The following is a 57028-nucleotide window of genomic DNA, read 5'->3' on the forward strand; positions in this document are numbered from 1 at the left end:
GGCAGCGCGGCCGCCACGAACACGTCGTCCGAGCCGAACTCGGCCATACGGTGGTCGAACGCGCCCTCGGCGGGTCCGGACTTCGCGCCGGTGTCTGTACTCATGGGGTCCCCATCTCTCGTACGTCCGTCACGGTGTGCCTGGTCAGCGCTGTGCCGTCACCCAGGCGGCGATCTGACTGCGGTTGCTGAAGCCGAGCTTGCCGAGGATGCGTTCCACATGGCCCTCGGCGGTGCGGCGGGCGATGACCAGGCGGTCGGCGATCTGCTGGTTGGCGAGTCCCTCGGCGACGAGTTCGGCGACCTCCCTCTCGCGCCGGGTCAGGCGCTGCGGCGGGTCCGGCTCGCGCCGCAGCGCCGGCTCCCGCGGGTCGCGGAGCGCGTACGCCACGATCCCGGCGAGGCCGAGCCCGCCGCCCCTGCCGTACGCCTCGTCGTAGGCCCGCTCCCCCACCTCCTCGCGCACCCGTTTCTCGCCGTCACGGCGCGCGGAGTTGAGGGCGGTGGAGCCCCAGCGGTCGCGGTCGATGTCGGACCAGACCCGGTCGGCGCCGCCGAGCAGGACGGCGGCGCGCTCGGTGTCCCCGCCCTTGGCCGTGATCAGGGCCAGCAGGTCGAGGGTGAGGCCGATGCCGATGACGTCGTGGACGTCGAGCTTGAGGCGCAGGGCGCGGCAGGCGTACGACGCGGCCCGCGGCCAGTCGCTCCGCGCACTGTGGGCGAGGGCGAGGATGCGCAGCACGTAGGAGCGCACCCACTCCTCGCCGTGCGCCTCGCACAGCCGCAGGGCGTCCTCGCACACGGCGACGGCCCGGTCGGACTCGCCCAGGAAGGCGCGGGCGCAGGCGAGTTCGACCAGGTCGAGGCCGTGCAGGCTGAGGTGCTGGCCGGGGACGCGGCCGCGGGCGACGGTGGACTCGTAGTGGGTGAGGGCGGTGTGCAGGTCGTCGGCGAAGAGCTGGACGACGCCGATGACGTAGTCGGCGTGGGCGGCCTCCGCCTCGTCGCCGAGACGGTGGGCCAGGGCGCGGGCCTCCTGGGCGCGGTGCAGGCCCCGGGTGAGGTCCTCGGGGCTGCCGGCGAGGAGGGCGGAGACCCACAGGGCGCGGGCGCGTTCGCGGGTGGGTTCGGGGTTGGCGTCGAGGGCGCGGTCGAGCCAGTGGCGGCCCTCGCGGGGTGCGCCGCAGGCGTGCCAGTAGAACCACAGGGTGCCCGCGAGACGCAGTCCGGCGAGCGCCTCGCCCGGTGCGGAGAGGCTGTGGTCGAGGGCGGCGCGCAGATTGTCCTGATCGGCGCGCAGCCGCGCCACGATCTCCCGCTGGTCCGGCCCGAACCACGCCCGCTCACAGGCGGCGGCCCGGTGCTGCGTCCAGTCCCGCTGGCGGCGCCGGGCGGCCGCCTCGTCCCCGGGGCGTGCGCGCAGCTTGCCGAGCCCGTAGTGGCGCAGGGTGTCGAGGAGGCGGTAGCGGACGCCGCCGGGCCCGCTCTCCCGGCACAGGACGGACTTGTCGACCAGTCCGGCGACGGCTTCGAGGACGTCGTACGACCGCACCGCCCCGGTCCCGGCCACGGCCTCTCCCCCGGTCTCGCCGTCGTCGGCGCACACCGCCTCCGCCGTCTCCAGGTCGAAGCTCCCGGCCAGCACGGAGAGCCGCGCCCAGACCAACTGCTCGCGCCCGGTGCACAGTTCGTGGCTCCAGTCGACGGCCGCACCGAGGGTCTGGTGGCGGGGCAGGACGGCGGGGCTGCCACAGGACAGGAGGCGGTAGCGGTCGTCGAGGCGGACCAGGAGCTGGTCGATACCGAGGACGCGCATGCGGACGGCGGCGAGTTCGATGGCGAGCGGGAGGCCGTCGAGGCGCCGACAGAGGCGGGCGACGGCGGCGCGGTTGCCGGGGGTGAGGCGGAAGCCGGGGACGACGGCGGCGGCGCGGTCGGCGAAGAGGGCGAGGGCCGGGTGGGTCTCGGCGGCCGAGAGGTCGCCGTCCGGGTCGGGGACCGGCAGGGGCCGTACCTCCATGAGGTGTTCCTCGGTGAGGCCGAGGCGGTGGCGGCTGGTGGCGAGGACGCGGACTCCGGTGGTGCCGCGCAGCAGGGCGGCGGCGAGTTCGGCGCAGGCGGGTAACAGGTGCTCGCAGTTGTCGAGGACCAACAGGAGTCTGCGGTCGCGCACCTGCTCCACCAGGGCGTCCAGCGCGGGCTGGGTGGAGTGGTCGTGCAGGCCGAGCGCGTCGGCGGCGGCGAGCGGGACGAGGGCCGGGTCGTGGAGGCCCGCCAGGTGGACGTGGCGCACGCCGTCCGGGAAGGCCCGGGCGACGCGGGCCGCGATGCGTCCGGCCAGGCGGGTCTTGCCGACGCCTCCCGGGCCGGTGAGCGTGACCAGGCGGGCCTTGGCCAGCAGTTGGCGGCCCTCGCTCTGTTCCTCCCGCCGGTCGACGAAGCTCGTCGTCTCGACGGGCAGGTGCGCGTCCCGTCTCGGCGCTGATCCACCCATGATCAGCCAGCCCTCCTCCTGGCCGGACAGCCGGGCCCTCACTCTTCCCCGGCTCGGCCGCCCACGCACACTCGCGTCACGCCAACGGGTGTTCTTCGGCCGGGGCCGCCTGCGGGAGTGGGGGCCCGCGTACACTGCCCGGCCGAATTCCGCCGGGGACCCTTTGTCCATCCTTGACCTGATCATGCCAACGCCGGACCATGACGCCAACCCGCACCGCACGCACAGCCCGCGCACAGCAAGACCCACACGGCACGACCCCACACGGCACGACCCCACACAGCACGACAGCACCCGTACGTCGCACTGAAACACCCCCCAGCTCCACTCCCCACATCCGGCGACCCCGGAATTCCTGGAGACCCAAGGAGAGTTCATGCGACTTCGTATACGCGGCTCAGGCGCCCTCGGCGGCAGACGAACCGCCGCGCTCGGCGCCCTGCTGGCCCTCGCCCTCGCGGCACCCGTGTCGGCGACCGCCACCCACGCCTCCGCCGCCGGCGCCGGCAAGGCGGCGCCCTCGGCCGACGACGTCGGGCAGTACGAGATCCACCGGAGCACGACTCCCGTGACCCGTACGGCCATTCAGCGCACCGGCGTCACCGTGGACGAGGCCGACGAGGAGACGGTGGTCGTCTCCGGACGGGCCGCCCAGATCAAGGAGCTGCGGCGGCTCGGCTACGACGTGACGCCGCTCGGCGCCGCGCCCGACCGCAGCGGCCCCGCCGACGCGACGCGGCTGTTCGACTTCCCCTCGGCCGACTCGAAGTACCACAACTACGCCGAGATGAACGCGGAGATCGACCAGCGGCTGGCCGCCTATCCGAACATCATGAGCAAGCGGGTGATCGGCAAGTCGTACCAGGGCCGGGACATCGTCGCCATCAAGGTCAGCGACAACGTGGCCACGGACGAGAACGAGCCCGAGGTGCTGTTCACCTTCCACCAGCACGCCCGTGAGCACCTGACCGTGGAGATGGCGCTGTACCTGCTGCGGGAGCTGGGCGCCGGGTACGGGACCGACTCCCGGGTCACCAACATCGTCAACAGCCGGGAGATCTGGATCGTGCCGGATCTCAACCCGGACGGCGGCGAGTACGACATCGCCACCGGCTCGTACCGGTCGTGGCGCAAGAACCGGCAGCCCAACAGCGGTTCGTCGTACGCCGGTACGGACCTCAACCGCAACTGGAACTACAAGTGGGGCTGCTGCGGCGGGTCGTCGAGCTCCAAGTCGTCCGAGACGTACCGCGGAGCGGCCGCCGAGTCGGCGCCCGAGGTGAAGGTGGTCTCCGACTTCGTGCGCGGCCGGGTCGTCGGCGGGAAGCAGCAGATCAGGGCCGGCATCGACTTCCACACCTACAGCGAGCTGGTGCTGTGGCCGTTCGGGTACACGTACGCGGACACGGCCACCGGGATGACGGCCGACGACGCCGCCGCGTTCAAGGCGGTGGGGCAGAAGATGGCCGCGAGCAACGGGTACACGCCGGAGCAGGCGAGCGACCTGTACATCACGGACGGGTCGATCGACGACTACCTGTGGGGCGTGCACAAGATCTTCGACTACACCTTCGAGATGTACCCGACGTCCAGCTGGGAGGGAGGGTTCTACCCGCCCGACGAGGTGATCGAGCGGGAGACCTCACGCAACCGCGACGCGGTGTTCCAGCTGCTGGAGAACGCGGACTGCATGTACCGGGCCATCGGCAAGGAGGCCCAGTACTGCAGCTAGTGCCGGACGGGTCCTAGGCCTCTTCGAAGTAGGCGTCGAGGACCGTGTCCAGCTGTTCCTCCCACTCCTTGAAGCGGCTCCTGGCCGCCGCCTCGATCTCTATCGGGTACCAGCGGCGGTCAGGGGTGTGCACCGTGATGGTGAACCGCTTGCCGAAGCGGGGGGACTCCGTCTCGACCGCGCCGATCTCGTCCCACCGGAACTCGCAGGCCTCCTGATCGAGGCTCAGGCGAACACCGCGGCGGTCGGCCACGATCTTGGCGCGGCGGTCGGAGGCCTCGAAGACGGGGCCCTCGGGGCTCTCCTCCTGCGGGGTCTCCTTCTCAAGGGCGGGCTTCGCCGGGGTCTCGGCCCCGGCCGGCGCCGCGTCCTCCGTCGGCCCGGCGGCCTCGGGCGCTTCGGCCTCCGGCTTGGCGTCCGCCGGCTCGGCGGACGCGGGTGAGGTGAGCCCGGGGATGAAGGCCGGGTCGAATCCGGCGCCCTCCGGGGGCTTGCTGCTCGATCCTATGCGCTGCTCCACGCGGGAAGTATGGACGACAATCCTGTGCCGGGAACAGCCAGCCCGCCCTTCCCGCTGGTTCACCCCCTAACGTATGACAGAGCGGGCGTCGGTCGTCAGCCCAGGACGGCGAGGGCGTCGATCTCGACGAGGAGGCCCGCGGGAAGGCCGACGTAGACCGTCGTGCGCGCGGCGGGCGGCTGGGTGAGCGTCTGCTCCTCGAAGTACTGGTTGTAGATCTCGTTCAGTTCGGCGAAGTGGGCGGTGTCCGTGAGGTAGACGCGGATCATCAGCACGTCGTCCCAGCTCGCGCCGCCCTCTTCGAGGATCGCCCTGACGTTGGCGAGGGTCTGGAGGGTCTGCTCGCGCAGGGTGGGGCCGGCGGGCGTGGGCTTCCTGCCCTCCTCGGCGGGCAGGAAGCCGACCTGGCCCGCGACCTGGAGGATGTTGCCCTTGCGCACGCCGTGGGAGAACTTCGCGGGCGGGGCCGTGTGGGTCTTGGGAGTGAGCGCGGTCTTCTTGGTCACGGGGTGTCCTTCGCTGGGGTTGGGAGTAGCTGCTGTTTGACCGTGTACGAGTGCGCTTTGGTGAGTATGAGTGAGCGTCGGCGCCTGGCAGCCGGGCATGCGGACTGGCTTCCATGGAGGGGAATGGGAGTTTGTCCGTCGAATATGTGACCTTTGTGGTGTGGGTGGGGCTCGTTGAGCTTGGGTGAGGGGACTGTGCGGTGCCGGACGGGGGTGACGGGGTGGGTGGTCTGCGGGAGGTGGCGGCGCCGTTCGTGGTGCCCGGCCCTGCCGGGGTGGCCATTCGGGCGCGGCTGCGGGTCTCGGAGACCGACGCGGCGGTGCTGAACGGGGTAGGGGTGTTCCTCGGCGGGCTGGCCGCGGGTGATCTCGCGGCGCGTTCCCGGCAGGGCCTGGGTCACGGCAGTGAGACTTGGGCGACGCGGAAGCGGGAGCTGACGGGGGTCTCCTCGGCCAGGTGGGCGGGCAGTATCACCAAGGCCACGCATGATCAGTGGGCGCTGGCCCGGCGCGGGCAGGCGGCGGAGATGGCGTGGCTGCGCGGGCAGATCACGCGGATCGAGGCCCGGCTGGCGCGTCCGCTGGGGGCGAAGGCGGACCGGCGGGCGGGGCTGGCGAGCGGGTACGGTTCGCGGGCGGAGTGGCATGACAAGTCCCGTCGCATGCACGCGCTGCGGGATCGGCTGGCCGGGGTGGAGGCGCACTGGGAGGCGGGCCGGGTGCACGTGGCGCGCGGCGGCAAGCCCCTCCAGCGCATGCGTCACCACCTGGATGCGGCCGGGCTGAGTCAGGACGCCTGGCGGGAGCGGTGGCGGGCGGCGCGGATGTTCCTGGCCGCGGACGGTGAGTCCGGCAAACGCTTCGGCAACGAGACCCTCCGCGTCACCGACACCGGCCAGCTCTCGGTCAAACTCCCGGCCGCGATGGCCAACCTGGCCAACGCTCCGCACGGCCGGTACCTGCTGAACGCGACCGTCACCTTCCGGCACCGGGGTGAGGAGTGGCTGGACCGCATCGCCTCCGACCGGGCGGCGGCCTACCGCATCCATCACGACGTCCTGCGTGGCCGCTGGTACGTGACCGCCTCCTGGCAGCGCACCCCCGCCTCCGTCCTGCCGCTTCAGGCGGCCCTGGCCCGGGGTGTGGTCGCCGTCGACATGAACGACGACCACCTCGCCGCCTGGCGCCTCGACGTGGACGGCAACCCGGTCGGCGAGCCCCGCCGCTTCTCCTACGACCTCACTGGTAACTCCGCGCACCGGGACGCGCAGATCCGGCACGCCCTGTCCCGGCTGCTGCACCACACCCGCACCACCGGGGCGGCGGCGATCGCCATCGAGGACCTGGACTTCACCGACGGCCGGTGCCGGGAACAGCACGGCCGCAACAAACGCTTCCGCCGCCTCGTCTCCCGTTTCCCCACCGCCCGGTTGAAGGCGCGGCTGGTGGCGATGGCCGCCGAGCAGGACATCGCGATCGTCGCGGTCGACCCGGCGTACACCTCCCGGTGGGGCGCCCAACACTGGCAGCAGCCCCTGACCAGCAACAATCGAAAGGTTTCCCGGCACGATGCGGCTTGCATCGCGATCGGGCGACGCGCCCTCGGGCATCCGATCCGGCGACGGACGGCACCGCCCCCGCACGACCGGAGCGATCGTACGGGGCATCGGACCGCCCAGGCCCGACCGGACACCCGCAGGCGTGAGGAACCCCGCCCCCGCATCCCCGGACCACGGACGAGATCCGTGCCGCCCGGACGCGGAGCGAACGCGGGGGACCAGCGTGCCCAACACCGTTCGGAGCACGCGGCTGAGCAACAGCAGTCCTGGAAACAGGGCTCACTCCCGCTCAGTCCCTAGGAACGGTTCGTCCGGAGTACTCGCCGCTGATCGCGTCCGCGGTGCGGCGCACCTGCGGGAGCAGGGTGAGGAGTTCCTCGGCGGTGACGACGACGTTCGGCGCGGAGACCGACATCGCGGCGGCCACCCGGCCGTCCGCGCCGCGGATGGGGGCGGCGACGCAGTTGATGGACTCCTCGTGGCCGCCGAGGTCGGTGGCCCAGCCCTGTTCGCGCACCACGGCCAGCTCCTTCAGGAAGGCGGCGGCGTTGGGCGTCGAACGGGGCGTGTACAGGGGGTAGTCGAGCTTCTCGGCGAGCGGGCGCCGCTCGGCCTCGGGCAGGTCGGCGAGGAGCAGTTTGGCGACGGCGGCGACGGTGATGGCGACCGGTTTGCCGATGCGCGAGTACATGCGCACGGGGTAGCGGCTCTCCACCTTGTCGATGTAGAGGACCTCGTTCTCCTCGTACACGGCGAGGTGCACGGTGTGCCCGCACCGCTCGTTGAGGCCTACGAGGTGGGGGTGGGCGATCTCGCGGATGTCGAGGTTCTCCATCGCCTCCTGGGCGAGGGCGAACAGGCGGGCGCCGAGGCGGTAGCGCTGGTCGGACTGGCGGTAGACGAGGCCGTGTTCGTGGAGGGTGCGCAGCAGACGCAGGGCCGTGGACTTGTGGACGCCGAGCCGGTCGGCGACCTGGCCGAGGTCGGCGGGGCCCTCGGCGAGCAAGGGCAGGATGCTCAGCGCGCGGTCGACGGTCTGACTCATGGGGTGGCTACCTCCTCAGGGGCCTGCGCGGCTTGCGTCCAGCCGGGGCCGAGTCGAAGTCTCCCCCACGCCCGCTCGTCCAGGGCGGCCAGCCGGTCGGCGTGGTCCCGCGACGGCGGGGCGGCGAGGTCGCCGGGGACGGTGAGCGCGGCGGCGGCCATGAGGTGCCCGTGCCGCAGCCGCTGCCGGACGGGCAGTCCGCGCAGGGTGCCGGAGAGGAATCCGGCGGCGAAGGCGTCACCGGCGCCGACCGTGGCCACGACGTCGACGGCGAGGGCCGGTTCGAAGGCGGCCCGACCGTCCTCGCCCGCGAACACCGTCGCCCCCCGCGCCCCCTGCTTCACCACCAGCACCCGTGGCTCGGGCAGCAGCCGGCGGACCGCGGCCGGTCCGCCGGTGACGCCCCAGGCCTGCTCGGCCTCGTCCTCGCCGACGAACACGATGTCGGCGTCCCGGGCCAGCTCCAGCAGGACCCGCACCCCGTCGGCCGCCCGCCACAGCCCCGGCCGGTGGTTGACGTCGAAGGAGACCGTCGGCCGCCCGGCCCGGGGGGCGGCCAGCGCGCGAACCAGTTCACGGCACGGTGCGGAGAGCGCGGCCGTGATGCCGGTCAGATGCAGCACGCGCGCCGCGCGCAGCGCCGTCGGGTCCACGTTCCCGGGCGCCATCGCCGAGGCCGCCGATCCGGCGCGGTAGTACGCCACTTCGTGGTCCTCGGCCGCCCGGTCGCCGGCCGTACGGAAGTAGACGCCCGTGGGCCGCGCCGGATCGCGCCGCACGGACGCCACGTCGACGCCGTACCCCGCGATCGTCTCGACGAGGTGGTCGCCGAAGCCGTCCGTCCCCACCCGGCTCACCCAGCGCGTGCGATGCCCGGCGGCGGCCAGCACGCATGCCACGTTGGACTCGGCACCGCCGATGGCGCGGTCGAAGGACGGTACGTCGGCCAGTCGTCCCGGCCGGGTGGGCAGGAAGGTGACCATGGACTCGCCGAGCGCGGCGACGTCCACGGCGGCGGGGGCGACGGCCGAGTCGTCAGTAGCGTCCAGGATGATGACTCCTGACTCCTGTCGATATCCGGGCCGCGGCGGCTCCGTTGACCCGGTTGTCGGCGAGATGCTAGACACCAGTAAGCGCCACACGCAATGGACGTTGCATATATTGCAACGCGCCTGAGAGGGAGGCTTCATGAGCACCGAAGCGCTCGACCGCCTGGCCGAGGAACGCGTCGACCACCGTTTCAAGGGCCTCCCCCCGGACGCCGACGGCCTGACCGTCGGCGAGCTGGCCGCCGAGCGGCGCAACCTCTTCACCGACGGCTTCACCACGCCCGTCCTCGCGCTGTCCGCCGAGCGCCTGGAGCACAACCTGCGGCTCATGGAGACGTACGCGGCCCGGCACCACCTCGTCTTCGCCCCGCACGGCAAGACCTCCATGGCCCCGCGGCTCTTCCGGCGTCAGATCGAGCACGGCGCCTGGGGCATCACCCTCGCGGTGCCGCACCAGGTGCGGGTGGCGCGGGCGTTCGGGATCGAGCGGGTGTTCCTCGCCAACGAGCTGGTGGACGCGGCGGCGCTGCGCTGGATCTCCGCCGAGCTCGACGCCGACCCGTCCTTCCGTTTCATCTGTTACGTCGACTCCGTGCGCGGGGTGGAACTGATGGACGCGGCGCTGCGCGGCGCCGCCCGCCCGGTGGACGTGGTCGTGGAGCTGGGCGCGGGCGAGGGCGCCCGCACCGGCGTGCGTACCCAGGCGCAGTGCGCGGCGGTCGCGGACGCGGTGGCGGGCACGCGGACGCTGCGCCTGGTGGGCGTCGCGGGGTACGAGGCCCAGGTCCCCGGTGCCTCCGTGGAGTCGGTGGGGGCCTGGCTGCGCCGGCTGACCGGGATCGCCGTGGAGTTCGACAAGGCGGGGCGGTTCGCCGGGGCCGACGAGATCGTCGTCAGTGCGGGCGGCAGCGAGTGGTTCGACGCGGTGGCCGACGTGTTCGCGGAGCTCCCCGAACTCTCCCTGCCGGGGCTGAAGTTGCTGCGTTCGGGCGCGTACGTCTCGCACGACGACGTGCACTACCGCAAGCAGACCCCGTTCAACCGGGTGCCCGAGGAGGGCGCGCTGGAGCCCGCGTTCCGGCTGTGGGCGCAGGTGGTGTCCCGCCCCTCGGCGACCGAGGCGTTCGTCAACGCGGGCAAGCGGGACGCCGCCCACGACCTCGACCTGCCGGTCGCCCAGGTGGTACGCAGGGACGGTGTCGAGCGCCCGGCGGCCGGGATCGAGGTGACCGCCCTGTCCGACCAGCACCTGTGGCTGCGCACCGGTCCGGAGGCGGACATCGAGGTCGGCGACTGGCTGGGCATCGGCCTGTCCCACCCCTGCACGTCCTTCGACAAGTGGCAGCTGATCCCGGTGGCCGAGGCGGACGGGACGGTCGTCGACTACATCCGTACGTTCTTCTAGTCCGTCTTCCAGTCCCTAGGTTCTTCCAGGAGGTCACGGTCGTGGAGCAGCTCGTCGTCCGGGACGCGGACGTGGTGGACGGCAGCGGGGAGCCCTCGTACCGCGCCGATGTCGTGATCGACGGCGGCCGCATCGTCTCGATCGTCAAGGAGGCGGCGGCCGCCGGCTGTCAGCGCCCCCGGGCGATGCGCGAGCTGGACGCCGAGGGCCTGGTCCTCGCCCCCGGCTTCATCGACATGCACGCCCACAGCGACCTGGCGCTGTTGCGCGACCCCGACCACAGCGCCAAGGCCGCGCAGGGCGTGACGCTGGAGGTCCTCGGCCAGGACGGGCTGTCGTACGCGCCGGTCGACGACCGCACCCTCGACGAGGTGCGCCGGGCGATCACCGGCTGGAACGGGTACGGCGAGGACGTCGACTTCGACTGGCGGTCGGTCGGCGAGTACCTGGACCGGCTCGACCGGGGCATCGCCGTGAACGCGGCCTACCTCGTCCCCCAGGGCACGGTCCGGGCGCTGGCCGTCGGCTGGGAGGACCGGGCGGCCACGCCCGAAGAGGTGGACCGGATGCGGCGGTTGGTGGCGGAGGGCCTGGAGCAGGGCGCGGTCGGCATGTCGTCCGGGCTCACCTACACCCCGGGCATGTACGCCGAGGACGCCGAACTCACCGAGCTGTGCCGGGTGGTGGCGTCCTACGGCGGCTACTACTGCCCGCACCACCGCTCGTACGGGGCGGGCGCCCTGGAGGCGTACGCGGAGATGGTGGCGCTGACCCGCGAGGCGGGCTGCCCGCTGCACCTCGCGCACGCCACCATGAACTTCGGCGTCAACGAGGGCCGCGCGCCCCAGCTCCTCGCGCTGCTCGACGACGCGCTCGCCGCCGGGGCCGACATCAGCCTCGACACCTACCCCTACACCCCCGGCTGCACGACCCTGGCCGCGCTGCTGCCAGGCTGGGCGAGCGAGGGCGGCCCGCGGGAGATACTGCGCCGGCTCGCCGACGGGCCGACCGCCGAGCGGATCCGGCACGACCTGGAGGTCGTCGGCTCGGACGGCTGCCACGGGGTGCCGGTGGACTGGGACACGGTCGAGATCTCCGGCGTGAGCGATCCGGCCCTCGCGGACCATGTGGGCCGTACGGTCGAGGAGTCGGCGCTGCGGCACGGCGAGACCCCGTGGGCGACCGCGCGCCGGCTGCTGGTCGAGGACCGGCTGGGCCCGACCGTGCTGCAGCACGTCGGCCACGAGGAGAACGTCCGCGCGATCATGCGGCACCGCACGCACACCGGCGGCTCGGACGGCATCCTGCGGGGCGCCAAGCCGCACCCGCGGGCGTACGGCACCTTCCCGCACTACCTCGGGCACTACGTGCGGGAGTTGGGCGTGCTGTCCCTGGAGGAGTGCGTCGCCCACCTCACCTCGCGTCCCGCGGCCCGGCTGCGCCTGCCGGACCGCGGGCTCGTCCGCGAGGGACACCGCGCCGACCTGGTCCTGTTCGACCCGGAGACGGTCGCGGCGGGGGCCACCTTCGAGCAGCCGCGCGCGCTGCCCTCGGGCATCCCCCACGTCCTGGTCGACGGCCGCTTCGTGATCGAGGACGGGCGTCGGACGGACGTGCTGGCCGGGCGGGCGGTGCGCCGGACTCCCCGGTGACCGCCCGCCCGCCGGGCACTACGGCTTGGGCAGGGTGCAGCCGCTCGCGCTCAGGTCCAGCTTGTTGCCGGTGGTGAAGCAGGCCGGGATGTTGTAGATCTCCTGGGCGTAGTTGATGCCGTAGCGGACGGTCACGTTGCCGTTCGCGTCGACCTCGCACGGGTTGTTGTCCGTGCAGCGCTGGCCGTCCTCGTTGCCGGTGTTGTTGACGGCGACGACCTTGCCGGTGGCGTTGTCGACGACCGGCGATCCCGACGTGCCGCCGATGGTCTTGCAGGCGGAGGTGTAGCGCACCGAGTCCTTCCAGGTCCAGCTGCCCTCCTTGAGGCGGTAGACGAACCCGTCGATGTTGCAGGCGTAGGTCCGCTTCCAGTACCCGGAGACGACCGTGATCGCGGTGCCGGCGGTCGGGTGCGTGTCCTGCACCGTCAGCGGGCTGATCCCGTACGTGCTCTTGATCTGCGCGTACGTGGTGTTGAGCTGGTAGATCGTGACGTCCGTGTCGGTCATCGTCGAGTACACGACCTTGTTGGCGCGCAGGGTCCCGACCCGGGTGGCCGACGCGTTGAGCAGACCGAAGGAGCGGCTGGAGGACTGGCCGACTATGACCTCGCCGGGGTCGGGGAAGCCGGTCTCCAGGCAGTGACCGTTCGTCAGCACCAGCGCCGGGTCGCTGTCCGCGGAGGCGGGGAAGCGGATGACGGAGCCGGAGCAGTTGCTGAGCGAGACGGTGCCGGCGAAGTTGACGGCCCGGAGCCCGGGCGCGGCGCCCTTGGCCTTCGTGGCCGTGCTCTTCGCCGCCGGGGCCGCGCTCGGGGTGGCCGTGGCGGCGGCCGCGGGTGCCATGCCCGCCCCGGTGATCACCAGGGTCGCGAGCGTGGCGAGGAGAGGCTTGTTCATGTGGGGGTCCCCTCTGCAGACGTGAGCGACCGGAGATTTTCCGGCCGCCTGCCGTCTTGTCATGCACATTGTGGGATGGCAGAGGGGTGGCGGCAAGAAGTTGTATGCGGTCCGCAGGGAGCGGATCGTTCTCAACTCACCGCAAATCACTCACCACGATCGTCGCCTTGGACGGCGCGTCAACTACCGCTCAGCCGCCGACCGTTGATGGGACGTATACCCGGGTCCCACTCAGGCGGCGGGGCCCTGCGTATCCGCTCTCTGTGCAGCGGCCTACTGCACGTTGACGGTGACGCGCCACAGTAGGGTGGGCGCAGTGCACATGGGGCCGGGCGGGACGGTCTTGCATTCCCTCGTGGCGGAGAGCGTGGCCGACCCTGATCCGGTTGCTCTGAAGATGCCGAACGCGTCGCCGTTCGGGACGGCGATGCTGGTTGCCTCTGCGAGGACGTTCGAGTCCGAGGATGTGGGCGCGCTCCAGACGAACGGTGTGCTGGACCCGGGCGTAGTGTTGCTCGTCAAGAAGACACTGACGATGTCGCCGGGGTCGACCGTCACCGTCTTGCCGTTGTCGGCAGCGGTGAATCTCAGGACCTGAACTTTGCTCGCAGCGGCTCGCGGAGCAGCCGGCACGGCCGAAGCAGCCGTGACCGAGACCCCCGTTGCAGCCAGAACGAGTCCCATCGCCACAGGGACCGACCGTCGCCCGATGACCTTCACAACCTTCACGATGACTCCTGGTGATAGCCCTACTCTGCGCTAGTCCAATCCCCTCTGGAACCAGCCACCGATGCCTCGACCGGCAACCGTCACCCCATCCGGTGACCACGCCACTCGACCGGGCGGCAGCAGGCTCGAAGGGCCCGCGGTCGGCGCTGGTACGGAAGTCGGGCATGCCGAGGTGGACGGTGGGGTACCGGGCTGCGAGGTCGCGCATGGCGGTGAGCTTCTGCTCGGCGGTGAGGCTCGCCTCGATCGCGGCGACCTCACCGAGCCGGCGCCCAGGTGCCGGACCGCTATGGGCCGGTGGCAGGCCGCCAGGGTTCGACCGCGGTATCTACCGACGACGGAACCTGGACGAGCACTGCTTCGACCGGCTCAAGGGCTTCCGCGGCATTCCCGCCTTGGGCAAGATCCGTTTGAAGACGGACCCTGGTTGTTCAATGCTTTCCGTGGCCCCGCCCGCGTCCGGGCCGGCCACCCTGGTCGCCCTGACCGGCGCTGCTCGCGGAGGCGCTCACCGACGAGCTTCCGGTGGCCGTGGCGGTGGCGGTCGCCGCGGACGACGTCGGCGCCGTGGGCGAAGGGCTGCCCGTCGCGGAGTCGCTCGCCGAGGCCGTCGGGGTCGCGGAGGCGGCGGGAGCCCGTGTCGCACCGTCCGACGGGCCCGTGGCGGACGACTTCGGGCCACCGGGCGCCCCCGGGTCCTCCTTGGTGCTCGAACCGCTGCGCTCGCCCTGCCCCTGCGGCCCGCCCGACGAGGACCCCGAGAAGGCGGACATCCCCGCGATCACGGCGAGGGAGACGGCACCCACGGCACCGGCGGCCATCGCGATCCGGCGCCGCGACGCGGCGCCCCGCCTGCTCCGCGCACGCCGCGCCGCGGCACGGCCCTGTCCCGTCGGCACACCCTCCGGCGGGCCCGCCGGGGCGGCCGGTACGGGAGCCGGCAGGAAGGCCGTCTCGTCCGTCACCCGGGGCAGCTCGCGCGTCTCGTCGTACGCGTTCTGCCACCCGTGCGCGGTCGCCGGATCGGCGTACGTGTCGTACGCGGGCGCCGCCGCGGCCTGCGGGTGGTAGACGTTCGGCGCCACTGCGGGCCCACCGCCCGCGGGACCCGCCGCAGGGGCGCCGTGCGCCTCGTGCGTGCCGTTCGCGTCGTTCACGCCGTCGGCCCCGTTTCCGTGCTGGGGATGGCTGGACATGGCCGGGCATTCTAGGTACGGGAGGGGCTGCTGGGACAGCTACCGGCGATAACAGCCCAAAACGCTTTGTCTCACGTGGTGGAAAACACGGCCCATGGGGCGTTACCGGCCCGTAAGCTCACGGACATGCAGGTGATCCAGTCGACCAAGCTCGCCAACGTCTGTTACGAGATCCGGGGCCCGGTTCTTGAGGAGGCGATGCGGCTTGAGGCGGCCGGCCACCGCATCCTCAAGCTGAACACCGGCAACCCTGCGGCGTTCGGTTTCGAGTGCCCGCCCGAGATCCTGGAGGACATCCTCCGCAACGTCTCGACGGCACACGGCTACGGCGACGCGAAGGGCCTGCTGGCCGCCCGCCGCGCGGTCGTCATGCACAACCAGACCCTCGGCATCGAGACGGACGTCGAGCACGTCTTCATCGGCAACGGCGTCTCCGAGCTGATCGTGATGGCCATGCAGGGCCTGCTGGACGACGGCGACGAGGTCCTCGTACCGGCGCCGGACTACCCGCTGTGGACGGCGGCCGTCTCCCTCTCCGGCGGCACCGCGGTGCACTACCGCTGCGACGAGCAGTCCGACTGGATGCCCGACCTCGCCGACATCGAGCGCAAGGTCACCGACCGCACCAAGGCGCTCGTCATCATCAACCCGAACAACCCGACGGGCGCGGTGTACGACGAGTCGGTGCTCGAGGGCCTGACGGACATCGCCCGCCGCCACAACCTGCTGGTCTGCTCGGACGAGATCTACGACAAGATCCTCTACGACGGCGCCACGCACACCCCGACCGCGGCCGTGGCCCCCGACCTGATGACGCTCACCTTCAACGGCATGTCGAAGGCCTACCGGGTGGCCGGCTACCGGGTCGGCTGGATGTCGATCTCCGGCCCGCGCGCGCACGCCGACTCCTACATCGAGGGTCTGACGATCCTGGCGAACATGCGCCTGTGCGCGAACATGCCGGGCCAGCACGGAGTGGTGGCCGCGCTCAGCGGGCGCCAGTCGATCAACGACCTGGTGCTGCCGGGCGGCCGGCTCAAGGAGCAGCTGGACACCGCCTACGAGCTGCTGACGCAGATCCCGGGCGTGACGTGCGTACGGCCGAAGGGCGCCCTGTACCTCTTCCCGCGCCTGGATCCGAAGGTCTTCAAGATCAAGGACGACCGCCAGATGGTCCTGGACCTGCTGCGCCGGGAGAAGATCATGGTCGTCCAGGGCACCGGCTTCAACTGGCCGGAGCCGGACCACTTCCGGGTCGTGACGCTGCCGACGGTCGGGGACCTGCGGGACGCGGTCACGCGGATCGGCGAATTCCTGGATGGCTACAGCCAGCCGTAGCCGACGGACCACAATCCGTGAACCGGGTCAACTTTAGACGAAATCTAAGCTAGGATGGCTTCCTGTCAGAGCACAGGAGGCCATCTCCCATGTACGAACCGATCCGCAGCAAGTCGGTCCACAGCACCACGATGGCCGGCACCACCCCCGACTTCCCCCACCGGTCGCGCGAGGAGGAGCTGGACATCCAGCTCGCGGGACACCTCGCGGCGCTGCTCGCCGTCACCGACGAGCTGCGCGCGCTCGCGCCGTCCACGGACCTGGACACGGCGGCCGGACGGCTCACCGGGGAGGTGACCCGGCTGCGGGGAGGGCGTACGCCGGTCCGCGCGTCCGGCACCGCGGGCGACCCGCGCGTCGCCGCCCTGCACGAGCGGGCGCACGCCCTCGCAGGCCGCGCCCTCGTCGTCGCGGCGTCCCGCGCCGACACCGCCGCGGCGATCCTGTCGGCGGAGCGCATGGACGCGCATGCCGCCGCACTCGCCGAACCGAAGGAACTGAGCACCACCCACTGACCCCTCAGCCCCGGGGTCCCCTCGACGGCCCCGGTCCGCGTGCACCCGCAGCGACGCGCGGACCGGGCGCCATTTTTTTGTGCGCGCGACACGTACATTCGGGTGGACTGCACCCACCAAGTGCCCGCCAAACAGCGGCCGCAACCGCATCGCCTCGTAACGTCGGCGGAAATCACGGCGGTTCGGACCCCGGCACGCCACCGTCCTTCACTATTCCACGAGATGTGACAAAGTGAAACACTGGCAATTGTTGGCAGGACTCTTCGGTGTGGCCGCAGTCACCACCGGAGTGACATCGTGGGTAGTTCATTCCTACTCGGCAGCGCCTGAGGATTCCAAGGCCTCGCCATCGACGACCCAGAACCTGCAGGATGCCAATACGCTTTTGCAGGCAGGAATTCTGCAGCAGAACAACAACGACTCGGAGGGGGCCGACCGCACTTACCGGCGGGTGCTGGAACTGGACCCGCACAACCAATTCGCCTGGTACAACCTGGGAGTCATCGCACAGGGGGACGGCAGGGTGGTCGATGCCCGTGCCGACTACGAAAAGGCCCTGCAGATCGATCCGGCGTTCCCGTCGGCCCTCTTCAACGAGGCGGTGCTGCTGGAGTCGAGCGAACCCGACCGGGCGGCCGAACTCCTCAAGCGGATCGTCGCCGGCAATCCCAAGGCCGGCACGGCGCATCTGCACCTGGGACGGATCTGGAAGCAGAAGCACCGCGACGACGCAGCCAAGGACGAGTTCCGTCGTGCGGTCGCGGACGATCCCTCACTGCGTTCCCAAGTGCCGGAGGAATTCCGGTGATTCCCGACTCCATGGTTCTCGCAATCCCCTCACCGACATCGAGCCAAGCAGGGAGCAACAGATGACGTCGACGGCGACACCGAGGTTCTCCGTCTTCACCCCCAGCCACCGGCCCCGTTTCCTCGATGAGTGCCTGGCGACCCTGCAGGCGCAGACCTGTCCGGACTGGGAGTGGATCGTCCTGCTCAACAACGGCGCCCGATGGCGGCCGGAGCGCCCCGACGACCGGGTCCGCGTCGAGATCGCGGACGACATCGACGGCGTGGGGGCGGCCAAGCGCAGGGCCTGCGAACTGGCCCGCGGCGAGATCCTGGTGGAACTCGACCACGACGACCTGCTCGTGAAGGCCTGTCTGGCGGAGGTCGGCAAGGCGTTCGACGCGCATCCCGAGGTCGTCTTCGTCTACAGCAACACCGCGCAGATCACCGAGGACGGGAAGCGGGACGAGAGCCGCTTCGACGAGACGTTCGGCTGGCAGTACGAGGACGTGCGGGTCGACGGCCGCAAGTTGCTCCAGGTCATCTCCCTGGCACCGACGCCGCACAACGTCGCCTACATCTGGTACGCGCCCAACCACGTGCGGGCGTTCCGCAAGAAGAGCTACGAGAAGGCCGGCGGGTACGACGCCGCGCGTACGGTCCTCGACGACCAGGACCTGATGTGCCGCCTCTTCCACCTCGGCGACTTCCACCACATCAACCGCTGCCTGTACCTCCAGCGGGTGCACCCGGACAATACCCAGAAGGACCCGGAGATCAACGCGCAGATCCAGCGCGAGACGGTCGCCCTTTACGACAAGTACATCGAGGCCAACGCCCTCGCCTGGACCTACCGGCGCGGGCTGCTCGCCCTCGACCTCGGTGCGGCGCACCGCAAGCCGCCGGGCTATGTGGGCGTGGACCAGCGGCCGGGGAAGGACGTCGACATCGTCGCGACCCTGCCCGAGAAGCTGGACCTGCCCGACGGCTCCGTCGGGCTGATGCGGGCGGTGGACTTCCTGGAGTACGTGCCCACCAAGGTGCCGCTGATCAACGAGCTGTACCGGCTGCTGGCACCCGGTGGCATGCTCCTCACCATGACGCCCAGCTCCGACGGCCGCGGCGCGTACCAGGACCCGACGCACGTCGCCTACTACAACGAGAACTCCTTCTGGTACTACACGGACAACCAGTACCGCACCTTCGTGCCGGATCTGCAGGCCAAGTTCCAGTCGTCGCGGCTGGTCACCTACTTCCCGAGCGACTGGCACTCCAAGAACGACATCTCGTACGTGGTCGCCAACCTCATCGCGATGAAGGACGGCGCCGCACGGTGCGGCGGGAAGCTGCTGGTCTAGGTCCCGCGAGACGGCAGGCGCCCGGTGGACCGTGGGGTTCCACCGGGCGCCTTCGACGTCCGCGGGCCGGAATCACACCGCTTCAGACCCCGACGCGCTGCCTCACCGCGAGGAGTTGCTTCGAGCGCAGGTGGCGTCGTGAGAGCTCCAGGTTCTGGAGCACGCGGTCACGATGTTCGGCGGGCAACTCGTTGCCCGCCAGCAGGCGTTCACAGCAGTCCTCCGCTTCCTCGTACTCCCCCACCCAGTAGGCGGACACCCCGAGTTCGTCGAGCGCGCGCCAGCGGTACCATTCGGGCTCGACGAGCAGGTGGTCCGCCCTCGGATACGGGAGGCTTGCCGCCTGCCGCGCGAACAGGTGGGCGAGCGGCCACCGCTGCCCGTTGAGGCGGCACCAGCGCGCCAGCTCACCGAGCGCCTCGGCGCGTGTGGGGCGGCTCTCGTGCGCACCGAGGTAGCGGTCCATCACCTCGGCCGGCGGCCGCCCCAGCTTCTCGGCCAACTGCGCGCCGAACAGGCGGGCCAAGAAGACCTCCTCGTCCAAGCTGCCCATGCCCGCCCGGCGGTCGTAGGCTTCGATCGCCTTCTCGAACTCACCCACGTTGCCCCAGCTCTGGGCCAGGTAGAACACATAGCGCTCGTTGTCGGGCTCCTTGATCAGTCCCTGCTGGAGGATCTCGACATCTCCCAGGTATTTCTCCCGCAGACTCTTCCCCCTGCTGCGTCCCCCGCCGCCCACGACGACGATGGTGGCGCCCTCCAGGTTCGCGAGGCTGTGCCGCGAACCGCAGTCGAGGTACTCGTGCAGGACACCGACGTACCGCCACGGCAGCCGGGTCGAGACCAGGGCGCGGCGCCGGTGCGTGTAGCTCCCGCTCCTGATGGTGAGCCGGTAGGCGTCGAGAGTCAGCTCGGGCATGGTGGAGCCGGGCTCCATCTCCATCACGTCGTCGGCGTCCATGAAGAGCAGGTAGTCCGCGCTGGCACGAGCGAGTTCGATCGCCTCCGTACGGCTGCCGTCGAACCCTTTCCAGGGCCGCTCGTACAGTTCGCCGGGCAGGTCGCTGTAGACGTCGCGGATGACATCCTGCGTGCCGTCGGTCGAGCCGGTGTCCACGATGACCCAGGTGTCGATCAGGGGCCGTACGGATTCGAGACAACGCCGGATCACCGGAGCCTCGTCCTTGACGATCATGTTGAGACAGACCGTTGACTTCACGGGTCCCATCCAATCCAGCTGATGAAAGCCACGCAAAGAGGCTGGGCCGCAACCATTTTCAGCACTCGTGCATTCGAGTGGTCTGAACGCCCCTCGCGCCTGCCCTACGACGGCACCATCGGGGGCGACTCGTAACGTCGGTGCGGACGACCTGAGAAAGGCCGACTCCATCCGTCCGCCACCTTCCACGAAAAGTGACCCCATGAAACGTACGAGATTGTGGGCAGGGCTCGCCGTGACGGCGGCGGTCGCCACCGGGGTGACCTTCTGGGCGCTTCCGTCCCCGTCGACCGTGCGGTCGGAATCCAAGGCCGCGTCCATGCGGTCGGAATCCAAGGCCCCGTCCACGCCCCAGAACGGCAATCAGGCGAACACGCTGTTGCGGTCCGCACTCGAGAGCATGGCGAAGCAGGACACCCTCGGGGCCGCCCGGGACTACCGGCGTGTACTGGAACTGGATCCGAAGAACAAGTTCGCCTGGTACGGCCTCGGTCTCGTCGGTCAGCAGACCGGCAATCCGGCGGATGCGGTCGCCGCCTATGAGAAGGCTCTGGAGACCGATCCGTCATTCATGTCCGCTCTCTACAGCGAGGCGAATCTACTGAGGTTGAGCGATCCCGACCGGGCGATCAAGCTCTTGAAGCGTGCCGCTGCCGCCGATCCGAAGGCCACCTCGGTCCAGCTGCAACTGGGTTCTCTCCTGGTGGAGCAGCACCGCAAGGGCGAGGCCGAGGACGCGTTCCGGCATGCGGTGGCGGTCGATCGCCGGGTTCTTTCCCAGGTGCCGGAAGAATTCCGGGAGTCCGTGAGCCGGTGAGTACCCGGCGCCCCGGAAGGCGCCCTGCGGACCGTCGGGTTCCGCAGGGCGCCTTCTACGTGTGGCGGGCGCTCGCGCGCGCCGCGGCGGCCAGGTCGGCGAACACGGGTTCCTTCAGGGCGGCCGTCAGCTGGTCGTCCCACCGGGGGAGGGTGGCAAGGCCGGCCCGCAACCAGCTGTCGTGGCCCAGGACACCGAAGGCGGGGCGGGCGGCCGGACGCGGGAACTTGTCCGAGTCGACCGGGCGGATCCGCTCGGGATCGAGACCGCTGAGCCGGAAGGCCTCACGCGCCAGACCGCACCAAGTGGTGCGGTCGCCCGCCGTGCCGTGGTAGATGCCGGCCGGTGCCTGTCCGGTCAGCGCGGCACGGCCGAGGACGGCCAGCTGCCGGGCGAGGGCCCGGGACCAGGTCGGCTGGCCGTGCTGGTCGGCCACCACGTCCAAGGTCTCGTGCCGGGCCGCGAGTTTGAGCATGGTGGTCACGAAGTTCGGGCCGTGCGCGCCGTAGAGCCAGGCGGTGCGCACGACGTAGCCGGCACGGGGCAGCAGTTCGACGACTGCCCGCTCCCCCGCCAGTTTGCTTCGCCCGTACGCGTTGACGGGCCCCGTCGGAGCGTCTTCGGGGTACGGATGACGGGCGTCGCCGGGGAACACGTAGTCGGTGGACACGTGGAGCAGGAGCGCGCCGCTGTCCGCGCAGGCGCGTGCGAGGTGGCGGACGCCCGTGCCGTTCACGGCTGTGGCCGCCGCCTCGGACCGCTCGGCGCCGTCGACGTCCGTCCACGCGGCGCAGTTGACGACCACTCGGTGACCGGCGACGGCGGCGCGGACGGCTGTCGGGTCGGTGATGTCGAGCCTGTCGCGGCTGAGCCCCGTCACCCAGACGTCCGGATCACCGGCGAGCTCGGCCAGCACATCCTGGCCGAGGAGCCCGTGTGCGCCGGTCACCAGCCAGCTCGTGGTCATCGCAGCGCGGCCCTCTCCTTGAGCGGCTCCCACCAGGAGCGGTGTGTGCGGTACCAGGCGACCGTGGCGGCCAGGCCCTCGGTGAAGGACACCTGCGGGACATAGCCGAGGTGCTCGCGGATCTTGCTGTCGTCCAGCGAGTAGCGCAGGTCGTGGCCTTTGCGGTCGGCCACGTACTCGACCCGGTCCCAGCCCGCGCCGACCGCGTCCAGCAACAGGCCGGTGAGCTTGTGGTTGCTCAGCTCGGTCCCGCCACCGATGTTGTAGACCTCCCCGGCCCTGCCGCCGTGCAGGACCAGGTCGATGCCCCGGCAGTGGTCGGAGACGTGTACCCAGTCACGGATGTTGCGGCCGTCTCCGTAGAGGGGGACCGTCTTCCCGTCGATGAGGTTGGTGATGAAGAGCGGGATGACCTTCTCGGGGAACTGGTACGGCCCGTAGTTGTTGGAGCACCGGGTGATCACGACGTCCAGGCCGTGGGTGCGGTGGTAGGCGAGAGCCAGCAGGTCGGAGCCGGCCTTCGACGCGGAGTACGGGGAGTTCGGCGCCAGGGGCCAGCCCTCGGTCCATGCGCCTTCGCCGATCGAGCCGTAGACCTCGTCGGTGGAGACATGGACGAAGCGGCCGACACCGTGCCGGTGGGCCGCGTCCAGGAGCACCTGCGTACCCATCACATTGGTGCGGACGAAGGGTCCGGCCCCGTCGATCGACCGGTCCACGTGCGACTCGGCGGCGAAATGGACCACCGCGTCCTGGCCCGCCATCACCTGGTCGACCACATCCGGGTCGCAGATGTCGCCCCGGACGAAGGTGTAGCCCGGGTGTTCCGCCACCGGTGCGAGATTGGCCTCGACCCCCGAATAGGTGAGTGTGTCGAGGACGGTGATCCGCCCTGTCGGCTCCGAGTTCAGCCGTCGTCGGACGTATTCCGAGCCGATGAATCCAGCCCCGCCGGTTACAAGGACGCGCATAGCTCTCCGATTCTTCCTGCTGCCCGGCGTTTCAGCGCCGGGGCTTCCCTTCCGGTGCCAGGTCGCGGGCACGGGCGCAACGCGGACGGTGCCCGCGAGGCCGAAGCCTCGGGGCACCGTCGCTGATTCCCAGGGGAAGCGGACGGCAGCCGGCGCGCTGCCGTTCGCGTGGGAGTTACGGGGTGATGTCGGCGCAGACCACGTAGGCCGTGACCGTGTTCGGGGGAGCGGGCTCAGGCGCAGTGGGCCCGGTGGGCGCCCTGCCGACCTCCCACGCAACGGGGGTGTCCCCTGAAGCGTTGGGAACGGGCCTGTTGAGCGAGATGTCGGCGCCGGACTCCGAGAAGTACCCGCCGCCGGTGGCGATGTCGCCGGTGTCGCACGAGGCGATCACCGACTGGTCCGGGGGAGCGAAGGTGGCGGTCCTGACGTACGTCTTGATACCCGAGGAACCCTGGGCACCCTGGGCTCCCTGCGCGCCCTGGGCTCCCTGAGCACCCTGGGCTCCCTGAGCACCCTGCGGACCCTGGGCACCCTGAGCACCCTGAGCACCCTGCGGACCCTGGGCTCCCTGAGCACCCTGGGCTCCCTGAGCACCCTGGGCTCCCTGGGCTCCCTGAGCTCCCTGGTTGCCCTGGTTACCCGAGGCACCCTGGGCACCCTGAGCTCCCTGGGCACCCTGGGCACCCTGGGCACCCTGGGCTCCCTGCGCACCCTGGTTGCCCTGGTGGCCCTGGGCACCCTGCGCACCCTGGGCACCCTGCGCACCCTGCGCACCCTGGGCGCCCTGCGCACCCTGGTTGCCCTGGTGACCCTGGGCACCCTGCGCACCCTGGGCTCCCTGCGCACCCTGGGCTCCCTGCGCACCCTGGTTGCCCTCGGCACCCTGCGCACCCTGGGCTCCCTGAGCACCCTGGGCGCCCTGCGCACCCTGGTGGCCCTTCTTGCCCTGCGGACCCTGCGGACCCTGCGGACCCTGCGGACCCTGCTTGCCAGGCTTGCCGTCATGACCGTCGTGGCCCGGCTTGCCCGGCTTGCCCGCGGGGCCTTGGGGACCCCGGTCGCCGCTCTTGCCGTCGTCGTAGCCGTACGGACTGGGGTCCGCATGGGTCGCGGCGTTGCCGACGTTCGACCTGTGAATGGCGTCGGCGATGGCGACCGTGTTCGGTACAACGTTGAGCATCACCGCAAGAGCGCCCGCCGACATCATCGTGGCGGTCCTCAGACGTGAGCTTCGGATCGTTCTACGGTTCAAGAGAACCTTCCTCAGAATCTGGGGTCAAACCGCAAGCGCGCGCAGTCGTTGCGCATGATTCGCATGCGAGTCACGCCGCCTTGGGGCCACGGACAAAACCATTCTTAAACTCACGACAATGACATGGTCAGGGTTTGACGGCATGTCACCATGAGGATCACCCGAGCGGGCTCAATGGCGTCTGCGATATGCCAGACAGTCTCCGAACGAAGGCAACAGGCCTTTTCGCTCGGCCTCCTCCAGTGTGGGCGCCGCCGCATCCTTTCGGGAAAGCAACGGCGTGAGGTCTTCGGGCCAGGCGATGGCCAGCGCCGGATCGAGCGGGTCGATTCCGAATTCACGTTCCGGCGCGTATCCCTCCGAACAGAGGTACACCACAGTGGAGTTGTCCTCCAGCGCCATGAAGGCGTGCCCCAGGCCTTCGGAGAGGTAGACGCAACGGTGCGTCGTGTCGTCGAGCCGGACGGCCTCCCAGGTCCCGAACGTCGGAGAGCCGGTGCGGAGGTCGACGATCACATCGAGCACGGCGCCGCCGACACAGGTGACGTACTTGGCCTGACCGGGCGGGACCGATGCGTAGTGAACACCTCGGAGAGTTCCGAGGGCGGAGCGGGAGCAATTGGCTTGCGCGAGCCGCAACCGCCGATCGGTGGATTCATGGAATTTTTCATCCTTGAACCACTCATGAAAGCGGCCCCGGTCGTCCGCGAATACCCTGGGCGTTTCCACCCAGGCTCCTTCGATGCCCAGTGGTCTCATGTGAGTGCTCCGTGACGCGTTCCGCTTCCTCTTTGCGGCATGAGGACATGACGGGAATCCTCCAGCAGACCCATCAGATAGTGGCCGTATCCGCTCTTGAGCAGCGGCTCGGCGAGTTCCCGGAGTTGCTCGTCGTCGATCAGACCGGCCCGCCAGACCGCCTCCTCGACGCAGCCGATCTTGAAGCCCTGGCGCTCCTCGATCACCCGAACGAACTCCGCGGCCTGAACCATCGAGGTGAAGGTCCCGGTGTCGAGCCAGGCCGTACCTCGGTCGAGTCGGGTGACGTGCAGCGACCCGGCCTCCAGATAGGCCCTGTTGAGGTCCGAGATCTCCAACTCGCCCCGGGGACTGGGTCGCAGACCTCGGGCGATGTCCACGACGTGACGGTCGTAGAAGTAGAGGCCGGGTACGGCGTAGCGGGACTTCGGCCGGGCCGGCTTCTCCTCGATGGACAACGCCCGGCCCGACTCGTCGAACTCCACGACGCCATAGGCCGAGGGGTTGGCGACCGGATAGGCGAACACCCTGCCGCCCTCGATGTCGCCGTCATGGTGGGCCAGGCGGGTGCCGAGGCCGCTTCCGTGGAAGATGTTGTCGCCCAGGATCAGGGCCACGGGCTCGCCGCCGATGAAATCGGCCCCCAACAGGAAGGCCTGGGCGATGCCCTCCGGGTGTTCCTGGGCCACGTACTCCAGCCGCAGGCCCAGTTGACCGCCGTCGCCGAGCAAACGACGGAACTGATACTGGTCTTCAGGGGTGGTGATGATCAGGATGTCCCGAATACCCGCCATCACCAATGTGGAAAGCGGGTAATAGACCATCGGTTTGTCGAAAACCGGCAGCAGTTGCTTGGACACCGAGCGGGTCAGCGGCCACAGTCGCGAGCCGGTACCTCCGGCCAGGAGAATTCCGCGCATGGCAGCACCATAGGCGAATTACCCATAAATGCCGGTTTGTTACACGCCACCTCAGGGCGTTTCGGACATACTGTTCGCCGTCGCGCCCGGATGCCGTCCGCAGGCGCGATCGAGCGCGACCTGAACGGAGTCCGGAATGCTCGACACTGCCGCCGAGGAACCGCGTCGGAGCACGGCCGATCCCATGGTGATGACGCTGGCCGCCTACACGATGGTGGTGATGGCGGTCTCGGTCCGCATCCTCCTGCTCCCCAGCGAGTCGGGGGACTACGTCACCTTCCTTGCGCCCTGGTACTGGCACATCGTGAGCCACGGCGGGTTCCCGGCTCTCGCCGACCCCGGCTTCTCCGACTACAACGTCCCCTACCTCTACCTGCTGGCCGCACTGACCTACCTGCCAGTCCCCCCACTGGTGGGCATCAAGTGGATCTCGATCCTGTTCGACCTGGCGCTGGCGTACTACAGCTTCCGGATCGTGGCCGTGCTCCGGCCCACGCAGCGCTGGGCGGCCGTCGGCGCCGCCGCGGCGGTGCTCTTCCTGCCCACCGTCGTCACGAACAGCGGTTGGTGGGGGCAGTGCGACGCCATCTACGTGGCCTTCCTGGTCGGTGCGATCTACCACGTGCTGCGCCACCGGCCGTGGTGGGCGTGCGCGTTCTTCGGGCTCGCCCTGGCGTTCAAGTTCCAGGCCGTCTTCCTCTTCCCCTTCCTGCTCGTACTGGTGCTGGTGGGACGGGTGCCGTGGCGGTGCCTGCTCGCCATTCCCGCGACGTATCTCGTACTCGATGTCCCGGCCCTGCTGCTCGGCGCCGACCCCGGTCCGCTGCTGACGGTCTACTCCCGGCAGACGGGCACGTATCCCGCCCTCAGCATCAATGCGCCGTCCGTGTACGAGTTCGTGTCGGTGCCTGGTGACACCAGCGGCGTGCGCAGCGCGGGCATCGTGATCGCGGGAGTCCTCGTGTCGCTCCTGATCGGACTGTCCGTGTGGGCACTGCGGCGCGGCCGACGCGGTGTACCGCACTCCGGATCCGGCGTACCGGGACTCACGGACACCCGGATCGTGCTGCTCGCCGCCTGCTCCTCGGTCGTGGTGCCGTTCCTGCTGCCCTCGATGCACGAGCGGTACTTCTACGCGGCGGACGTGCTCAGCGTGGTGGCCGCGTTCCAGCTGCCCCGTCAGCTCTGGTACGTGCCACTGCTGGTGCAACTGGCATCGTTCGGCAGCTACCTGTACTGCTGCGTCTCACCAGCCATGACTCCCTATCTGTCGATGCCCGCGCACGCCGCGCTGATGCTCCTCGCACTGATCGCTCTGCTCCGGACGACGATCCACGAGTTCCGTCACGGAAACCAAACACCGAGCGTGCCCCCTCAGGCCGTCGCCGACAGGAACTCGGTCGAGCCGGCTTCGGCCTAGCACTTCGCGTACCGGGTTCCCACCGCAATGCACAGGAGATCCTGATGGTAGCCACCGCTCCGCCGCCCCTACCGCTCGAAGAGATCCGGGGTGCGGCGGCGGCCGAACCGAGGAGACACCGGACACGGCTGCTGCTGTGGCCCTTCGTCCTCACCCTCGGCGTGACCGGCTACGGCCTGACCGCTCCCGCGCTGGGGCGCGACGAGCTGATCACCTGGGACGTGGTGACCCGCGACACGGGACACATCCTTGCCACTCTGCACAATGTCGACGCCGTACACGGCACGTATTACCTGCTGCTGCACCTGTGGGTGAGCCTTTTCGGTGACTCCGTCATTTCCATGCGGCTTCCCTCGGTTCTCGCCGCGTCCGGAGCCGCGTCCGTCGTGAGTCTCATCGGGAACCGGCTCTTCGGTTCGCGAGCCGGAATTCTCGCCGGAATTCTCTTCGCGCTCGTTCCGGCCGTGAGCCGATACGCCCAGGAGGCACGCAGCTACGCCCTTGTGATCCTCCTCGCGGCACTCGCGACCCTCCTGCTGCTCCGGGTGCTCGACCGCCCTCGCAACCCGAGGCGCTGGGCCGCGTACGCACTCACGCTGGTCGGCCTCGGTCTGCTCCACGTGATCGCGCTGTCCGTCGTGGCGGCCCACGCCTGCATGCTCGCGGCCCACGCACGGCGTGACCGCTCCCTGTGGTGGAAGTCCGCCCTCGCCCTCCTGGCCGTCGCCGCCTGTCTCGCCCCCGTCGTCCTGCTCGGCCGCTCCCAGGTCAACATCCAGCTGTGGTGGGTTCCGGTGCCCAACGGGTGGGCGCTCCTCACCATCTGGCAGGATATTTTCGCCTCCGGAGCGTGCGCCGGAGCACTGATCGCCTTCGCTGCCCTGGCTCGCTCGTCGCACCGGGCCGCTCCGCTCCTGTGCGCCGTCTGGGCCGTCCTGCCTCCCGTGCTCGTGTGGCTCGCCTCCCAGGGCGACATCTCCTACTTCCGCCCCGCGTACCTGCTGTTCGCCATCCCTGCCTGGGCCCTTCTCGCCGGCGCCGGCCTCAGCGCGGCCTGTCACTCCTGGAAGGCCGCAACGGCCGTCCTCATGGTGCTGGCCGTCCTCAACCTGTTCGACCAGAGACAAGTGCGACAGCCCTTCGACCACGACGGCCCGATCATGCAGGCCCCCCTCGACTACAGGTCCGCGGCGGACCTGATCAGGAAGCACTACCGGCCCGGCGACGCCGTCGTCTACGACCGCGAGCACTCGTGGAAGATCGACGCCGGAGTCCAGTACTACCTGCCCCGCGACCTCAAGATGCGCGACGTGTTCCTGCAGAGGGCTCCGAGGCAGATCAACCAGATCGACTCGGTCGACTGCCCCCTGCCGGACCGGTGCCTGAAGGACGAGCAGCGCATCTGGCTTCTGGGCCACGGCGCCGACCCCGACCCGTTCAACGCCATCAACCAGGGCCAGGCCTCCGTCCTGCGGAACCGGTACTCGCCGGCCTGGAGCCGATCGATGGCGGGGATGACCGTCACCCTGCTCGTCCGCAGGGCCACGAACTGACCTTCCGATGCAGAGCGGCGGAGCCGATCAGGACGCCGAAGACTTCAGATCCGTCTCGAGTACCTGGTCCGAGCCGTCGGGCTGGGTGCCGTTGTGGTCCGAGTTGCACGTGAACACCCACAGCGTGTTCCGGCCCGGAACCTTGACGACGGTACGAAGACGGCCGTACTGGTTCGTGTAGTACGCCACCGGGGTGCCGACGCCGGTTCCGCTGACCGGGATGCGCCACAGGCGCATGCCGCGCAGGCTCGCCATGTACAGACTGCCGTCGGCGTAGACGAGGCCGCTCGGCGATGCCTCGGTGACGGCCCAGGTGGCCTTGGGGTTCGTCATCCCCGGCGTGTCACAGGGCCCAGTACAGGTGGGCCAGCCGTAGTTCTTGCCGGGTTCGATGAGGTTGAGCTCGTCGTTGGATTCCGGGCCGATCTCGGACGCCCAGAGGCGGCCCTCCGGGTCGAAGGCCAGACCCTCGGGGTTGCGGTGACCGTAGGAGTAGACGTACGTCCCGAAGGGGTTGCCCGGCGCGGGCTTGCCCTCGACGGTCAGCCTCAGGATCTTTCCGTTGAGGGAGTTCTTGTCCTGCGCGAGTTCCTGGTGCTCCGAGTCCCCGGTCGCCGCGTAGAGGTAACCGTCCGGGCCGAAGACCAGGCGGCCGCCGTTGTGCCAGTCCGCCCGCGCGATGCCGCTGAGCAGCACGTGGTAGTCGCCGAGGGCGGACCCGTCGTAGGTCATCCGGGCGATCCGGTTGCCCTCGGACGCCGAGTGGAACAGGTAGATGTAGTGGTCCTGCTGCCAATGGGGCGAGACGGCGATGCCCAGCAGACCGTCCTCCTGCTTGGTGGTCACCGTCTCCGGCACGGTTCCCACGAGGATCTTTGCACCGGACTGGGTGAGCCTGAAGATCTTGAACGTCTCGGCCTCGTTGACCAGCGCGGAGCCGTCCGGGAGCCAACTGACGCCCCAGGGTGTGGTCCAGCCGGTCGAGATCGTCCTGGCGGTGCCGGGTTCCGAGGACGCACGAGACGCCGCCAGCAGGGACGCGCTGCTTCCGGGCTCGGCAAGGACAAGCAGCCCTGCGGCCATGGCGGCGACGGCGGTCGCCGCGCGCAGCGGTCTCCTCCGCGACGTTCCGCGGGCCATCGTGACAGTGGGCACGTCGCGTCCTCCTGGCTGAACCGGCATGTTCACCCGGAGCGTAGGTGGGCCTCGCGGGACGAAGGCTCGGACAGGCCCGACGGGTCACCCGTGCAGCCGTCTCCGGTTGCCCGGCCTCCGGTGACTCCGGATGCTGGTGAGGACCTCACCGTCCACCGGAAGGAGAGGAATCATGCCGAACGAAGTCAGGGAACCCACGGGCGGACCCGATCGCGGAGCCCACACCGAAGCGGCCCCTCGCACCGTCGAGACGACCTGGGAACGGCCCGACTACGTAGTCGTCGACACGGCTCTCGAAGTCACCGCGTACTCGCTGGCCACCCGCTAGCGAGGTCACCGACCCGACCCTGAGGGCGCCGACCGCCCTCGGGGTCGCACGGCGGTGCACGCCGACGTATCAGGACGCCGGACCGGCATGGCATCGAGGTGGCCGCCGGCGGAACGGAGATCACACCATGCCGACTGCGGCGGCCCTGCGGCCTTGGGGAAGCGCGGAGTTCGAGCAAAGGCTGCGGGGCGTGGCCGAAGAGCGCTACCACGACCGTCATCCGTTCAACATCCGCATGCACGAAGGCCGGCTCAGCCCGACGCAGCTGCGGTGCTGGATCACCAACCGTTTCCACTACCAGCGGAACATTCCGGTTAAGGACGCCCTCATCACCGCCAAGTTCGATTCCCCGGACCTGCGGCGCATGTGGCTGCGCAGGATCGAGGACCACGACGGACGCGAGCCGGGCGAAGGCGGCATCGAGCGGTGGCTGCGGCTGGGCGAGGCCGCCGGCCTGGACCGGGCCGCGCTGCTGTCCGGCGCGGACGTACTGCCCGGCGTGCGGCTCGCCGTGGACGGATACGTCAACTTCTGCCGCCTGCGGTCACCACTGGAAGCGGTGGCCGCCTCACTGACCGAACTGTCCGCTCCGGACCTCATGCGGCGGCGTATCGAGGCCTTCGAGCGGCACTATCCCTGGATCGACGCCGACGGCCTCGCCTATTTCCGGGCACGCGTCCGGCAGGGCCGGCGGGACAGCGGGGAAGCATTGCGCCTGGTCCTGCGGTGGGCGCGCAGCGGGGCCGAACAGGAGCGGGCGGTGGCGGCACTCGCCTTCAAATGCGACGTGTTGTGGTCGCTGCTGGACGCCGTGGCCGGACAGGAGACCCGCCCGTGACGGCGGGGGCCGCGCCGAACTGGCGCCCCAGGCTCTCGCCGGCCGTGGTACTGCGGCACGACCGGGTGCGTGGCACCGATCTGCTGGTCATGCCGGAGCGCGTGGTGGTACTGACCGGGCAGGCCGGCACCGTCCTCGGGCTGTGCGACGGCGCGCGCGACGTCCGGCGGATCATCGGTGAGCTCGGAACACGCTTTCCCGGTGCCCCGGTGGCCACCGATGTGCCGGCGTTCCTCGACCGGATGCGGGCCGAGGGCTGGCTGCGGTGAACGGCGTCGCAAGGCCCTGGGCCCTGCTCGCCGAGCTGACGCACGCCTGCCCGTTGCGTTGTCCGTACTGCTCCAATCCGCTGGAGCTCACGCGCCGCTCGCGCGAGTTGACCACGGACCGCTGGGTGGACGTGATGCGGCAGGCCGGAGACCTGGGCGTGGTGAGCACCCATCTCTCCGGCGGGGAGCCTCTGTTGAAGGACGGCCTGGAAACCATCGTCGCGGCGGCGGACTCGGCGGGCATCCACACCCAGCTCGTCACCAGTGGGCTGGGGCTGGACCAGGCCCGGCTGGACGGTCTCCTGACGGCCGGACTGCGCAGCGTCCAACTGTCGGTGCAGCACGCGGACCCGGGCTCTTCCGACCGGATCGCCGGTCGCCGGTCGTTCGCGGCGAAGGAGCACGCGGCGGCGCTGGTCCGGCAGACAGGGATTCCCCTGGGGGTCAATGTCGTTCTGCACCACGACAACCTCGACGAGATCGACGCCCTGGTACGTCTGGCGCTGTCGTGGGGCGCGGACCGCATCGAGTTGGCCAACACGCAGTTCTACGGCTGGGCCCTGCGCAATCGGGCCGCGCTCATGCCCCGCGTCGAGCAACTGCGCCAGGCGTCGCGGGCCGTGGAGCGGTGGCGGAAGCGGCTGGCGGGCCGCACCGAACTCGTGTGGGTGGCACCCGACTACGTGGCGGGGGTCGCCAAACCGTGCATGGGCGGATGGGGAGCGGTCTCGCTCACGGTCACACCCGACGGCACGGTGCTGCCCTGTCCGGCCGCGGCGACGCTGCCCGGCATCGACCCGCCGAATGTCGCAGACCGGCCGCTCGCATGGATCTGGGAGCACTCCGGCGCCTTCAACCGGTACCGCGGCACCGACTGGATGCGCGAACCGTGCCGCGGCTGTCCCCACCGTGACGAGGACTTCGGCGGCTGCCGCTGCCAGGCCTTCGCCCTCACCGGCGACGCCGCCCGCACCGACCCGGCGTGCCGGCTGTCTCCGGACCACGGCCTCGTGGAAGAGGCCGTGTTCACGGAGGCAGGCAGACCGGGCTACGAGTACCGGACCTACGCCGACCGCGAGCCTCGCCGGTGATCTCTCCGGCCTGTCACGGCAACCACCCCGGGCCGTTCTAGCCGCCGACGGAGTCCTGCCCGCGTCGCGGCCCCGGCCAGGCGAGGCTCGCCGTGGGGGCGACGGCCGCGCCGGTGTCCTCGCCGATGTAGTAGGTCGGGCGTTGCTGCATGGCCGTGTAGACGCGGCCGATGTACTCGCCGAGCACGCCCAGGCAGATGAGCTGGACGGAGCCGATGAAGAGCACGGCGATGATCAGGGAGGTCCAGCCGGGGGCGGTGTCGCCCGCCGTGTACGCGGCCAGCGTGTACACCAGCACGCCGAGACAGACCAGGAAGGCGAAGGTGCCCAGCCAGATGGCCAGGCGCAACGGGGCGACGGAGAAGCCGACGATGCTGTCGAGCGCCAGCAGGACCATCTTGCGCAGAGGGTACTTGGTCTCACCGGCGACGCGTTCTTCGCGGTGGTAGGTGACCTCTCCGCTGGGGAAGCCGAGCCACGGCACGAGGAGCCGGTACACCTGCGGCTGGTCAGGCAGGGCTTTCAGGGCGTCGAGCACGTTGCGTGACAGGAGACGGAAGTCGCCCGCCTGGGCCGGCACGTGGTTGCCGACCAGGCGGCGCATGAGCCAGTAGTAGACCCCCGCCGTACGGCGCTTGAAGCCGGTGTCGGTGGAGCGGTTGGCGCGCACCCCATAGACGATGTCCAGCTTCCGGGAGCGGGCCAGGGCGAGCATCTCGGGGATCTTCTCCGGGGGGTCCTGGAGATCGGCGTCGAGGCTCGCGGCGTAGTGACCGCGGGCGTGGTGCAACCCGGCGGTCAGCGCGGCCTGGTGTCCGCTGTTGCGGCGCAGTCGCACCAGTCGCAGCTGCGGCCAGGTGGCCCGCAGTTCCGTCAGCAGGTGGGCCGTCCTGTCCTTGGACCCGTCGTCCACCGCGACGACCTCGTACGGCTCGCCCGTGCCGTCCAGCACCGGCCGCAGCCGCCCGACCAGCGCCGGCAACGCCTCTTCCTCGTTGAACATCGGGATCACGACCGACAACTCAACCGCCGACTCGATCTGGTCGGTCGGGTCATGGAGCACATCAATCATTCGGAGATGCCAGCCCATTCTGGAGCGGGGCGGCGCAATCAGGCGCCCGTTTTGCTCACATAAGGTACTGTCTGACGCTGTCTCAGTGCGCACAGACACACGTCCTCGAACCCCGGGTGCCGTAATCCATGCCGAACCTCACCGAGCCCGCCACCGCCTCCGACGTACCCGAGGCCGGGTTCGCCCGGCAGCTTCCGGTGTTCGCGATCATCGGCCTGGTGTCCACCGCCGCCTATCTGGGCCTGTACGTGGCACTTCGGCCGGTGCTCGACGCCCAGCCCGCCAACCTGGTCGCGCTCCTGGTCACGGCCGTGGCCAACACCGCGGCCAACCGCCGGTTCACCTTCCGGGTGCGCGGCGCGGAGGGGGCCGCCCGGCATCAACTGCAAGGGCTGGTGGCCTTCTTCGCCGGACTCGCGCTCAGCGGAGGGGCCCTCGCCGTGGTGCACCGGACTCTGCCCGACGCGCCGGAGGTGGAGGTCGGCGCACTGATCGTGGCCAATGCGGCCGCGACGGCGCTGCGCTTCGTGCTGCTGCGGCTGTGGGTGTTCCGGGGGCCTTGAGTCCCCGGGCCGCCGGAAAAGGCGAATGGCCTGTCGCCGTGTCTTCCCGTCGGGGCGGACGGGAGCGCGGCGACAGGCCTGGGCCCCGCACCTCGTTGTGCGGGACCTCGCCGGTCCGGGAGGACTGCACCGCGGCCGGCCGTGACGATCGCTGGTCAGGGCATCCGAAGACCGGCCGCGGAGTCTTTCTTTCGTGCGGACCTCAGCCCAGGCGCTGCACCAGCGCGTGGTACTGGTCCCACAGCTCCTTCGGGGTGTGGTCGCCGAACGTGTTGAGGTGGTCGGGGACGAGCGCCGCCTCCTCGCGCCAGACCTCCGTGTCGACCGTGAGCAGGAAGTCCAGGTCGGAGTCGGCGAGTTCGAGACCCTTGGTGTCGAGGGCCGCCTTGGCCGGCAGGATGCCGATGGGGGTCTCCACACCCTCGGCCTTGCCGTCGAGACGCTCCACGATCCACTTCAGGACGCGGCTGTTCTCACCGAAGCCCGGCCAGACGAACTTGCCCTGGTCGTTCTTGCGGAACCAGTTGACGTAGTAGATCTTCGGCAGCTTGGACTGGTCCTTGCCCTTGGCCACGTCGATCCAGTGGGCCATGTAGTCGCCCATGTTGTAGCCGCAGAAGGGCAGCATCGCGAAGGGGTCGCGGCGCAGCTCGCCGACCTTGCCCTCGGCGGCGGCGGTCTTCTCGGAGGCGACGTTGGCGCCCAGGAAGACGCCGTGGTTCCAGTCGAAGGACTCCGTCACCAGCGGCACCGCGCTGGCGCGGCGGCCGCCGAAGAGGATCGCCGAGATCGGCACACCCTTCGGGTCCTCCCACTCCGGCGCGATGATCGGGCACTGGGCGGCGGGGACCGTGAAGCGGGCGTTGGGGTGGGCGGCCGGGCTGTCGGACCGAGGCGTCCAGTCGTTGCCCTTCCAGTCCGTCAGGTGGGCCGGAGTCTCCTCCGTCATGCCCTCCCACCAGATGTCGTTGTCGTCGGTGAGCGCGACGTTGGTGAAGACCGCGTTGCCCCACAGCGTCTTCATCGCGTTGGCGTTGGTGTGCTCACCGGTGCCGGGCGCGACGCCGAAGAAGCCGGCCTCGGGGTTGATCGCGTACAGGCGGCCGTCCTCGCCGAAGCGCATCCAGGCGATGTCGTCGCCGATGGTCTCCACGGTCCAGCCGGAGATCGTCGGCTCCAGCATGGCGAGGTTGGTCTTGCCGCAGGCGGACGGGAAGGCCGCGGCGACGTACTTGGACTCGCCCTGCGGCGGGGTCAGCTTGAGGATCAGCATGTGCTCGGCGAGCCAGCCCTCGTCACGCGCCATGACGGAGGCGATGCGCAGGGCGTAGCACTTCTTGCCGAGCAGGGCGTTGCCGCCGTAGCCGGATCCGTAGGACCAGATCTCGCGGCTCTCCGGGAAGTGGGAGATGTACTTGGTCTGGTTGCACGGCCACGGGACGTCCTCCTGGCCCTCCTCCAGGGGGGCGCCGAGCGTGTGGACGGCCTTCACGAAGAAGCCGTCGTCGCCCAGCTCGTCCAGGACCGCCTGACCCATGCGCGTCATCGTCCGCATCGACACGGCCACGTAGGCGGAGTCCGTGATCTCCACGCCGAGCGCGGAGAGCGGGGAGCCCAGCGGGCCCATGCAGAACGGCACGACGTACATCGTGCGGCCCCGCATCGAGCCACGGAACAGGCCCTGCTCGCCCTGGAAGATCTCCCGCATCTCGGCGGGCGCCTTCCAGTGGTTGGTCGGACCCGCGTCCTGCTCCTTCTCGGAGCATATGAAGGTCCGGTCCTCGACGCGCGCGACGTCGGTCGGGTCGGAGGCGGCGTAGTAGGAGTGGGGGCGCTTGACCGGGTCCAGCTTCTTGAAGGTGCCCTTGCTGACGAGCTCCTCCGCGAGGCGCTCGTATTCGGCCTCGGATCCGTCACACCAGACCACGTTGTCCGGCTGGGTCAGTTCGACGATCTCGTTGACCCACGAGATCAGTTCCTGGTGGTTGGTGGGGATGACGGGGGGAGCCGCGTTGTCGCGCGCCACGATTGCTCCTAAATGAGGGATTTTGTCCTTTGTTGCCCCGTGGGGGCCGCGGCCCGGACGCTTCGTAGCCGCTCATCCGGTGCCGACCGCACTCATTTGATCATCCGATGGTAGTGCGCATATGTCCAGAGCGCATCACAGGTGAGCGACGTGAGGAAGACCACGGTTTTCGGCTTGTCCCGCGTTTCTTTGCGTGCACGTGAAGTTCGACTGAGGGACTCTTTGCGTACGGCCCTGGAGCCGCCGTGAGACGATGGCCACTCCGGGCACGCCATCGGCCGGGACTGGTACGTAACTTACGGTTCCGTAGGTACGATTCCGGTCATGACTGCGTCCGCTCCCGACGCGCCCATGGAACCGCCGGCCGCCGGCCGCGGTCCCGTCGCGCTCTCCTTGCCGCACCCGGTCAAGCCGAAGCTCCGCGGCTGGCTGCATCTCGGCATGTTCCCGGCGGTACTCGTCGCCGGCCTGATCCTCACCGCCCTCGCCGACTCCCCGCGCGGTCGCGTGGCCTGCGGCGTCTACGTCCTGACGGCGTGCCTGCTGTTCGGCGTGAGCGCGCTGTACCACCGGGGCAATTGGAGTCCGCGCATGGACGGCATACTGCGCAGACTCGACCACGCCAACATCTTCCTGATCATCGCGGGCACCTACACGCCGCTGACCATGCTGCTCCTGCCCGGCGCCAAGGGGCAGTGGCTGCTGTGGGGCATCTGGGCGGCCGCGGCCGCCGGCATCGTCTTCCGTGTCTTCTGGGTGGGCGCCCCACGCTGGCTCTACACCCCCTGCTACCTGGCCATGGGCTGGGCGGCCGTCTTCTTCCTGCCGGACTTCATGCGCTCCGGCGGCATCGCGGTCCTGGTCCTGGTGATCGTGGGCGGCCTCCTCTACAGCGCGGGCGGAGTGATCTACGGGATCAAGCGCCCCAATCCCTCACCGCGCTGGTTCGGCTTCCACGAGGTGTTCCACTCCTTCACCCTCGCCGCCTTCGTCGTCCACTACGTCGGCATCTCCCTGGTGGCGTACCAGCACGCGTAACCGCCTCCCCCGACCACCGGCCACGGCTCATCCGAGCCGTGGCCATTTTCGTATGCGTTGACAGTAGCTCGATTTTGAGAGTTACTTTCATTTCATGGCTACTGTCATTCCCTCCCAGGAGACGCGGCGCGACCCCCGCCGCTGGTGGGCCCTCGGGGCCCTGGTCGCGAGCATGCTGGTGCTCGGCTTCGACATGACGATCCTCAACGTGGCGCTGCCGACCATGGCGGAGCAGCTCGGCGCGACCACCGGCCAGCAGCAGTGGATGGCCGACGCGTACGTCGTCGTGTTCGCCGCGCTGATGCTCCCCGCGGGCCTGCTCGGCGACCGGTTCGGGCGGCGCCGGATGCTCATCACCGGCCTCGGGATCTTCCTCGCCGGTTCCCTGGTCGGCATCCTGGCCGACGACGTGAACTGGGTGATCGCCGCCCGCGCGGTGATGGGCGTCGGCGCCGCGCTGGTCATGCCGCTCGCGCTGTCCGTGCTGCCCTCGCTGTTCGGGCCGGACGAGCGCACCCGGGCCGTCGGCATCATCTCGGCCGCCTCGGCGCTCGGCCTGCCGCTCGGCCCGATCATCGGCGGCTTCCTGCTGAACCACTTCTGGTGGGGCTCGGTCTTCCTGGTCAACGTCCCGATGGTGGCCATCGGCGTCGCGGCCTGCGTCCTCCTGCTGCCCGAGACCCGGGACCCTGCCTCCCCGAAGGTGGACGTCCTCTCCACCGTGCTCACCGCGTCCGGGCTGGCCGCCCTCATCTACGCGATCATCGAGGCGCCCGGGCGCGGCTGGGGCGACGCCCGGGTACTGGCCTTCTTCGCCACGGCCGTCGTCCTGCTCACCGGGCTGGTCCTGCGCGAGCGCCGGGCCCTGCGGCCCATGCTCGACATGGGGCTGCTCGCCCAGCGCGGCTTCCTGCTCAACACCGTCGCCGCGACCCTGGTGATGTTCGTGCTGTCCGGCCTGATGTTCGTCCTGCCGCCCTACCTCCAGGCCGTCCTCGGCCATGACGCCCTCGGCACTGGGGTGCGTCTGCTGCCGATGATGGGCGGACTGATGATCGCCGCCCGGGGAGCCCAGCCGGTCGTCGCGCGCTTCGGGCCCCGCGCCGTCGTCAGCGCCGGCCTGGTCGTCCTCGCCTTCGCCGCCCTGCTCGGCAGCCGTACGACCGCGGAGTCCGGCTACGGCTTCACCGCGCTGTGGCTCTCGATCGCCGGCCTGGGCTTCGGCTTCTCGGTCGTGCCCGCGATGGACGGGGCGCTGGCCGCCCTGCCCGCCGACCGGGCCGGCAGCGGCTCCGGGCTGCTCATGACCCTGCGCCAGGTCGGCGGCGCGATCGGCATCGCGCTGCTCGGCAGCCTGCTCGCGGGCGCCTTCCGCGACCGGCTCGACGTCACCGGGCTGCCCGGCGGGGCCGCGCACACCGCCGGGGAGTCCGTGGTGGCCGCGCACCTGGTCGCCGAGCGCGCGGGCTCCGCCCACCTGGTGGCCTCCGCGAATGGCGCGTACGTCCACGGCATGGGCCTGGTCCTGCTGGTCTGCGGCGCCGCCTCCCTGGTGGCCGCGCTGCTGGCCGCGGCGTTCCTGCCCGGCGGCGCACCAAAGCGGCGGAGCGCGACGGACGAGGATGCCACCGGGGCGGACCGGCCCGTGGTCACCCCGACGGAGGATGTCCGACAATGACCTTCATGACGGCCGCACGCACCTCCACCCCCGCCGACCGCCCGCGCCCGGGTCTGCGCGAGCGGAAGAAGATCAAGACGCGCGAGGCGATCCGCACCGCGACGTACGAACTGATCGAGGAACAGGGGTACGACGCCACGACGATCGACCAGATCGCCGAGCGCGCCGAGGTGTCGCCGTCGACCGTCTTCCGGTACTTCCCGACCAAGGAGGACATCGTCCTCACGGACGAGTACGACCCGCTCATCATGGAGGAACTCAGGGCCCGGCCCGCCGAGGAGCCCTGGACCGAGTCCGTCCGGTACGTGATGCGGCGGGCCGTCCAGCTCGGCGTCGACGAGGACGCCACGGTGTCCCGGCTGCGGACCCGCCTGATGGTGGAGGTGCCCGCGGTGCGCTCGCGGATGATGGAGAGCATGTCGGTCACCGGCCGCATGCTCTGCCAGGCCGTCGCCGAGCGCACCGGCCGGGACCCGGACAGCCTGGAGGTGCGGGTCTACGCCATGTCCCTGATCGGCGGCCTGATGGAGACCTCCCTGTACTGGGCCGAGAACGGCCACCGGGAGGACCTGGCGGACCTCATCGACCGCACGCTGGACGTCCTGGAGCACGGCCTGCCCAGGGAAAATCCCTGACCCGAGCTCCCCGGCCCGTGACATCCTGGCCAGGTGAACGGTCCCGAGATCCGCGTCGAAGTCGCCCCCGAGCTGTGCCTGTTCGTCCCGCACGCCCGCCGCGACGGCGCCACCCCCCTCGCCACCGACGGCGTCTCGACCCTGGGCCATGTCGTCGAGTCCCTCGGCGTCCCGCTCACCGAGGTCGGCGCGCTGGTCGTGGACGGCCGTGAGGTGCCGGTGTCGCACGTCCCGGCGGCGGGCGAGTCCGTGGAGGTACGGGCGGTGGGGCGGCCCCAGCGGGTGCCCGGCGCGCCCCTGCGCTTTCTCCTCGACGTCCACCTCGGCACCCTCGCCCGCCGGCTGCGGCTGCTCGGCGTGGACGCGGCGTACGAGTCGACGGACATCGGCGACCCGGCGCTGGCCGCGCGCTCGGCCGCCGAGAAGCGGGTCATGCTCAGCCGCGACCGCGGACTGCTGCGCCGCCGCGAGCTGTGGGCGGGCGCCTATGTCTACAGCACCCGCCCCGAGGACCAACTCCGCGACGTCCTCGGCCGCTTCGCCCCCGAACTGCGCCCCTGGACGCGCTGCACCGCCTGCAACGGCCTGCTCACGGAGGCCACCAAGGACCAGGTGGCCGACCGGCTCAAGGGCGGGACGCAGCGGTCGTACGACGTCTTCGCCCAGTGCTCGCAGTGCGAGCGGGTGTACTGGAAGGGCGCGCACCACGAGCAGTTGGAGGCTGTCGTGGCACGCGCCCTGGCGGAGCACTCGGAACGCGGCTAACGCCTTCTCACATCACGCTTTCCGCAGGCCGTTCCGTCCCGGTCGCGGTCCAGGCCGAGCGGGTCGTCCTTGCCGTTGACCTTCAGCCGGCCGTAGTGGTTCCGCTTGAGCCAGCCGCACCGCGCGGCCGCCGTCTTCTTCACCTGCGGCGGGAAGACCGTCGGCACGCAGACGTTGACCGAGCCGTAGTGCCGGTCGCAGCCCGCGAGGGTGGGGCTGACCTTCTGCGAGGCGCGCTTCTTGCCGGGCCCGGTGACCTTGCCCTCCAGGGAGTCGGCGAAGGAGTGGACGTGCGCGGAGGCGGCCGAGGCGCTGAGCGCGGCCGGCCCCTGGAGGTGCACCCACTTCGCCACCGACGGAACGCCGTTGGCGTCGACCGCGAAGAGCATGTACCAGCCGGGCGGGGCCAGATTGGGGTTGCTCGTCACGTTCAGGTCGACGTTGTTGCCGTCCACCGAGAGCGGGAGGTCGACGAACCGCTGGTTGGGGTCGGAGGAGTGGGTGACCGCGGCCGGGCGGATCAGCTCCGCCTTGGCGATGGGCCGGTCCACCGTGATCCGCTGGGTGTCGCCGTACTTCCACTCCTGGTTGATCACCGAGGTGATCGTCGGGCGGGTGCCCTTGTAGAGGTAGGGCGGGGTGTAGATCGACACGTTGTGGTTCCAGCTGCCGTTGCCCGGGTTGTCACCGGTGGCCATCACCCGGCCGTCGGGCAGCAGGAACGCGGAGGAGTGGTAGCCGCGGGCCTCGGGGTCGGCGGCCACCGGGTCGAAGGTGTTGCCGTCCGGGTCGTAGATCGACGACTCGTAGACCGGGTTGGCCCGGTTGTGCAGGGCGCCGCCCGTCTCCAGCACCTTGCCGTCGGGCAGCAGCACCGCGGAGACGTACATCTTGCCCTGGGCGCCGGTCTCGGGGACCTTGCCGTTGCCGAGGTCGACCGTGCCCTGCGGGAGGAGCGGGCCCGCGGTGTAGGCCGGGTCGGCCTGCTTGAGGTCGATGAGGTCGGTCAGCCGGTTGCCGTCCGGGTTGGAGTCGATGTTGCCGCCGCCGAGCGTGAGGACCCGCTGGTCCTGCGCCGGAGGCAGCAGCACGCTCGCCGACTGATCGCGCTCGTCCTTCTTCTGCAGGCCCGGGACCTGCGTGACCGTGTTGGCGTTGTAGTCGTAGACCGCCGACCCGGTGCCCGGGATGTTGTTGCCGAAGACATGGCTGCCCGAGTAGAAGAGGCGGCCGTCCTGCATCAGGATCATCGACGGGTACAGACCCCAGAACGACCAGGTCTGGTTGACCTTCCACAGCGGCTGCCACTGCTGGTCCTTGTCCGACCAGTACTCGGCGGTGACCGAACCGGAGGAGTCCTCGCGCAGACCGCCGAAGGAGATGACGTCACCGTTGCCCAGCTCGGTCGCCGAGGGGTACCAGTGGCCGTCGTTCAGGTCGTTGGTCTTGCTGTACGTCTCGGTCTTCGGGTCGAAGATGTACGAGTCCTTGAAGCCCTCGTAGCCGTGCCCGCCCGGGACCGGGTACGCCTTGTTGCCGCTCATGACGAGCACGCGCCCGTCCTGCAACTGGATGTGCCCCGCGCAGAACATGTCCTTCGGCGTGGGGACGACCTTGTACGTACCGGTGGCCGGGTCGTACACCGCGCTGGTGAACGTGCCCGCGTTGAAGTTCTCCTCGCTGTTGCCGGAGCCGGCGATCAGCAGCACCTTGCCGTTGTTGAGGACGACGGAGTGCATGGAGCGGACCGGGTTCTGCGTCGGCTGCACCGACCAACTGCCGTTGGCGCACTGGTCGTTGGTGCCGGTGCACTGGGGCGGCGGGAGCGTGTCGGGGACCTGCTCCATGGAGTAGTCGTCGGTGGTCGCCGAGCCCGTGCCGTACACCGACACGCCCCAGGTGATGCGGTCGGTGCCGGCCGGGACCTCGGGGGTGCGGACCGTGGCCTGCGTGTAGGCCGACGCCATGTCCAGCGTCTTGAGGTCGGTCCAGTACTGCCAGCCCGCCGTCGTGTCGTGCCTAAAGAGCGTGACGGCGGTGTCGGGCGTCGTGGACTTGTACCAGAGCGAGAGGTCGTACTGCTTGCCCGCCGTGACCGTCGGCGCGCACGCGGTGGACTCGGTGATCAGCGCCTTGCGGTCGCCGTCGACGCGGCGGGTGAGCGTGACCTTCATGGCCTTGGAGCCGGAGTGGGCGTCGGCGACGGTGGCGAAGCTGAAGTCGTTGTCGCCCCAGCCGGACTTCTCCCAGCAGTAGGGCATGCCGTCGGTGCCGGCCGTCTCGAAGCCGGCGTTCTTGATGAGGTTGGCGGCCTCGGCGGACTGGGGCGAGGTGAGGAGGAGTCCGGCGGTCAGGGCCCCGACCCCGGCCAGCGCGGTCCGTCTGCGGTGTTTGTTCACACGGCTCTCCTTGCGGTATTGCGGCTGCACTTCATCGGGCGTTCTCCGGGGCGCTCCAGTCGGCGTCGAGAGCCCGATCGTGCTCAGCCCTTCGGGCCTCCGCGCGTTCGGCCTCTCGACGCCGACGCGCCCCTCCGCCCGCCCCGCGGCGCGGGAGATAGACCAGCGCTTCGGTCCCGACGAAGCGCAGGACGAACGTCGTCACCAGCGCGAGCGCGGTGGCGGACAGCGCCCCCATCCCGAACCGGTCGACGAACAGCGCGATCAGCGGGATGCGCAGCACCAGGTCGGCGTTGGCGAGCAGCGCGAACCGGCCGGCGCGGTCCCACCACCGGCGGTGCGCGCGCCGCTCGCGGAACAGCAGGTGCTCGATGAGCACGAAGTTCCAGACGACGCCGAGCTGGTTGGCGAGGATCTCGGCGGGGACGTAGTGCATCCCGAGGACGGTCAGCGCCCACAGACCGACCAGGTTCGGCACGAACCCGGTGGCGCCGATCAGCCCGAAGGCGACCATGCGGGCGACCGGCGAGGCGGTGCGCAGGCCGACCAGGTGGCGCAGGAAGCGGAAGCCCTCCTGCGCGGTGGACTTGGACTCGCCCGCGAACCGGTCCTGGAAGACGAACGGCACCTCGGCGACCGTGCGCGGCCGGCTCCGGACGGCGAGCTCAAGGAGGATCTTGTAGCCCAGCGGCTTGAGCACCTCCGCCGTGACCGCGCTGCGCCGGATGGCGAAGAAGCCGCTCATCGGGTCGCTGATGCCGTGCAGTCTGCGCGGGAAGAGGGACTTGGTCAGCCAGGTCGCCCCGCGTGAGACGGCGACCCGGTAGCTGCCCGCGAGCCCGGCCCGGCTGCCGCCCTTGATGTACCGGGAGGCCACGACGAGCCCGGCGCTCGTCCGCTCGCCGGTGGCGACCAGCTCCGGTACCAGGGACGGCGGATGCTGGCAGTCGCCGTCCATCACGACGATCCACTGCGAGGTGGCGGCCTTGAGCCCCTCGACGACCGCCCCGCCGAGTCCGCCGACCGCCTCTTCGCGGTGCAGCACGGTGACCGGGAACGGGCAGTCCTGCGCGGCCTGGCGGATGACCTCGGGGGTGTCGTCGGTGGAGTCGTCCACGAAGACGACCTCGCAGGGCAGCCGGGCGGGCACCGACTCGGTGATCTGGTGCAGCAACTGCCGGATGTTCGCGGACTCGTTGAACGTCGGGACGACGATGGTGACGGCACCGGGCTCGGCGACCTCCGCGGCCTGTACGGCCGGATCGCCCAGCTCACCGGGGACGGTGTACTCGTGGCTGCTCATCGCTCGCCTCCCACGGCTGCCGTCCGGATCTTCCGGATCTCGATGCGGTCGGGTCCGGTGCCGAAGGTGGCGACCGGGGTGGAGTGCCGGATCGCGGCCTTGACGTTGGGCAGATCGCGGGCGTCCCGCCGGACGGTCGGCGAGGCGACCACGTAGTCGATGTCCTTCCAGCCGTGCGGCATGGTCTTCGTCACGGCCGGGTCGAGGTCCGCCTTGTAGAACCAGATGGCGCCGAGTCCGGGCCGGTAGCCGTGGTGCACCAGGTCCAGCCAGAGGGCGTCGTCGACGAGGACCCGGGTGTCCTTCGGGTCCTCGACCTTGCTGCCGAGCCATGCCGAGGCCTGCCGGTAGGGCTTGTTGGCGTCCGCGGTGACGGCGGTGCGGTCGCCGTCGTACCAGTGCGGTACGACATAGGCGCCGGCGGCGACGGCGAGGACGGCGGCGAGCGTGTACCGGCCCGCGGTGACATACCGGTTCTCGTTCTCGGACCGCCGTCTGCGCAGCACGGCGTGGGCGACGGAGGCGGTGCCCCCGGCGAGCACCAGCGCGAGGAAGGGCAGGGCACCGATGACGTACATGGCGGGCAGGTAGCCGCCTGGCCGCATCGCCACCAGAGCCAGGATCGCCACGGTCAGGGCCGGTCCGGCGAGGGCGCGGGCGGTGACCGACCAGCGCCAGGTGACCAACAGCAGGAGGGCGCCGGCCAGACCGCCGAGGGGCAGGACGCGGTCGTAGTACAGCCAGGAGTGGAGCACGCCGTACGAGCCGGATGACGTGTCGAGGATGAAGCCCGAACCCGGCCTGGACATCTGGTACTTGATGCCGTCCCAGAGTGACACGTGCCCGCTGCCCGGCAGCAGTTCGCCCTTGAGCAGGGCGAACAGCGGGTACGAGAAGCCGGCCAGGGTGCAGGCGGTGATGGCTCCGGTGAGCGCGAACTTGCGAGTGTCACGGTGGCTGTGGCGCCACATGGTGAGCAGCAGGGCGGGCAGGACGACGAGCATCGTCTCCTTGGTGAGCACGCCCGCGGCGGCGGCCAGGCCCGCGCCGAAGTGGTGCCAGAGGTGACGGCTGGGCGAGGCGGCGAGGCAGAACGCGAACAGCAGCCACATCACGGCGATGTTGTCGAGGAAGATCTCGCGCTGGAGCACGACGGCCAGCGGCGAGAGCCCGAAGAGCGCCATGCCGAGCCCGGCGGCCCAGCGGGGCAGGGACAGCCGGCGGCCGAGGACGTAGACGAGGACTGCGCTGATGCCGCTGATCACGAGCATCGCGACGCGCATGCTGCCGACGGTCATCGCGCCGGGGCTGACCGCGGACGGGATCCAGGTGAGCAGCGCTATCTGGATCCAGCCGAGCGGTGGGTGGTCGTACCAGTAGGTGTAGTGGGCCAGGCCCTTGCCCTGCTGTACGGCCCAGGCCTGGGCGAGGTAGGTGCCCTCGTCGTCGCTGAGGGTCGGGTAGTCGGCGATGTTCCAGCCCTGGACGACGAGGATCGCCACCAGGAGCACACCGCACAGGAGCAGGTCGGAACGGGAGGAGCGGAGCCGGGCCGGCGGCGTCGTTCGACCGGTCGAACGCTCCGTGGGTACAGGTCGGCGCTGCGCGGGGACCTTCGGAGTGGTCACCGCGGGAAGGGTGGAGGTCACGCAGGAACGTCCTCTCGGATCGTCTCGGCCGCGGAGAGGTGCGCGCCGACGTGGGTGGTCAACTCCCAGTCGTTACGGCCGCGCTGCTCACGCCATACGGCGCGGATCGCGGCCCCTGCGAGCAGGACCTGGTAGAACGGGCCGCCCACGACGAGCTTCACGTAGTGGACGAGGCGGACACGGAGTCCGTACTGCTTGCCGAAGTCGTGCAGCCCGACCACCTCGAAGACGAAGGTGACGGCGGCGGTGACCAGCGGCAGGAAGGTCAGGAAGGCGACCCCGACGGGGACGTCCAGGAAGAGCGCCACGGCGGCGTTGAGCGGGATGACGACTCCGGAGAAGGCCTGCAGGAACGGCGTCATCAGGGTGTAGCGGGCGAGCAACCGCTGCCCGAAGCCCGGGAGTTGCTTCCAGTCCTTCTTCCGGTAGACCTGCAGGAAGCCCTGGTTCCAGCGGGTGCGCTGCTTGAGCAGCGACATCAGCGAGCCGGGGGTCTCCTCGCGGGTGACCATCTCGGAGTCGTAGGCGACGACGACCTTCTTGCCGACGCTGGACAGGCGGACCCCCAGGTCGCAGTCCTCGGCGAGGCAGTTGGGGTCCCAGCCGTCCGCTTCCCTGAGCACGTCCGTGCGGACGAAGACGGTGTTGCCGCCGAGCGGGATGAACCCCTTCTGCGCGTGCAGGTGGAGCCGGGAGCGGAACCAGAAGAAGTACTCCAGGCAGTTGCGCAGGCTGTACCAGCTGGAGTGGAAGTTGATGAGCTGCACGCCGCCCTGGACGACGTCCGCGGCGGTGGTGCGGAAGGCGTGGTCGACGTGGGCGAGGAGCTCCGGGTGGACCTGGTCCTCGGCGTCGAAGACCCCTACGACGTCGCCGCGGCAGTGCGGCAGCGCCGTGTTCATGGCCTTCGGCTTGTTCTTCTTCTCGTGGGTGTCGACGACGACCCGGACCCGCGGGTCGCGTGCGGCTGCCCGCTCGGCCACCGCCGTGGTCTCGGGGTCGTCGTGCCCCACGATCACGATGATCTCGAAGTCGGTGTGTGTGGACTCCAGCAGCCGCTGGATGGTGTGGTCGAGCACGGCCTGTTCGTGGCGCGCCGGCAGCAACAGCGAGAACGAGACATGCTCGTCCCCGTCCGGTCTGCTGAACCGGGTGGAGGCGAGCACCTCGGGCGTGCGCCACGCGTGCATCTGCCACCACAAAGTGAAGGCAGCCATCCAGAACAGAGCCAGTGAAACGGCAGCGATGAAGACGGACGTCAGCACAAAAGATCCCCCCAGATCCCAAATCCCCCGGCGCGACATGGCACCCCACCCGTCGCGTCAGGGAGAGATTATGAGTGATCTGTGAAGCGCGCACACCTTTTCAGTGAAGAGCGTGTTTCACCACAATGCGCGTCCTCGATGAGCAATTCGAACGCTAGTAACGTTTGGGGCAGTTGGTTCGATGCCCTTTCAGCTGTTCAACGCGGCGCGCAGGCGCTCCGGGTCGGTCGTCGGGGCGTCGCAGGCGAAGTTCCGGCAGACGTACGCGGCCGGCTCGCCGTCGATTAGCGGCCGGTCGGCGAGGAGGGGGAATTCATCGCTTCCCGGCACTCCGAACGCGATCACCGCGCCGGGTGCGGTACCCAGAAGTGCCGTACGGCGCAAGGTTTTTGAGGCCTCGTCACCGAACTCCGGTACCACGACGGCGACTTCGCGGGGACCGTCGAGCAGGGCCTCGGCGACGGCGAGCCCCCAGCCGATGAACCGCGGCACGCGTGGCCCGAGCGCCTTGACGACGCCAAGAGCCTTTTCGGCCGCGTTGCGATGGGGTGCGGAGCCGGTGTGGGCGGCGTAGCCCAGCAGGGCGCCCGCGGCGGCGGTCCAGCCGGAGGGGGTGGCGTTGTCGGTGGGGTCCTGCGGGCGGCGGATGAGCCGTTCGGCGTCGGCGGCGGTGTCGTAGAGGGCGCCGCTGCCGGGGTCGGTGAAGCGGGCGAGCACATGGCCGAGGAGCAGCCCGGCGAATTCCAGCCAGACGCCCTCGCCGGTCACGGAGGCGAGCGCGAGGAAGCCCTCGGCGACGTCGGCGTAGTCCTCCAGCACACCGGAGTTGGCACCGACCCGGCCGTCCTTGCTGGTGCGGGCCAGCTGTGCGTGCTCGTCCAGGTGCAGTCGTACGAGGAGATCGGCGGCGCCGACCGCGGCCTCGACCAGGTCGGGGCGGTCGAAGTAGGCGCCGGTCTCGGCCAGCGCGGCGATGGCGAGCCCGTTCCAGGCAGCGACGATCTTGTCGTCGCGGCCCGGGGCGGGGCGCTCCTGACGCGCGCGCAGCAGCCGTTCCCGGACGGACGTGACCTTCTCGGCGTCGAACACGCCCTCGTCCTGCGGGAGCTGGAGGACGGACTGGCCGTTCTCGAAGGTGCCCTCCGCCGTCACCCCGAAGTGCTGGGCGGCGAGTTCGGCGTCGTCGCCGAGGACCTCGGCGAGTTGTTCGGGCGTCCACGCGTAGTACGCCCCCTCGACGTGCCGTCCGGTGCCGTCGTCGCTGTCGGCGTCCAGCGCGGAGGCGAACCCGCCCTCGGCGGTGCGCAGTTCGCGGACCATGAAGTCGGCGGTCTCCAGGGCGACGCGGCGGGCGAGCTCGGAGCCGGTGGAGCGCCACAGGTGGGCGTAGACACGGCAGAGCAGGGCGTTGTCGTAGAGCATCTTCTCGAAGTGCGGCACCACCCAGTCGCGGTCGACGGAGTAGCGGGCGAAGCCGCCGCCGAGCTGGTCGTAGATGCCACCGCGGGCCATGCGCTCGCAGGTGTCCCGGGCCATCTGGAGGGCGCCCTCGGCGCCGGTGCGGGCATGGTGCCGCAGCAGGAACTCGATCACCATGGACGGCGGGAACTTCGGCGCCCCGCCGAAGCCGCCGCGCTGCGGGTCGTACTCGCGGGTGAGTCCGAGCAGGGCCTGGGCGAGCTCCTGTTCGCCGGGAAGGTGCTCGGTCCCGTAGTCGAGCTCCCGCCCGGCCAGATCGCGCACGATCTTCCCGGCGACCTCGGTCACTTCCTCGCGCCGCTCGCTCCAGGCCTGCCGCACGCCCTCCAGCACCTGCCGGAAGGCGGGCATCCCGTGCCGGGGTGCGGGCGGGAAGTAGGTGCCGAAGTAGAAGGGCTCGGCGTCCGGGGTGAGGAACACGGTCATGGGCCAGCCGCCCTGACCGGTGGCCGCCTGGACGGCCTCCATGTAGACGGCGTCGACGTCGGGGCGTTCCTCGCGGTCGACCTTGACGCTGACGAAGTGTTCGTTGAGGAAGTCGGCGGTGACCCGGTCCTCGAAGGACTCGTGGGCCATCACGTGGCACCAGTGGCAGCTGCTGTATCCGACGCTCAGCAGAACGGGCTTGTTCGCCTTGCGGGCCTCGTCGAAGGCCTCGGCCGACCAGGGCCACCAGTCGACGGGGTTGTCGGCGTGCTGGAGAAGGTACGGGGACGTCTCATGGGCCAGTCGGTTCACCGTTCCACTCTCCCACGGCCTCGGGGGCGGCGTAGAAGCGCAGACTCATGTGGCGCGCCCCCTCCGGGGCGTCCTGCGGGGCGTGGCCGTACCGGTCGAGCAGGGCCTGGTAGGCGCGCACGAACTCGTGCAGGTCGTCCTTGGTCATCCAGGTGCCGGTGCGCTGCACCTGGGCCCAGCCCTCGGGGCCCCGGTACTGCTGGTAGGCGTGGCGGAACAGCCTGGTGTCCACCTCGATCTTGAGCAGGGCGAAGTGTTCCGCGGCCGCGTACTCCTCGGGGGCCATCGTGGCCGGGTCGGGCGCCGTGTGGCTGAAGGGCAGGGAGCGCCACCAGCGCTCGCGGCCCCCGGACTTCTCCGGGATCTCCTCGATGAGCCGCTGCTCGGCGAGTTTGCGCAGGTGGTAGCTGGTGGTGCCGGAGCTTTCGCCGAGTTCGCGAGCGAGCACGGTGGAGTTCGCCTCGCCGTGCCGGCCGAGGTAGTCGAGGATCCGCCGGCGCAGCGGGTTGCCGAGGGACTTGTAGAGGGCGGTGCGCTCGGCGCTGGTCAGCTCGCTCATGCCGCCAACGGTATCCCGCCGTTCTCCTACCCCAGAAGGATTTCTGCAGAATTTTCTTTGCAGAGCTTTCTCTGCGGTCTACCGTGGAGGCATGCGAACGAACTGGACTCTGATCCTGCTCGGCGCCGCTGCAGTATTACTCGTGCCGTGGATGGTCATGCTCGGCCTGACCCTCCCGGCGAACGCGGAGGTCCGGCACTGGTCCCTGGCCTGGATAGGCCTGGACGTGCTGATGGCCACGGGCTGCGCCACCACGGCACTGCTCGGCCTGCGCAGGGACTCCCGGTCCCGGCTGACGGCCTCCGCGACCGCCTCGGTCGCGGTGCTCGACGCCTGGTTCGACCTCACCACGGCGGCATCGGGCTCGGCCCTGCTGCAGGCCGCGGGCAGCGCGGTCGCGGAGGCCGCGCTCGCCGGGCTCTGCGTGTTCCTGGCCCTTCGTGATCGTCGCCCCTCTCGCGTCGGCGCCTCCCCCGAAGGACACTCATAGGCAAAGGAGTTGTCGCAGGAGGGGGACGGGACATGCGGGACGGCCATCAGACGGAGGCCGAGCGGCTGGTGGTGCGGGCCGTCGAGGAGGAGGTACGGCGCTCGGGCGGGCGCGTGGACGGCCAGGTGCTGCTGACCCGCGCGCGCGGCTCACTGGACGCCATGGCACAGACGGCGGCCGAGGAGTACGCGGCCTACACCCGCGCCCTCGACGAGACGGAGGCCGGCCGGCTCACCTTCGCCCAGCGGTATGCGCGCGAGGGCGCCGGAACTCCCCTTCTGGTGGCGGCAGTCGCGGCGGTCGCCGCCGCCGTCGCCGACCTCTGCCTGGGCACCGGCACGGGCACGGCGCTCGGCGCGGGCGCGGCCGTCGGCGTCGTCGCCGCGACCGCCACGGTCGTCAAGGTGGCCGGTTCCCATCTGCCCGCCGCCCATCACCGCGCCGGCGCGGCCGGACAGCCGGGCGGCCCCGAGCAGTTGCGCCTGCAGTGGCTGACGGCGCTGGAGGTGCGCGGCATCCGCCCCTTCCTCGACCAGCAGCGGGTACTCAGCGCCTCCACCGGCCCGCAGAAGACCGGCCCCCGGCTGCGCGGCGCCGACAAGAGCGCGGCGGCCCGCCGGCGCACGGTGCTGGAGCAGTCGTTCGCCCAACTCCCGCGGCCCGACGGACCGTTCGCGGGACGCAGGCAGGAGCTGGCGCGGATCCGGCAGTGGGCGCAGGCCGCCCGCGCGACCACGCAGACGCGGCCCACCGTGGTCGTCCTGCACGGTTCGCCCGGCTCCGGCCGCACCACCCTCGCCCTCCACGCCGCACACGACCTCAAGGACCACTTCCGCGCCGCGGTCGTCGTCGACCTGCGCGGCGGCAGCCGCGAGGAGCCGCCGCTGACCACCCGGGACGCGCTGCTGCACCTGCTCAACCGGTTCGGCGCGCCCCGCGAACAGCTCCTGTTCCGCGAGCGCTCCTCCCCCGACCAGCAGGTCAAGCGCCTGAGCGAGCTGTACCACCAGCATCTGACGGGCCTTCCGGTGACGATCGTGCTGGACGACGCCCACGACCCCGAGCAGATCCGCGCGCTGGTCCCCGAGCGCTCCGACAGCCTGGTCCTGGTCACCGCCCGGGACGCGCTCGACCTGCCGGCGGACCTCCCGGCCTGGGTGCACCACCTCCCGGTCGAGGCCCTGGACGCGGCGGGCGCGGAGGAACTGCTGGGCGCGGCCGCCGAGGACGTCTCGGGACCGTACGACGCCGAATCGGCCGACCGGGTCCGGGAGTTGTGCGGCGGACTGCCGCTGACGCTGCGCGTCGCGGGCTCCTCGCTCGGCCCGCGCTCACCGCGCACCCTGGCCACGGACCTGGCCGCGTACGGCCCGATGGACCCGGTCGAGCGCGTCCTCCGGCTGCGCTACTCCGACCAGCCGGAGCCGGCGCGCCGACTGCTCCGGCGGATCGCCCTCGTCGGCCGGGCCTCGCTCGGCACGGCGGCGGCCGCGGCCGTCCTCGCCACGGACGAGGCGGAGGCGAGCCGCCACCTAACGGCCCTCGCGCGGGCCGGCCTGATCGACCACGTCCGCGGCAGCCGCTACCGGCTGCACGACCTGGTCCGCGCCTTCGCCCAGGCCCGGCTCCTGGACGAGGAGGAGCCCGCCGAGCGCACGGCGGCGCAGGAGCGCCTGATCGTGAACTACGCCGAGCTGGCCGACTCCGTGCTCCGCCTGGTGGACGGCAACATGTCGACCCGCTCGGACCGCTTCGGCCCGCACGGCTTCACCTCCCTGGACGAGGCGCTGCGCTGGCTGGACGACGAGTCCAGCTTCATCACGGCGGCCCTGCGCCACGCGGAGGGCGTCGACCAGGCGGCCGTACTGAACCTGCTGGGCGCGCTGTGCGACTACTGCCTGCTGCGCGGCGACCTCTACCGCCTGGGCGAGATCAGCGAGCTGGCGCAGGCGGTCGACCAGGGCCTGCTGGTCCGTTCCGTGCAGTGGCGCACCGGTATCGCGGCCCGCCAGCTGGGCGAGCTGGACAAGGCCCGCACCACCCTGGCCTCGGTGGTCGACCTCTACCTGGAGGCGCACCACGACGCCGGCGCCGCGCGCGCCCTGTGCTCCCTCGGCATCACGCTGCACCACCAGGGCAACCTCACGGAGGCGGCGGCGAAGCTCCAGGAGGCCCTGGACCTGCAGCAGGCGCCCGAGCTGGCGACGGACCGCGCCTGGACGATGCACGCGCTGGCCGCCGTCCAGCGCGACCGCGCCCGCCTGCCCGAGGCCCTGGACCTGCTCACCCGCTCCCTCGTCCTGCACCGCGAGGGCGGCTCCGTGCACGGCGAGGCCTGGGCGCACTACCAGCTCGGCCAGCTGGCGCTGCGGATGGGGGACGTACCGCGCGCGGACACGGAACTGCGGGCCGCCCTCGAACGGTACGGCCGTACCCGTGACGCCCGCGGCGAGGCCTGGGCGCTGACCCAGCTGGCCCGGGCCCGGCTGGTGGCGGGCGACCCGTCACCGGCGGTGGACGGGCTGCGACAGGCGGCCGGCCTGCACCGGGACAACGAGGACGCCCGGGGCGAGGCCTGGTCGCTCTACTACCTCGGCCAGGCCCTGGAGGAGACCGGCAACCTGGATCTGTCGGTCCGCGAGCTGGAACGTTCCCGCACGATGTTCTCCCGGATGCGCGACGTGTACGGCCTGGCCTGCGCCCGGCACCACTCGGCCCGCGTCACCCGGGACCTGCGCGCGGCCCAGACCGGCTCGCTGCGCAACTCCGGTTTCGCCCGGCAGCTGCTCGTCGACGCCCGTGCCGACTTCCAGCGCATGGGCGTCGCCCACGGCGAGGCCTGGACCTGCCTGGAGCTGGCCGTCGTGGACGCGGGCAACACCCGGGCCGGGCAGGCGCTCGCCCTGTGCGACGAGGCCATCGCCCTGTTCACCTCGTACGGCGACCTGCGCGGCGCCGACTGGGCCCGCTTCCTGCGCTGCACGCTGCTGCCGTACGCCGCGCCCGGCGGCGTCGAGATCGGCACCGCCGTCGCCCAGGAGGAACTGGCGCAGCTGACCCACGACGCCCACCCGGCCCGCGACGAGAAGCTGAACGAGTACGCCGGAGCGTTCCAGCTGCTGCTGGAACGCGGGGTGAACCTGGAGTCCGGCTGGCAGGCGTGGCGGCTGGGCATGGTGCCGGACCGGCACGCCCGGGAGGTGATGGGAGTCCCGGTGCCGGCCAGGCAGTGACCCCCGCTCAGCCCCGCTGCGGCTTCGGGTCGGCCGCGGGGGTCCCGGACTCCGCCTCGGCGTCCGGGACCTCCTTGAAGTCGACCTTCTGCATGTGCTTGCTCATGGATTTCATCAGGCCCCACACCGCCAGGGCCATCACCGCGAAGACGATGAAGCCGAGGACGCCGGGGGTGACCTTGTTCTGGTCGACCTCCTTGGCGAGGGGGACGAAGTGTGTCAGTGCCAGGCTCGCGCTCATGTCAGGCATTGTCGCGGACGCCCGCAAAGAGGTCGTCCTCGGGGATGGACGTATCCACGAGAGACTTCGCGAGCTCGTACTCCTCGGTCGGCCAGACCTCCCGCTGGAGCTCCATCGGCACCTTGAACCAGCCGCCGTCCGGGTCGATCTGCGTGGCGTGGGCGATCAGCGCCTTGTCCCGGATCTCGAAGAAGTCGGCGCAGGGCACATGCGTGGTCAGCGTGCGCTCGGTGCGCTCGAACTCCTTCCAGCGCTTGAGCCACTCCCCGTACGGCGAGTCCAGGCCGCGCTCCAGCATCGCGTGGTGCAGCGCCTCGGTGCGGGGGCGGTTGAAGCCCTGGTTGTAGTAGAGCTTGCGGGGCTGGTAGGCGGGGCCGAACTCGGACTCCGGGTACTTCTCGGTGTCCGCGGCGCCCTCGAACGCCACCATCGTGATCTTGTGGGTCATGATGTGGTCGGGGTGCGGGTAGCCGCCGTTCTCGTCGTAGGTGGTGATCACCTGCGGACGGAACGAACGGATCTGCTTCACGAGCTCGCCGGCCGCCTTGTCCACGTCCTCCAGGGCGAAGCAGCCCTCGGGCAGCGGGGGCAGTGGGTCGCCCTCGGGCAGGCCGGAGTCGACGAAGCCGAGCCACTCCTGGCTGACGCCCAGGATCTCCCGGGCCTCGTCCATCTCCTTCTTGCGTACCTCGTGGATGTTCTCCTCGATGTACTTGTCGCCCTGCAGCTTCGGATTGAGGATGGAGCCGCGCTCCCCGCCCGTGCAGGTCACGACCAGCACGTCCACCCCCTCCGACACGTACTTCGCCATGGTGGCCGCGCCCTTGCTCGACTCGTCGTCGGGGTGCGCGTGAACGGCCATCAGTCGCAACTGGTCAGTCAAGACTCAATCCTCGGTATGTCGGCGCCCCGTGTCTCCGGGTGCGATCGGCGGCTTCTATAGTGACCGAATCGGGGGGCGAATAATTCCGGGGTCCGCCCTGGAGCCCCCTTTCGGGACCTTCGTCCCGCCCCGGCCGAGAGGACGATCATGACTACGGCGAGCACGCGGCTGCCCGAGGGTCGCTACGGCCGTTCCTCGGACACGCGCGCCGACCGCAGACTCAAGATCGCCGGGACCGTATTCGGCGGCGCCCTGCTCGCCCTGATCGGCTACTTCGGCTATCACTACGTCGCGCAGAACGAGATCAGCGCCCAGGTGATCGCCTTCCAGGCCTCGGACGACGCCGTGCGGATCCATCTGGAGGTCCACAAGGACGCCGGCGCCGAGGGCTACTGCACGCTGCGCTCCCAGGCGGCCGACGGCGCCGAGGTGGGCCGGGCGGACTTCCGCTTCACCGGTTCGGCCACGCGCATCGACAAGGTCGTCACGCTGCGTACGACGGCTCGGGGCACGACGGCCGAGCTGCTCGGCTGTCACGCCGGCTGACCCGGCCGAGAACGGCTGACCCGCCGGACCTCGACCGGAATACGTAGGCGCTGACCTGCGTTGACGCAATTCTGATGGCTTATGTCCTCCCCCTTCGGCCGTTGAATTGTTAGGCTCGTGGTTTCGCCCATCCGTGAAGGAACATTCTTCTGGGTAGGGCGATGCTTTGTATTCCCAGTACCTACGAGGAGCACCTGTGACCCAGACCAGCGAGAACGTCACCTGGCTGACCCAGGAGGCGTACAACCAGCTCAAGGCCGAGCTGGAGTACCTGTCTGGTCCTGCGCGCACGGAGATCGCCGCCAAGATCGCGGCCGCGCGCGAGGAGGGCGACCTGCGCGAGAACGGCGGGTACCACGCGGCCAAGGAGGAGCAGGGCAAGCAGGAGCTCCGTGTGCGCCAGCTGACCCAGCTCCTGGAGAACGCCAAGGTCGGCGAGGCGCCGACCTCGACGGACGGTGCGGTGGCGCCCGGCATGGTCGTGACGATCGCCTTCGACGGTGACGAGGACGACACGACGACGTTCCTGCTCGCCTCGCGCGAGTACGCCAGTGCCGACGTCGAGACGTACTCGCCCCAGTCCCCGCTGGGCTCCGGCGTGATCGGCCACAAGGTCGGCGAGGACGCGGAGTACGAGCTACCGAACGGCAAGAAGGCCTCGGTGAAGATCCTCAAGGCCGAGCCGTACTCGGGCTGACCCCGACCGGACCAGTTTCCCGACCAGCCCCCGGCGTCCGCGTGACGCCGGGGGCATCGTCATGTCCGGGCCGACGTCAGCGCCGGACCGGGGTCATGCCGTCGCCGAGCGGTACTTGCGGACCGCGAGCGTGCGGAAGACCAGGATGATCACGACCGACCAGAGCAGCGAGGCCCACACGGGGTGCTGCATCGGCCAGGCGTCGGACGTCTGGAAGCCCGGGGGCAGGTTGCCGAACAGCTCGCGGGACGCCTGCACCGTGGCGCTGAAGGGGTTCCAGTTGGCGACGTGCTGCAGGAAGGCCGGCATCTGGTTGGCGTCCACGAACGCGTTCGAGAGGAACGTCAGCGGAAACAGCCAGATCAGACCGCCCGAGGTCGCCGCTTCGGGAGTGCGCACGGACAGGCCGATGAGCGCGCCGATCCACGAGAACGCGTAGCCGAGCAGCAGGAGCAGCCCGAAACCGGCGAGCACCTTGCCCAGGTTCTCGTGCGTGCGCCAGCCGACGAGCAGGGCAACGACCGCCAGGACGACGACGGTGAGCGCCGTCTGCACCAGGTCGGCCAGGGTGCGGCCGGTCAGCACCGCACCGCGTGCCATCGGCAGGGAGCGGAAGCGGTCGATGAGGCCCTTGTGCATGTCGTCGGCGATGCCCGCACCCGCGCCCGCCGTGGCGAACGTGACGGTCTGGGCGAAGATGCCGGCCATCAGGAACTCGCGGTAGGCCTGGGTGGAGGTGGACGAGCCGACCTTGATCGAGCCGCCGAACACATAGGTGAACAGCACCACGAACATGATGGGCTGGATCAGCCCGAAAATGATCATCTCGGGGATGCGGCCCATGCGGATCAGATTCCGCTGGGCGATGATCAGGGAATCGCTGGCGGCGCTCACTTCACGGTCTCCTTCTTCTTGGCCTGGGCGTTCTTCGCCCGAGCGCCGTCGTCCGCGCCGTTGTCCGTGTCCTTCTCCTCGGCCACGTGTCCCGTCAGGGACAGGAAGACGTCGTCGAGGGTGGGGCGGCGCAGCCCGATGTCGTCTATCTCGATGCCGCGGTTGTCCAGCTCCCGGATGACCTCGGCGAGGAGCTTCGCGCCGCCGGTGACGGGCACGGTCAGCTTGCGGGTGTGCTCCTCGACCTTGGTGTCGCCCTTGCCGAAGCCGCGCAGCACCTCCTCGGCGGTCGTGATGTGCTCGCGCTCGTGCACGACGACCTCGACGCGCTCGCCGCCGGTGCGCGCCTTGAGCTCGTCGGAGGTGCCCTTGGCGATCACCCGGCCGTGGTCGACGACCGCGATCTCGTGGGCGAGGTGGTCGGCCTCCTCGAGGTACTGGGTGGTGAGCAGCAGCGTCGTACCGCCGGAGACCAGCTGCTTGATGACCTCCCACAGCTGCTGGCGGTTGCGGGGGTCGAGGCCGGTGGT

52 protein-coding genes (1 of these 52 cut by a window edge) are annotated in these 57028 nt (G+C 70.3%); 27 read left to right on the forward strand and 25 right to left on the reverse strand.

Annotated elements, in window-relative coordinates; genetic code table 11:
• Positions 1–144: 144 nt before the first annotated feature.
• Entirely contained in the window at positions 145–2493 is a 2349-nt protein-coding gene (locus IPZ69_RS19960; protein ID WP_235455524.1) for an ATP-binding protein, read from the reverse strand.
• A gap of 376 nt (positions 2494–2869) precedes the next feature.
• On the opposite strand from IPZ69_RS19960, the gene IPZ69_RS19965 reads away from it, so the two are divergent.
• A complete protein-coding gene (locus IPZ69_RS19965) occupies positions 2870–4225 on the forward strand; it encodes a M14 family metallopeptidase (RefSeq protein WP_235455525.1) in 1356 nt (451 codons plus the stop codon).
• Between the two features lie 13 nt (positions 4226–4238).
• On the opposite strand, the gene IPZ69_RS19970 is transcribed toward IPZ69_RS19965, so the two are convergent.
• Positions 4239–4745, reverse strand: coding sequence for a hypothetical protein (locus IPZ69_RS19970; protein ID WP_235455526.1), 507 nt, complete (start codon positions 4743–4745; stop codon positions 4239–4241).
• 95 nt (positions 4746–4840) lie between these two features.
• Positions 4841–5251 carry a RidA family protein gene (locus tag IPZ69_RS19975; protein ID WP_235455527.1) on the reverse strand — a complete coding sequence of 137 codons (411 nt, stop codon included), beginning with the start codon at positions 5249–5251 and terminating at the stop codon, positions 4841–4843.
• 200 nt (positions 5252–5451) lie between these two features.
• Between IPZ69_RS19975 and IPZ69_RS19980 the strand changes: the two genes are divergently transcribed.
• Complete coding sequence (locus IPZ69_RS19980; protein WP_235455528.1) at positions 5452–7110, forward strand: transposase; 1659 nt, start codon at positions 5452–5454, stop codon at positions 7108–7110.
• Here the strand turns inward: IPZ69_RS19980 and IPZ69_RS19985 are convergent.
• Together IPZ69_RS19985 and IPZ69_RS19990 are read right to left on the reverse strand one after the other, a co-directional pair.
• Complete coding sequence (locus tag IPZ69_RS19985; RefSeq protein ID WP_235455529.1) at positions 7100–7855, reverse strand: IclR family transcriptional regulator; 756 nt, start codon at positions 7853–7855, stop codon at positions 7100–7102. The genes IPZ69_RS19980 and IPZ69_RS19985 overlap by 11 nt on opposite strands.
• A complete protein-coding gene (locus IPZ69_RS19990) occupies positions 7852–8904 on the reverse strand; it encodes a sugar kinase (protein ID WP_268834815.1) in 1053 nt (350 codons plus the stop codon). The genes IPZ69_RS19985 and IPZ69_RS19990 overlap by 4 nt, the downstream gene beginning before the upstream one ends.
• A 139-nt stretch (positions 8905–9043) precedes the next feature.
• Here IPZ69_RS19990 and IPZ69_RS19995 point away from each other — a divergent pair, with 139 nt between their 5' ends.
• A complete protein-coding gene (locus tag IPZ69_RS19995) occupies positions 9044–10309 on the forward strand; it encodes an amino acid deaminase (protein ID WP_235455530.1) in 1266 nt (421 codons plus the stop codon).
• Between the two features lie 41 nt (positions 10310–10350).
• On the forward strand, positions 10351–11961 hold the full coding sequence (locus IPZ69_RS20000) for an N-acyl-D-amino-acid deacylase family protein (protein ID WP_235455531.1): 1611 nt from the start codon (positions 10351–10353) through the stop codon (positions 11959–11961).
• Between the two features lie 18 nt (positions 11962–11979).
• Here the strand turns inward: IPZ69_RS20000 and IPZ69_RS20005 are convergent, their stop codons facing one another.
• Positions 11980–12861: a S1 family peptidase gene (locus tag IPZ69_RS20005; protein WP_235455532.1), complete on the reverse strand. Its 882-nt coding sequence runs from the start codon at positions 12859–12861 to the stop codon at positions 11980–11982.
• A gap of 355 nt (positions 12862–13216) precedes the next feature.
• Between IPZ69_RS20005 and IPZ69_RS20010 the strand changes: the two genes are divergently transcribed.
• Entirely contained in the window at positions 13217–13459 is a 243-nt protein-coding gene (locus IPZ69_RS20010; protein ID WP_235455533.1) for a hypothetical protein, read from the forward strand.
• A gap of 562 nt (positions 13460–14021) precedes the next feature.
• On the opposite strand, the gene IPZ69_RS20020 is transcribed toward IPZ69_RS20010, so the two are convergent.
• Positions 14022–14786 (reverse strand): hypothetical protein, encoded by a 765-nt coding sequence (locus IPZ69_RS20020; protein ID WP_235455599.1) that lies wholly within the window; start codon positions 14784–14786, stop codon positions 14022–14024.
• A gap of 126 nt (positions 14787–14912) precedes the next feature.
• Here IPZ69_RS20020 and IPZ69_RS20025 point away from each other — a divergent pair, with 126 nt between their 5' ends.
• From IPZ69_RS20025 to IPZ69_RS20040, 4 genes are all read left to right on the forward strand, one after another.
• Positions 14913–16124, forward strand: a complete 1212-nt coding sequence (locus IPZ69_RS20025; RefSeq protein WP_235455534.1) for a pyridoxal phosphate-dependent aminotransferase — start codon at positions 14913–14915, stop codon at positions 16122–16124.
• Between the two features lie 89 nt (positions 16125–16213).
• Positions 16214–16639 carry an SCO4983 family protein gene (locus IPZ69_RS20030; RefSeq protein ID WP_235455535.1) on the forward strand — a complete coding sequence of 142 codons (426 nt, stop codon included), beginning with the start codon at positions 16214–16216 and terminating at the stop codon, positions 16637–16639.
• Positions 16640–16871: 232 nt separating this feature from the next.
• Entirely contained in the window at positions 16872–17447 is a 576-nt protein-coding gene (locus tag IPZ69_RS20035; RefSeq protein ID WP_235455536.1) for a tetratricopeptide repeat protein, read from the forward strand.
• A gap of 61 nt (positions 17448–17508) precedes the next feature.
• Positions 17509–18783 carry a glycosyltransferase gene (locus IPZ69_RS20040; RefSeq protein WP_235455537.1) on the forward strand — a complete coding sequence of 425 codons (1275 nt, stop codon included), beginning with the start codon at positions 17509–17511 and terminating at the stop codon, positions 18781–18783.
• 82 nt (positions 18784–18865) lie between these two features.
• Here the strand turns inward: IPZ69_RS20040 and IPZ69_RS20045 are convergent, their stop codons facing one another.
• Complete coding sequence (locus IPZ69_RS20045) at positions 18866–20002, reverse strand: glycosyltransferase (RefSeq protein ID WP_235455538.1); 1137 nt, start codon at positions 20000–20002, stop codon at positions 18866–18868.
• Positions 20003–20204: 202 nt separating this feature from the next.
• Here IPZ69_RS20045 and IPZ69_RS20050 point away from each other — a divergent pair, with 202 nt between their 5' ends.
• A complete protein-coding gene (locus IPZ69_RS20050; RefSeq protein ID WP_235455539.1) occupies positions 20205–20819 on the forward strand; it encodes a tetratricopeptide repeat protein in 615 nt (204 codons plus the stop codon).
• A 55-nt stretch (positions 20820–20874) separates the two neighbouring features.
• On the opposite strand, the gene rfbD is transcribed toward IPZ69_RS20050, so the two are convergent.
• Together rfbD and rfbB are read right to left on the reverse strand one after the other, a co-directional pair.
• The gene (rfbD, locus tag IPZ69_RS20055) at positions 20875–21786 is read right to left on the reverse strand and encodes a dTDP-4-dehydrorhamnose reductase (RefSeq protein ID WP_235455540.1); all 912 of its coding nucleotides are present in this window, start codon (positions 21784–21786) and stop codon (positions 20875–20877) included.
• A complete protein-coding gene (gene rfbB, locus IPZ69_RS20060; RefSeq protein ID WP_235455541.1) occupies positions 21783–22757 on the reverse strand; it encodes a dTDP-glucose 4,6-dehydratase in 975 nt (324 codons plus the stop codon). The genes rfbD and rfbB overlap by 4 nt, the downstream gene beginning before the upstream one ends.
• A 314-nt stretch (positions 22758–23071) precedes the next feature.
• Here rfbB and IPZ69_RS20065 point away from each other — a divergent pair, with 314 nt between their 5' ends.
• The gene (locus tag IPZ69_RS20065; RefSeq protein WP_235455542.1) at positions 23072–23251 is read left to right on the forward strand and encodes a hypothetical protein; all 180 of its coding nucleotides are present in this window, start codon (positions 23072–23074) and stop codon (positions 23249–23251) included.
• A 233-nt stretch (positions 23252–23484) separates the two neighbouring features.
• Complete coding sequence (locus IPZ69_RS20070) at positions 23485–23988, forward strand: hypothetical protein (protein ID WP_235455543.1); 504 nt, start codon at positions 23485–23487, stop codon at positions 23986–23988.
• Between the two features lie 195 nt (positions 23989–24183).
• On the opposite strand, the gene rfbC is transcribed toward IPZ69_RS20070, so the two are convergent.
• Together rfbC and rfbA are read right to left on the reverse strand one after the other, a co-directional pair.
• On the reverse strand, positions 24184–24771 hold the full coding sequence (gene rfbC, locus IPZ69_RS20075; RefSeq protein WP_235455544.1) for a dTDP-4-dehydrorhamnose 3,5-epimerase: 588 nt from the start codon (positions 24769–24771) through the stop codon (positions 24184–24186).
• Positions 24768–25691: a glucose-1-phosphate thymidylyltransferase RfbA gene (gene rfbA / locus IPZ69_RS20080; RefSeq protein WP_235455545.1), complete on the reverse strand. Its 924-nt coding sequence runs from the start codon at positions 25689–25691 to the stop codon at positions 24768–24770. The genes rfbC and rfbA overlap by 4 nt, the downstream gene beginning before the upstream one ends.
• Positions 25692–25827: 136 nt before the next feature.
• Here rfbA and IPZ69_RS20085 point away from each other — a divergent pair, with 136 nt between their 5' ends.
• Complete coding sequence (locus IPZ69_RS20085) at positions 25828–27111, forward strand: glycosyltransferase 87 family protein (protein WP_235455546.1); 1284 nt, start codon at positions 25828–25830, stop codon at positions 27109–27111.
• 44 nt (positions 27112–27155) lie between these two features.
• The gene (locus IPZ69_RS20090; RefSeq protein WP_235455547.1) at positions 27156–28664 is read left to right on the forward strand and encodes a glycosyltransferase family 39 protein; all 1509 of its coding nucleotides are present in this window, start codon (positions 27156–27158) and stop codon (positions 28662–28664) included.
• A gap of 27 nt (positions 28665–28691) precedes the next feature.
• Here the strand turns inward: IPZ69_RS20090 and IPZ69_RS20095 are convergent, their stop codons facing one another.
• Positions 28692–29819: a PQQ-dependent sugar dehydrogenase gene (locus IPZ69_RS20095; RefSeq protein WP_235455548.1), complete on the reverse strand. Its 1128-nt coding sequence runs from the start codon at positions 29817–29819 to the stop codon at positions 28692–28694.
• 172 nt (positions 29820–29991) lie between these two features.
• Here IPZ69_RS20095 and pqqA point away from each other — a divergent pair, with 172 nt between their 5' ends.
• The 4 genes from pqqA (at position 29992) to pqqE (ending at position 32345) form a co-directional block, all read left to right on the forward strand.
• The gene (pqqA, locus tag IPZ69_RS20100) at positions 29992–30147 is read left to right on the forward strand and encodes a pyrroloquinoline quinone precursor peptide PqqA (protein WP_235455549.1); all 156 of its coding nucleotides are present in this window, start codon (positions 29992–29994) and stop codon (positions 30145–30147) included.
• A 127-nt stretch (positions 30148–30274) separates the two neighbouring features.
• Positions 30275–30985, forward strand: a complete 711-nt coding sequence (pqqC, locus tag IPZ69_RS20105) for a pyrroloquinoline-quinone synthase PqqC (protein WP_235455550.1) — start codon at positions 30275–30277, stop codon at positions 30983–30985.
• A complete protein-coding gene (pqqD, locus tag IPZ69_RS20110; RefSeq protein WP_268834810.1) occupies positions 30928–31254 on the forward strand; it encodes a pyrroloquinoline quinone biosynthesis peptide chaperone PqqD in 327 nt (108 codons plus the stop codon). The genes pqqC and pqqD overlap by 58 nt, the downstream gene beginning before the upstream one ends.
• Positions 31251–32345 carry a pyrroloquinoline quinone biosynthesis protein PqqE gene (pqqE, locus tag IPZ69_RS20115; protein WP_235455552.1) on the forward strand — a complete coding sequence of 365 codons (1095 nt, stop codon included), beginning with the start codon at positions 31251–31253 and terminating at the stop codon, positions 32343–32345. The genes pqqD and pqqE overlap by 4 nt, the downstream gene beginning before the upstream one ends.
• Before the next feature lie 37 nt (positions 32346–32382).
• Here the strand turns inward: pqqE and IPZ69_RS20120 are convergent, their stop codons facing one another.
• Positions 32383–33417 carry a glycosyltransferase family 2 protein gene (locus IPZ69_RS20120; RefSeq protein ID WP_235455553.1) on the reverse strand — a complete coding sequence of 345 codons (1035 nt, stop codon included), beginning with the start codon at positions 33415–33417 and terminating at the stop codon, positions 32383–32385.
• 128 nt (positions 33418–33545) lie between these two features.
• Between IPZ69_RS20120 and IPZ69_RS20125 the strand changes: the two genes are divergently transcribed.
• The gene (locus tag IPZ69_RS20125) at positions 33546–33980 is read left to right on the forward strand and encodes a GtrA family protein (RefSeq protein WP_235455554.1); all 435 of its coding nucleotides are present in this window, start codon (positions 33546–33548) and stop codon (positions 33978–33980) included.
• A 202-nt stretch (positions 33981–34182) separates the two neighbouring features.
• On the opposite strand, the gene IPZ69_RS20130 is transcribed toward IPZ69_RS20125, so the two are convergent.
• The gene (locus IPZ69_RS20130) at positions 34183–36006 is read right to left on the reverse strand and encodes a phosphoenolpyruvate carboxykinase (GTP) (protein WP_235455555.1); all 1824 of its coding nucleotides are present in this window, start codon (positions 36004–36006) and stop codon (positions 34183–34185) included.
• Between the two features lie 324 nt (positions 36007–36330).
• Between IPZ69_RS20130 and trhA the strand changes: the two genes are divergently transcribed.
• The 4 genes from trhA to IPZ69_RS20150 all read left to right on the forward strand — a co-directional run bounded on the left by trhA (position 36331) and on the right by IPZ69_RS20150 (position 40122).
• Complete coding sequence (trhA, locus tag IPZ69_RS20135; RefSeq protein WP_235455556.1) at positions 36331–37044, forward strand: PAQR family membrane homeostasis protein TrhA; 714 nt, start codon at positions 36331–36333, stop codon at positions 37042–37044.
• A gap of 94 nt (positions 37045–37138) precedes the next feature.
• Positions 37139–38722 (forward strand): MFS transporter, encoded by a 1584-nt coding sequence (locus IPZ69_RS20140; protein ID WP_235455557.1) that lies wholly within the window; start codon positions 37139–37141, stop codon positions 38720–38722.
• 5 nt (positions 38723–38727) lie between these two features.
• Positions 38728–39357 (forward strand): TetR/AcrR family transcriptional regulator, encoded by a 630-nt coding sequence (locus IPZ69_RS20145; protein WP_445330176.1) that lies wholly within the window; start codon positions 38728–38730, stop codon positions 39355–39357.
• 33 nt (positions 39358–39390) lie between these two features.
• On the forward strand, positions 39391–40122 hold the full coding sequence (locus tag IPZ69_RS20150) for a Mut7-C ubiquitin/RNAse domain-containing protein (RefSeq protein WP_235455559.1): 732 nt from the start codon (positions 39391–39393) through the stop codon (positions 40120–40122).
• On the opposite strand, the gene IPZ69_RS20155 is transcribed toward IPZ69_RS20150, so the two are convergent.
• The 6 genes from IPZ69_RS20155 to IPZ69_RS20180 all read right to left on the reverse strand — a co-directional run bounded on the left by IPZ69_RS20155 (position 40119) and on the right by IPZ69_RS20180 (position 49514).
• On the reverse strand, positions 40119–42521 hold the full coding sequence (locus IPZ69_RS20155; protein ID WP_235455560.1) for a galactose oxidase-like domain-containing protein: 2403 nt from the start codon (positions 42519–42521) through the stop codon (positions 40119–40121). The genes IPZ69_RS20150 and IPZ69_RS20155 overlap by 4 nt on opposite strands.
• 31 nt (positions 42522–42552) lie before the next feature.
• Complete coding sequence (locus IPZ69_RS20160) at positions 42553–43824, reverse strand: glycosyltransferase (protein ID WP_235455561.1); 1272 nt, start codon at positions 43822–43824, stop codon at positions 42553–42555.
• On the reverse strand, positions 43821–45473 hold the full coding sequence (locus IPZ69_RS20165) for an ArnT family glycosyltransferase (RefSeq protein ID WP_235455562.1): 1653 nt from the start codon (positions 45471–45473) through the stop codon (positions 43821–43823). The genes IPZ69_RS20160 and IPZ69_RS20165 overlap by 4 nt, the downstream gene beginning before the upstream one ends.
• Positions 45470–46738, reverse strand: coding sequence for a glycosyltransferase (locus IPZ69_RS20170; RefSeq protein WP_235455563.1), 1269 nt, complete (start codon positions 46736–46738; stop codon positions 45470–45472). The genes IPZ69_RS20165 and IPZ69_RS20170 overlap by 4 nt, the downstream gene beginning before the upstream one ends.
• Positions 46739–46927: 189 nt before the next feature.
• Positions 46928–48955 (reverse strand): thioredoxin domain-containing protein, encoded by a 2028-nt coding sequence (locus tag IPZ69_RS20175; protein WP_235455564.1) that lies wholly within the window; start codon positions 48953–48955, stop codon positions 46928–46930.
• Entirely contained in the window at positions 48936–49514 is a 579-nt protein-coding gene (locus IPZ69_RS20180) for an ArsR/SmtB family transcription factor (protein ID WP_235455565.1), read from the reverse strand. Before IPZ69_RS20180 ends, IPZ69_RS20175 begins: the two co-directional genes overlap by 20 nt.
• A 91-nt stretch (positions 49515–49605) precedes the next feature.
• Between IPZ69_RS20180 and IPZ69_RS20185 the strand changes: the two genes are divergently transcribed.
• Together IPZ69_RS20185 and IPZ69_RS20190 are read left to right on the forward strand one after the other, a co-directional pair.
• On the forward strand, positions 49606–50004 hold the full coding sequence (locus IPZ69_RS20185; protein WP_235455566.1) for a hypothetical protein: 399 nt from the start codon (positions 49606–49608) through the stop codon (positions 50002–50004).
• A 32-nt stretch (positions 50005–50036) separates the two neighbouring features.
• Complete coding sequence (locus IPZ69_RS20190) at positions 50037–53237, forward strand: tetratricopeptide repeat protein (RefSeq protein ID WP_235455567.1); 3201 nt, start codon at positions 50037–50039, stop codon at positions 53235–53237.
• Positions 53238–53244: 7 nt separating this feature from the next.
• Here the strand turns inward: IPZ69_RS20190 and IPZ69_RS20195 are convergent, their stop codons facing one another.
• Positions 53245–53478, reverse strand: coding sequence for a hypothetical protein (locus IPZ69_RS20195; protein ID WP_235455568.1), 234 nt, complete (start codon positions 53476–53478; stop codon positions 53245–53247).
• Position 53479: 1 nt separating this feature from the next.
• Positions 53480–54340, reverse strand: coding sequence for a mycothiol conjugate amidase Mca (gene mca, locus IPZ69_RS20200; RefSeq protein ID WP_235455596.1), 861 nt, complete (start codon positions 54338–54340; stop codon positions 53480–53482).
• 168 nt (positions 54341–54508) lie between these two features.
• On the opposite strand from mca, the gene IPZ69_RS20205 reads away from it, so the two are divergent.
• A complete protein-coding gene (locus tag IPZ69_RS20205) occupies positions 54509–54907 on the forward strand; it encodes a DUF4307 domain-containing protein (protein WP_235455569.1) in 399 nt (132 codons plus the stop codon).
• Positions 54908–55103: 196 nt separating this feature from the next.
• Complete coding sequence (gene greA, locus IPZ69_RS20210) at positions 55104–55604, forward strand: transcription elongation factor GreA (RefSeq protein ID WP_235455570.1); 501 nt, start codon at positions 55104–55106, stop codon at positions 55602–55604.
• Positions 55605–55697: 93 nt separating this feature from the next.
• On the opposite strand, the gene IPZ69_RS20215 is transcribed toward greA, so the two are convergent.
• The gene (locus IPZ69_RS20215) at positions 55698–56498 is read right to left on the reverse strand and encodes an ABC transporter permease (RefSeq protein WP_308407511.1); all 801 of its coding nucleotides are present in this window, start codon (positions 56496–56498) and stop codon (positions 55698–55700) included.
• Positions 56495–57028: the 3' portion of an ATP-binding cassette domain-containing protein gene (locus IPZ69_RS20220; protein WP_235455571.1), read on the reverse strand. 486 nt of this gene lie beyond the right edge of the window; the window shows 534 of its 1020 coding nt (coding positions 487–1020); the start codon falls outside the window, past its right edge; its stop codon occupies positions 56495–56497. Before IPZ69_RS20220 ends, IPZ69_RS20215 begins: the two co-directional genes overlap by 4 nt.

It is taken from the genome of Streptomyces olivochromogenes, assembly GCF_021538895.1.
In the GTDB taxonomy this organism is placed as follows: domain Bacteria; phylum Actinomycetota; class Actinomycetes; order Streptomycetales; family Streptomycetaceae; genus Streptomyces; species Streptomyces olivochromogenes_A.

Excerpts from the sequence above, each read along its gene's own strand:
- IPZ69_RS19960 (WP_235455524.1), bottom strand. The coding sequence starts at position 2,493 with ATGGGTGGATCAGCGCCGAGACGGGACGCGCACCTGCCCGTCGAGACG.
- IPZ69_RS19965 (WP_235455525.1), top strand. The coding sequence starts at position 2,870 with ATGCGACTTCGTATACGCGGCTCAGGCGCCCTCGGCGGCAGACGAACC.
- IPZ69_RS19985 (WP_235455529.1), bottom strand. The coding sequence starts at position 7,855 with ATGAGTCAGACCGTCGACCGCGCGCTGAGCATCCTGCCCTTGCTCGCC.
- IPZ69_RS19995 (WP_235455530.1), top strand. The coding sequence starts at position 9,044 with ATGAGCACCGAAGCGCTCGACCGCCTGGCCGAGGAACGCGTCGACCAC.
- IPZ69_RS20005 (WP_235455532.1), bottom strand. The coding sequence starts at position 12,861 with ATGAACAAGCCTCTCCTCGCCACGCTCGCGACCCTGGTGATCACCGGG.
- IPZ69_RS20020 (WP_235455599.1), bottom strand. The coding sequence starts at position 14,786 with ATGTCCAGCCATCCCCAGCACGGAAACGGGGCCGACGGCGTGAACGAC.
- IPZ69_RS20025 (WP_235455534.1), top strand. The coding sequence starts at position 14,913 with ATGCAGGTGATCCAGTCGACCAAGCTCGCCAACGTCTGTTACGAGATC.
- IPZ69_RS20030 (WP_235455535.1), top strand. The coding sequence starts at position 16,214 with ATGTACGAACCGATCCGCAGCAAGTCGGTCCACAGCACCACGATGGCC.
- IPZ69_RS20040 (WP_235455537.1), top strand. The coding sequence starts at position 17,509 with ATGACGTCGACGGCGACACCGAGGTTCTCCGTCTTCACCCCCAGCCAC.
- IPZ69_RS20050 (WP_235455539.1), top strand. The coding sequence starts at position 20,205 with ATGAAACGTACGAGATTGTGGGCAGGGCTCGCCGTGACGGCGGCGGTC.
- rfbD (WP_235455540.1), bottom strand. The coding sequence starts at position 21,786 with ATGACCACGAGCTGGCTGGTGACCGGCGCACACGGGCTCCTCGGCCAG.
- rfbB (WP_235455541.1), bottom strand. The coding sequence starts at position 22,757 with ATGCGCGTCCTTGTAACCGGCGGGGCTGGATTCATCGGCTCGGAATAC.
- rfbC (WP_235455544.1), bottom strand. The coding sequence starts at position 24,771 with ATGAGACCACTGGGCATCGAAGGAGCCTGGGTGGAAACGCCCAGGGTA.
- rfbA (WP_235455545.1), bottom strand. The coding sequence starts at position 25,691 with ATGCGCGGAATTCTCCTGGCCGGAGGTACCGGCTCGCGACTGTGGCCG.
- IPZ69_RS20085 (WP_235455546.1), top strand. The coding sequence starts at position 25,828 with ATGCTCGACACTGCCGCCGAGGAACCGCGTCGGAGCACGGCCGATCCC.
- IPZ69_RS20090 (WP_235455547.1), top strand. The coding sequence starts at position 27,156 with ATGGTAGCCACCGCTCCGCCGCCCCTACCGCTCGAAGAGATCCGGGGT.
- pqqA (WP_235455549.1), top strand. The coding sequence starts at position 29,992 with ATGCCGAACGAAGTCAGGGAACCCACGGGCGGACCCGATCGCGGAGCC.
- pqqC (WP_235455550.1), top strand. The coding sequence starts at position 30,275 with ATGCCGACTGCGGCGGCCCTGCGGCCTTGGGGAAGCGCGGAGTTCGAG.
- pqqD (WP_268834810.1), top strand. The coding sequence starts at position 30,928 with ATGCGACGTGTTGTGGTCGCTGCTGGACGCCGTGGCCGGACAGGAGAC.
- IPZ69_RS20120 (WP_235455553.1), bottom strand. The coding sequence starts at position 33,417 with ATGATTGATGTGCTCCATGACCCGACCGACCAGATCGAGTCGGCGGTT.
- IPZ69_RS20125 (WP_235455554.1), top strand. The coding sequence starts at position 33,546 with ATGCCGAACCTCACCGAGCCCGCCACCGCCTCCGACGTACCCGAGGCC.
- trhA (WP_235455556.1), top strand. The coding sequence starts at position 36,331 with ATGACTGCGTCCGCTCCCGACGCGCCCATGGAACCGCCGGCCGCCGGC.
- IPZ69_RS20140 (WP_235455557.1), top strand. The coding sequence starts at position 37,139 with ATGGCTACTGTCATTCCCTCCCAGGAGACGCGGCGCGACCCCCGCCGC.
- IPZ69_RS20145 (WP_445330176.1), top strand. The coding sequence starts at position 38,728 with ATGACGGCCGCACGCACCTCCACCCCCGCCGACCGCCCGCGCCCGGGT.
- IPZ69_RS20160 (WP_235455561.1), bottom strand. The coding sequence starts at position 43,824 with ATGAGCAGCCACGAGTACACCGTCCCCGGTGAGCTGGGCGATCCGGCC.
- IPZ69_RS20180 (WP_235455565.1), bottom strand. The coding sequence starts at position 49,514 with ATGAGCGAGCTGACCAGCGCCGAGCGCACCGCCCTCTACAAGTCCCTC.
- IPZ69_RS20185 (WP_235455566.1), top strand. The coding sequence starts at position 49,606 with ATGCGAACGAACTGGACTCTGATCCTGCTCGGCGCCGCTGCAGTATTA.
- IPZ69_RS20190 (WP_235455567.1), top strand. The coding sequence starts at position 50,037 with ATGCGGGACGGCCATCAGACGGAGGCCGAGCGGCTGGTGGTGCGGGCC.
- IPZ69_RS20195 (WP_235455568.1), bottom strand. The coding sequence starts at position 53,478 with ATGAGCGCGAGCCTGGCACTGACACACTTCGTCCCCCTCGCCAAGGAG.
- mca (WP_235455596.1), bottom strand. The coding sequence starts at position 54,340 with ATGGCCGTTCACGCGCACCCCGACGACGAGTCGAGCAAGGGCGCGGCC.
- IPZ69_RS20205 (WP_235455569.1), top strand. The coding sequence starts at position 54,509 with ATGACTACGGCGAGCACGCGGCTGCCCGAGGGTCGCTACGGCCGTTCC.